Origin of the sequence: Burkholderia latens (assembly GCF_902499045.1) — a bacterium.
GTDB lineage: Bacteria > Pseudomonadota > Gammaproteobacteria > Burkholderiales > Burkholderiaceae > Burkholderia > Burkholderia latens.
The window spans coordinates 1-55,485 of sequence record NZ_CABVPL010000046.1 but is presented as its reverse complement, the minus strand read 5'-3'; the positions used below and the strand labels follow the sequence as shown (position 1 = coordinate 55,485).

Sequence of the window (55,485 nt, the reverse complement as noted above, 5' to 3'; positions counted from 1 at the left end):
GGCGACGCTCGGCGCGACGCTGTTCACGCGCACCAATCGCGGGATCGTGCCGACGGCGGTCGGCCAGCGGCTGCTCGCGCGTTCCGGTTCGATCCTCGGTGAATGCGAGCAGGTCGAGCGGGAAATCCGTCAGTTGAGCGGCGCCTACGAAGGCACCGTCACGCTCGGCCTCGTGACCGAGCCGCTGATCGACGCGTTCGCGCCGGTGCTGACCGCGTTCCGCGCACGCTTCGACAACGTGGACGTGCACCTGCGCACCGGCACGTCGCGGATGATGATCGGCTGGCTGCGCGAACGCGCGGTCGATTTCGCGATCGCGCTGGTCGCGAAGCAGACCGACACGACCGATCTCGCGGTCACACCGCTGCGCACGTCGGCGCCGGTGGTCGTCTGCCGCAACGGGCACCCGGCGATGCATGCGCAATCGCTCGCCGAGCTGGCCGATCATGGATGGGTGTCCACGCGCTCGCCGAACCTGAGCGCCGACCCGGTCGTGAACCGGCTGCTCGCGTACTTCGACGCGCACGGCCTGCCGCCGCCGAAGATTCTCGCAACCGTCGAGGGGATGTTCGAGACGCTGCAGATCGTCACGCAAACCGATTCCCTCGCGCTGGAAACCGAAGCGATCACGCGGCACGGGCCGTTCGCCGGCGCGCTCGTGAAGGTGCCCGTGCGCGAACGGGCCGAAGCGCAGGACGTCTGTCTGCTGCAGCGCGCGGCCGTGCCGCTGACGCCGGCCGCGCAGGAACTCGCGACGATGCTCGCGTCGTATCTGAGGGTGGTGCGCGGGCGGTAAGCGCACACGGCCGCGCGCCGCCCGCTCCCCGCTCCCCGCTCCCGGCTCCCCGCTTCGCGCGTCAGTCCAGCGACTCGCGCGCCGTTTCGCGCAGCATCGCGACCGCGACCAGCGACAGCACCACGCACGCGGCCACGTAGCCGGCCGGCGCGAGCTTGCTGCCCGTCGTCTGCACGAGCCACGTCGCGATCAGCTGCGCGGTGCCGCCGAAGATCGTCACCGCCAGCGCATACGCGATCGAGATACCGGTCGCGCGCACGTGGCGCGGCAGCGACTCGCACATCAGCGCCATTTCCGATGCCGACCCGAGCGAATAGAACAGCAGCATCAGCGCGGTGAGCGGCAGGATCACCGACAGCGTCGGATGATGGTTCATCAGCCAGAACGCGGGAAACAGCAGCAGCACGAGCACGCCGCGCCCGACGAAGATCGGCATGCGCCGGCTGCCGAGACGATCCGACAGCCAGCCGAACAGCGGACACGTGGCCAGCATCACGCAGCCCGACGCGACGCCGACGAACATCGACAGCTTCATCGGCAGCCCGAGTGTATGGATCGCATAGGTCGGCATGTAGAAGGTCAGGATGTAGGTCGACACCGTGCCGCCCATCACCGTCAGCATCAGCAGCAGCACCGTGCGCGTGTGCTTCGAGAACAGCTCGCGCAGCACGCCGCGTTCGATCCCGTGATGGGCGTCGCCGGGCGCATCGTCCGCGAGCCGGCGGCGCAAAACCATCCCGACCGGCGCGATCAGCACGCCGACGAGAAACGGCAGCCGCCAGCCCCAGCCTTCGAGCGCGTCCTTCGTCAGCGTGTTCGACAGCAGCGCCGCGAAGCCCGAACCCATCAGCGCCGCGCCGCCCTGCGTCGCGAGTTGCCAGCTCGCGCGGAACGCGCGGCGCGACGTGCCGCCCTGTTCGATCAGCGTGGACGTCGCCGCGCCGAATTCGCCGCCCTGCGAAAAGCCCTGCATCAGGCGCGCGCAGACCACCAACAGCGGCGCGGCCACGCCGACCTGCGCGTACGTCGGCGCGATCGCGATCAGGCCGGTGCCGAGCGCCATCAGCATGATCGTCAGGTTCAGCGCAGCCTTGCGGCCCTTGCGGTCCGCATAGACACCGAGCACGACGCTGCCGAGCGGCCGCGTGAAGAAGCCGGCGGCGAACGTCGCGACCGACAGCAGCAGCGACGTGGTCGGGTCGCTCGACGGGAAGAACAGCTTGCCGATCAGCACCGCGAAGAAGCCGTACACGGTGAAATCGAAGAACTCCAGCCAGTTGCCGATCACGGCCGCCGCGATCGCGCCGCGTTTGGTGACGGCCGGTGCGTCGCGCGTGCCGGTTTCGGCGGCGCCCGTCGACACGGGGTGCAGTGCGAGATGGTCTTTATGCATCGCTCGAATCTCCTGTCAATGCGGCCGGAAACGCCGGCCGGCCGTCGCGCGTCTCGGCGGGGCGTTACTGCCCCAGGTAACGCTCCACCAGGCGCGTCCAGAACGCCGCGCCGATCGGCAGGTTGCGATCGTTGAAGTCGTACTTCGGGTTGTGCACCATGCAGCCGTCCTCGCCTTCGCCGTTGCCGAGCCGCACGAACGAGCCGGGCCGCCGCTGCAGCATGAACGCGAAATCCTCGCTGCCCATCAGCAGGTCGGCCTGCTCGACCACGTGCGCGTCGCCGACGAGTTCGCGGGCGACCTGCGCGGCGAAATCCGTTTCGGCATCCGTATTGACGACGACCGGATAGCCTTCGATGTACTCGACGTTCGCGGTCGCGCCGTAGCTCGCGGCCTGCGATTCGGCCAGCTCGACGATGCGCCGCTTGAGCAGCGCACGCACGTCGGGGCTGAACGATCGCACGCTCAGTTCGAGGCGGGCGCCGTTGGGAATCACGTTGTTCGCGGTGCCCGCGTGCATCGAGCCGACCGTGACGACGGCCGGCTGCGACGGGTCGACGTTGCGCGCGACGATCGTCTGCAGCGCCATCACGATGCTCGCAGCCACCACCACCGGGTCGACCGTCAGGTGCGGGCGCGCCGCGTGGCCGCCGACGCCCTCGATCGAGATGATCGCCTTGTCGCCAGCCGACATGAACGGGCCGCGGCGCGTGAGAAACACGCCGGGCGCCGCGCCCGGATGGTTGTGCATTCCGAACACCGCATCGCACGGAAAGCGTTCGAACAGCCCGTCGTCGATCATCTTCTTCGCGCCGCTGTCGACGCCGTGCTCTTCCGCCGGCTGGAAATACAGGTGCACGGTGCCGGAGAAGTTGCGCGTCTTCGCGAGGTGCTGCGCGGCGCCGAGCAGCATCGTCGTGTGGCCGTCGTGGCCGCAAGCGTGCATCTTGCCGTGCGCGGCGCTCGCATACGACAGGCCGGTCGCTTCGACGATCGGCAGCGCGTCCATGTCCGCGCGGATGCCGATGCTGCGCGTGCCGTCGCCGACGCGCAGCGTGCCGACCACTCCGGTCTTGCCGACCCCGCGCGTCACCTGCCAGCCCCATTGCTCGAGCTTGTCCGCGACGAGCGCCGCGGTCTCGTGCTCTTCGTATGCGAGCTCGGGGTGATGGTGAATGTGGTGGCGGATCTCGCGCAGCGCGCGGGCGGCGGGCATCAGATCCTCGATTTCGGTGAATCGTGCGTCGGTGGTCATCAAGCGGCTCCTGCGGGTCAACTGGTCGGCGTGTCAGCCGCGCGCCGCGATGGCGTGCGGGAAAGCGAGCCACTATAGCGAGCCGATATCGGTTCAATAAGATGCGGAATTTTTCACCGCGATAAGGTTTTTTAATCAGGGTTTGTACTGAAGAATGCCGCGCGCGGCTATCGCTTTCGATCAGAGGCGGATGCAGCCATCCGATACAGGCCGCGTACGCCCGCGGCACATGGCGTATCCGCATCCGATCTAAAACGGCTTGTCGCGTGGCCCCTCACGAAATCGGCCGATATCCGCACTGCGCAGCGGCCAGCGCGCGCATGTGCGGACTGGTCACGGTTCGGCAACGGCCCGGCACGGCGAACGGCTCGCTGTTCACGACGCTCGAGGACGGGACGGGGCAGCTCGACGTCATCCTCTGGCCCGGTCTGTTGGAAAAGTATCGGGAGGAAGCGCTCGCCGCTGCGTTGCTCGCGGTCTACGGCGTGGGACAGGCTGAAGGGGAGGTGCGGCATCCGATCGCGAGCTCGTCGACAGGATCGAGTTACGCGTGGCGCTGCCGGCAACATCGACTGAGTTTTGCCAAGGCGTCAACAAACACGCCTGAGCCATTACATCCAAGACCTCGACCACTACGCCGACCTCCTAACGTCAGCCGTCGCGACGATGCCGTGCCGAATCCATTGATGCCAATGGCGATCAAAATCAAAACTGGCGTCGCGCGACACCGCAGAGCGGTGTGCGTCACCTATCGTCGCGCCATCGCGCAGTTCAGTGAGCATCGCAAACGCATTCTCGGATATCACCAGAACGTCGGGCGTCCACCCGACACGAGCAACGACCGACCATTGCGGATGATCTGCGTCGGAGAGAGCAGGCTTTTCGCCAGACGAACGAAACATGCGCCAGCGATCTGCGGCACGCGTCGACGTGTGAACCAACTCGACGGCTGGATGAAACAGGATGGAACAATTCTCGAGCGCTTCGACCGTGGCATAGGTCCATCGGCTTGACGGGCGCGTCACCGCATCCGCCGCATACCTGGCCCGATGGAGCACCCACTCGAGCCGCGCTACGTCAGCAAGGTAACGTAATGTCGCGGTAGGTGGCCATGCCTCCAGCAATTCCGCCATACGGCTTCCGAACCGATTGAGATCGCTGGACCGGGATGGATCTGCAGTGCCATATTCGCGGGAAAGCGCAACGAAGAACGCTTCGCCCATCAGACTGTGGAGGACCGGATAGGCGGACGCTAGCGCGCGGTGCCACGTGTGCCGGAGATGATCCCGGTAGTGAGCGACGCGATTTCTGTTCTTCGCCACATCGCCTGCAAGCCGGGCCAGCAAAGCGGTTTCCGCGTTGGTGTGCAACAGTGACGTTGCGAATTCCAATTGCACCTGCTTGAGCGATTCCCTCATTCAGCCCTCCTCACCCCGAACACTTCCGCAACGTGCCTGGCCGTCGATGCTTCGTTGAGAAGGCTCGAGAGCGAAGCAGCGTCACCTTCACACTCGATCAGTGTCGAAACGCCCCCGAACCGTTCGACCGCGGAGCCGTAAAGCCGCCAGACATCAGTGCAAACGCCGTCCGCGTAATGGTCGGCGACCGAGTGAGTGCGCCTTTGTCGCGCGCTCACATGAATCTCCATCACTGCATCCGCGGGAAGACGCGCCAGCGCTTCAAAAGCGTCGTCCCCGCGTTGGGTTTGGCTCTCGTAGAGGTTGCTGATATCCACGAGAATCGCGCATCCCGTACGCCCCACGAGTTCAGAAAGGAACTCCGATTCCGTCATTTCGTCCTGTCGAAAACAAACGCCACGAGTGATGTTCTCAACCAACAGGGTCCGCTTCAGCGCGCTTTGAATCTGATCGACGTGTCGTGCCACCACGTCCAACGACTCAGCCGTAAAAGGCAGCGGCAGCGCATCGTACAGGTGGCGTGTCAAGGAGACCGACCATGACAAATGCTCGGATACAAGTGCAGGCTGAAACCGCTCTACAAGCGACGCGATATGGCCGACGTGGTTCTTGTCCAACGGTCCGGTCGATCCGATGCTCAATCCCGCACCATGAAAGCTAAGCGGATAATCCCGTCGGACCTGCTCCAGAACGTGCAGATCGTAGCCGCCGTCCGCCAGGTAATCCTCCGTGTGAACCTCTACCCAGTCGACCGGCTGCCGCGATGCCAGAAAGTCAGGGTAGTGGAGCTGATGAATGCCGATACCCACACCAAGATCACGATTCGTCCATGCTGGACAGTCGGCGCGATGATGCGCTGACTCAGGCAGTGAATCTCGAATTTCCATATCGCCGTATCTCTCGTTGAACACCAGTAGCCTTCCGGCCCTGTCTGTGGTGCGGTTGAAACGCTTGGCGACGAGTGAGAAAGCAGGATCCCCCAAAACAAGGATCGGTTCCTGTCGCTCCGCACATGCCGGTTTGAGCACCCGCTAACGCCGTTTGGCGAGGAATTCATGTTTCTGTCATTTGCGACGTGTCGGAGTCACGGAGCGCCCCTGCAACCGCGGAAGCCAAAATCATACGGTTGTGGTTGATCGGCACGCGCGAGCGCTGTGTCCGAGGACGAAAGACCGTATCTCCGGGCAGTATCGACATGCCGGAAAGCATGCAAACCGATTCCGTGCGCGCAAGACCGACGCGCCAGACCTGGTCCGTATAGTGGCCCAAACACGGACTGCTCCAGCTGATGCTGATCATCGTCGGCGACAGTTTCTCCACCATGGAAACATGCAGGATCGACCGGTCATTTCTCATAGCGGGCTGCCCGTAAAAAAGTCCGACAGGATGCATGTGGTGGAAGTTCGCACCGCTGACTACAAGGCTGTCAACGCCGGCCCACCCTCACCCCTTGGATATTGAAAAATGTTTTGCCTTCATTACTCTGCATCCCTTACATTTCATGTCCCGACCGTGCGAAGATTCTGTGCGATCGATGGCATAAAAAGAAGAACCAAGATGTGCAACTTTTGTGTGTACCAAGAGCATGAATCGAGACCTTCAAATTCAACTCGACCGGACGGCGAAGCTTCCCCTCGCCGAGCAAATCCGAATCAGCATTAGCAGAGCCATAGAATCGGGATTGCTTGCCCCAGGGACTCGTCTTCCGTCGTGGCAAGATCTCGCGGCGCAACTGGGTGTGGCGCGCGGTACTGTTCAGACCGCTTACGAGCATCTGTCGGACGCGCAAATGATCGAGACCTTTGGTGCAAGAGGTACCCGGGTTGCCCCGCGGCCTAGCGCTAATGCGACTCGGCCGGCAGTGCCGCCAGTGGGGCCATTCATGAAGTCCTATGACGAAATGAATGCGGGGCCAGCGATTTTTCAGCTCGGCGTTCCCGCATTCGAAGGCCTACCTGAAAAGCTCTTTTCCCGGTCTCGCTCATCGAATCTATTAAAGACAGGATCGTTGTCGTCGTTGCTCTATCCTGATCCGCGCGGCGAGCTGGAGTTGCGAACCGAAATCGCTGCGAACCTGGCGATCACGCGCAACTACCACTGCCATCCGGAGCAGGTCTTCGTCACTTCAGGGTACATCTCCGGGTTAGGCCTGGCACTCCGGGTGCTCAACCTTGACGGTAGAAAAGCCTGGATGGAAGAGCCCGGCTTCATGGTCACGCGTAAAGGACTGGAACTTGCCCGCCTGACGGTCGTGCCCGTGCCGGTCGATGCGGATGGTCTCAACGTCGACTACGGGATTGCACATGCATCCGACGCCGCATTGGCTGTCGTCACTCCCGGTCAACAGGCGCCGCTGGGTTCGACGCTCTCGCTAAGGCGGCGCCTCCAACTGCTCGACTGGGCCCGTTCAAACCATGCATGGATAATCGAAGACGACTACCTCGGCGAACTCCAACTGCAAGGCCGACCCGCCCCCGCGATGGCTTCGTTGGACGAAGGAAAACGCGTGATCCATATCGGCTCCTTCAGCAAAACCATTAGTCCCGCCCTGCGGCTCGGATTTGCCGTCGCGCCGGTCGAGTTGGTCGATGCCTTCGCAGAGGTCGCGGCAACGCTTGCTCCCGCTCCGTCACCGGTCATCCAGCTCGCGACAGCCGACTTCATGCGGCGTGGTCACTACATTCGACGGGTGCGCCGCCTCAAACGAATTTATTCCGCCCAGCGCGAAGCACTATGCGAACAGCTGCGCACGCGTCACGCAGAATGGATCAATGCAGGCCTATCCGTACTTCTCAGACTTCCCGAAGGCGCGCCGGATCGGCTGATCGTGAAGGAAGCGATGACTTTTCGTATTGCACCGTCTCCGCTTTCTGCATGGTTTGCAAATCCGTCATGGACACGACCGGGCCTGCTACTCAGCGTTGCGACCGCGCCTGAACAGCATGTCGCCGCGTCATGCCGCCAACTGTTCGAGATCATCGACAGATATTGCGGCGACGCGCGGTAACGCGAAGGGCGACGAACGAAAATCGGATCTTGTTCGTCGCACCGCTACGTCTGTCGCAATCCGGCCTTCTATCGAGAACGGCGCAGCCCCTTATCTATGGAACGAAGCTCATCACCGCGTATCAGCTCCGGGCGCCGAGCCTTGAACAGACGCGACGACTAGACAAAGCGATGCCGCAAGCAGAACGAGGTCCTTGAGAAGGAACTGGCCGGGCAGTGCCGAAATGGCCGGAAAGCCACCCGCCGTCGCTTCGGCCACACCCGGCGTGCTCAAGAAGAAGGTCAGCGTGATCACGTAGGTCGCGGCCGACATCACTGCTCCCAATGCTGAGAAGAAGGGCTGGAAGGCTCCTGCAATCAGCGCTGCGGCTGTAGACAGCTCCAGTACGCCGATCACGTAGCTTGCGCCTCGAACGCCGACAAGCGTATTCAACCAGCTCATGATCGGACTGTTGACGATGAACGGCGCAATCCCGTTGGCTTCGTATCCAGTGAACTTCATACCCCCGAACCAAAGAAAGATGACGACCAGCGTCCATCGAAGCAGCGCAAGGAGCGAGAGCGACCCAACAGCCTTCTCAGCGATTTGCAGACGAATCGGATTTGCACGAGTGGTCATTTTTGATACCCGGTTAAGGTGAGATCTGACTACGTTGAGGAGGACATTCACGTGCTGCCGACCCAGCCGACAGCTTCTTCCGGCGTTCCCGGCATCTGGATGCAGCGCGAATTTGAATCGGCGTTGCCACGCTTCGCCGGCCATATCGAACGGCTTTATGCGCGAGCCGCGGGCAACGTACCGCTGGGACGCCTGAAGGTGCGCGTAATGATGGTGATCGCAATGGTCAGCGCAATTTCCGCCAAGCTAGCCGATGCAGCGACACCCGCAATACCGAGCAGCGCGATGAAATTTGTTTCGACAAAGTTACGCAGCGCAGCGAACGTATTTGCCGTTCGTCCAGCGACGAAATGGCTGGCCCGCGCGCCGCTTTCTGCGGCGAGCGACTTGATGGCGGGAATGGCGATGCGGTTCATGGCGTGACTCGTTCATCAGTGTGCTAGGAGTCTCCACTCTAGAGCTCCCGAATACCGAATTCGAGACTACGTTTTCTCAATAAAATGCCTGAAAGGATCAAACGCCAAAGCCGGCCATGCAGCACCGCTTGCGAGCCCTGTTCACTATTCGGCTTCGTTCGCGACGCGCCGCCACTGCCCCGGTGTCATGCCCATCTTGTCGGTGAATACGCGCCTGAATGCCGCGACGGATCGATAGCCGACGAATTCCGCCACGGCCTCGGTGCTCGTCGCCGGTTTCTTCAGTTCGTTGGCGGCCAGCGTCATTCGGATATCGGTGAGCAGTTCCGTAGCTGACCGCCCCAGCTTGTCCTGGAAGTGCCGCATGAAGGTTGCGCGCGACATGTTGCACAGGTCGGCCAGCTCGGGCAGGCTCCACGGTCGCGCCGGGTCGGAGAACATCGCCGAAATGGCCGGGGCCAGTCGCGGATGGCCAGCGAGCGCCAGCAGCCCCGCAGGGGCTTGCCCTGCCTCGCTGGCCGCGCGCAGCACCAGTGTGAACAACGCGGACGTCAGCGCGTTGAGAATGGCGTATCCGCCCGGTTTTTCGCCGACCGACTCCATTCGCATCAGCCCGACCAAGCTCGCCAGTTGATTCGACGCCGAGCCGATGTCGTCCTGGCCACCGCCGTCTACGGAGCGTACCGTCAGCATCGTCGGCAAGTACCCTCGAACGAGCCGATCGTGCGGCGGTCCAATGAAGAACCGTCCGCACAGCATGTCCAAACGCTCGCCCGAACCGTCGTTTTCGCTGACTATCGATCCGACGGAACCTTGGCGATTGAAGGTCGGGCCAGGCGCGCGTCCGCTGCCGTCGTGCAGCACATGCGGCGCCCCGTGCGGTAACAGTACGATGTCCCCACTCACCAGTTCCCTCACGGTCCCCGTCCCGGTGTCCTCGAGAACAGCGCGCCCTTCAAGTACGACGTGATACGGAATCTCGTGAGCTGCGGACTGGCCCCAAGCGACCTGCCAGGGCGCGCCGTACGCGCACCGCACCTCCACACGGCCGGTGACGGTGATCATTTGCAGGAAATGGCTCAGCCAGTCGATTTCGGACATGGGATATCGGAAACTGGAAGGGTCCATGCATTTTATTGCGGTTTCGTGCCAATCATAAGCGCCACCGGACCTTGTCGCTCATCGAGTCGACGCGTGGAGCGCCAACGGATTCTCGAGCACATTGCTTAGACAAATTGCTTCCGGTACTGAACGAAATCGGATCGCTCAGCGATGCGGTCGTAGAGCTTCATGGCATTTTGGTTGGTTCTATGTGTCAGCCAGTACACGCGCGGCACCTCGCGGAGTCTCGCGTCTGCATAGACATGCTCGACCAGTGCGCGGCCTGCTCCACGGCCGCGCGCTCCGTCCGCGACGAATAGATCCTGCAGATAGCAATAGTCGTGGGTCGTCCACGTCGATCGGTGATACAGCCAATGCACGAGCCCCAATGTGTCGTCGCCTGCCACCGCAAGCGCTGCATGCATGGGCTCCGTTGGATCCATGAAGCGCGCCCACGTCGCGCGCGTCGCGGCCTCCGGGATATCCACGTCGTAAAAGCGCTGATAGCCTTTCCACAACGGGTACCACGTGTCGAAATCGTCCGGAGAGACCGGCTTGATTTCGACTCGTCGCAGCGAAGCCGCTTGATCGCCCGAGCGACGGATCCAGGAATGCAGGCCGACAAGGCCGACTCGCGCTTCGCGTGATGGCACCAGCGCGTCTTGCGCGAGGCGCCCGCCGAAATATCGGGCGTCCGGATCCGTCACGACGGTGCGCCGGTCCCCGACGGCTTTTAAATAGCCGGCGACGATGTGGTCGAATGCCCCACGCTCCGGGCCGCCTATCTCGACGATTGCGTTCCGTGGTGCAGCGAGCGCCACTTCCGCTACGAGCGCGGCAACGTCGTCGGCCGCGACCGGTTGAAGTCGCGCCGGCGGAACCCTGACGACATTGCCGTCCGTATGCGCGTCGGCGATGCTGCGCAGGAACTCGTGGAATTGCGTCGATCGCACGATCGTATAGGGGATGCCAGATTGCTCGACCAGTTTTTCCTGGACGACTTTCGCGCGGTAATAGCCTTGGTCGGGTACCCGGTCGATGCCGACGACGGACAGCAGGACATGGTGCCGAACGCCTGCGGCCGCTTCCGCGGCGACCAGATTGCGGCCCGCGGTCTGGAAGAATTCAAGCACTGCCAGCGCATCGGACGAGCGCGCATCCGACACGTCGATCACCACATCCGCGCCAGCGACGGCTTCAACGAGGCCCACGCCGGTAAACGCGTCGACGCCGCATTTGCGCGACACCGTGACCACGTCGTGCCCACTTCCACGCAGAACGGCTACTGTCTTCGCGCCAATCAGGCCGGTACCGCCGATCACGACGATCTTCATTATTCGCTCCCTGGTCAGCGGCCGGACGCGACCGCTCTAATGGATGAGACATCAATTGCTGCGAGCGCCTGCTCGATTGCCGATGCGGCCTGGTCCGGCGACAGAAACGCGGTGCCCTGCACCGGGAGAAACTTCAGTGTGTTCAAACCGATGCAGCCGAAGGCCGCCGACAGGTAGGGCGTCAGAAAATCGGGCTGATTCGCGTGCTCGCCGCTGAATATGCCGCCAGCGGCGACGCCAATGAAGACGGGGCGATCCCGCAGCAACCCGACCTTCCCGGTCGGCGTCGACTTCATCGTCCTGCCAACACGCAGTACGTGGTCGATCCACGCCTTGAAGACGGACGGAATCGTGAAGTTGTTCATCGGCGTCCCGATGACGATCACATCGGCCGTCTCCACGTCCCGAATGAGTGTTTCCGATAAATCCAGTGAAGCCTTCGGCGGGTTTGCCAACGTCGCCGGTGTCGACAATGCCGTCGCATAGCCGGGTGTCGCATGCGGCAGCGGCACGGCGCCGAAATCCCGGCGATTGATGCTTGTGCCGGGCACGACCTCGAGCAGCTTCTGGACGACCGCTGCCGACAGCTGGCGGCTGTGGGATTCAGCACGCGGGCTGAAATCGATATGGAGGATGTTCATCGACCGATTCCAATCGTTCCGTCAGACCGCTGCCACTTGCAGCCCGCGTTGCACCGCCGGCCGTCCAAGACCCCGATCGAGCCATGCTTTCACGTGAACAAAGCGATCGAAGCCGACCAGCTCCCGCGCTTCGTAAAAGCCGATCAGATTGCGCACCCAGCCCAGCAACGACATATCGGCGATGCTGTAATCGGCGCCCATCACCCAATCACGCCCGGTCAGACGCTCGTCAAGCACGCCAAGCAGCCGCGCCGATTCCGTCGCGTAGCGGTTCAGCGGACGCTTGTCTTCGTACGCCTTGCCGGCGAACTTGTTGAAGAAGCCGACCTGCCCGAACATCGGGCCGACACCGCCCATTTGCCACATCAGCCACTGGATCGTCTCGTAGCGCGTATTTGGATCGCTCGACAGGAACCGTCCGGTCTTGTCGGCGAGATAAATCAGGATCGCTCCAGATTCGAAAAGCGCGACAGGTCTACCGCTGGGCCCGTGCGGGTCATAGATTGCGGGTATTTTGCCGTTGGGGTTAAGCGAGACGAACGCCGGATCGTGATTCTCGTTGGCAAGGATATCGATGCGGTGCGCGTCATACTCGACGCCCGTCTCTTCCAGCATGATGCCCACCTTGACGCCGTTGGGCGTCGGCAGCGAGAAGAGCTGAAGCCGATCGGGGTGCTGCGCCGGCCAGCGCGTGAAAACGGGATGGTTGAGTGTCACTTTCTTCTTCCTGCAATGGCCGGGTCGAACGCGAGGCCCGGACACGTCCTCGACGCACGGTCGTGGTCGTATCCGGGCGCGTCGGCGCTCGTCCCGAATCACACCAACGCGCCGCGAATGCGCGGAGATGCGACATGACAGTGGTCAGATCGAGCCCGCCGGCGGAACCGCGGGAAAGTCCTGTTCGGGATCGAACACGTTGTTGAAAAAGTTCGTCAGCGAATACATGGCGACGAGGGCAACGATCTCCATCACGTTCGCATCCGTGTAGCCGGCCTCGCGAACGGCTTTCAGATCGGCGTCGCCCACCTTCCCGCGCGTTTCGATGACCTTCCGGGCGAACTGGACGGCGGCGTCGCGCTTCGGATCGGTCGCGTGGCCCTTGCGGGCGAGAATGATCTCGTCGGCCGGCAGCTTTGCCATATGTTCAGCCGTCATGCTGTGAACCGTCAGGCAGTAGTTGCAGCCGTTCACTTCGGAGACGGCCAGCCCGATACTGTCACGCGTTTTCACGTCGAGCGCCTTGCTCAGTGCGCCGAGCAACGTCGCCCATGCATTGAATGCGGTCGGGCTTTGCGCGAAACTCGCCATCATGTTCGGCGTGAATCCGATGTTCTTGGTAAACGCAGCGAGCGTCGCCTTCGATTCAGCCGGCACCTGTTCCGGCGTGAGTACTGCAGTCCTTGCCATCATAATCTCCGTGAATGACTGGTATCACTGATCGCGGAAAGCCCGTGCAGGCGCCGTCCGTGGGGTTGCTTCGTCCCGAGGTCCGGGTCGAAATGGGTTTTCAGGCTGAAGGTACGCAGCGATCGACGCGCGCCGGGGCGCCCGCTTGATCGCCTAGTACAGTCGCCACCGTGCCGGCCGCTTATACGAAGTCCAGCACTTCGGTCACCGGACGTCGCGGCTTCTGCGCCCAATTCCCAGGGCGCTCGGCGCCGATCGCAAGCAGCATCACCGGCACTTCGTCGTCGGCCAGCCCGAACTCTCGATGAACGGCGTCGGCGTCGAAGCCGATCATCGGCGTCGAACCGAGACCGAGCGACCGGGCCGCGTAGATCATTGCCGCCGCTCCGAACGTCGCAGTACGCACTGCCTCGTCGCGGCGTCGTTGCGGATATTCCATGTAGAGATTGCGCGCGGGAACCTCCCATTCGGCCACCATCGATGCCGGCATCACACCAGCTTCGACGAGAGGCGCGAGACGCTCGGGAATCACGCTGGTCTCGACCAGTTGGCCGCATACGATGAACGTAACGGCTGCGTCAGAGACCGCCGGCTGGTTCCAGGCGATCGGGCTCAACCGCGCCTTCGCTTCACGCGTACGTACGGCGATGAAGCGCCAGTTCTGCAGATGAAAAGACGTCGGCGCGCTTGTTCCAATTTGCACGAGGTTCCGGATCTGGTCATCGCTCAGCGTCGCCTCCGGGTCGTAGTACTTCGCGGCGCTTCGGCTCAGGATGCATTCGATCACGGCGTTGGTCGCGGCAGTTCCGTTGCTCATGGTCACTCCTTAGGTGAGGAAATCGATTCAAGTACCCGGCTGCTTTCGCGTTATGCGACGGCGAGCATCCCGATACCTTTCATCGCACGGCTCTTTCAACGCCGCGCTAGGAGTCTCAACTTTAGAGTTCACGGATACCGATTTCGAGACTACGTTTGCTCAATAAAATGCTCGAAAGGATCAAACGCCGAAGGAGGCAATTCGTTGCGTGCCAGGTTGCGTGGCGCGAGCCGTTTCCCTTGCACGGAACCGATAATCGAGAAGAGGATTGATGGAGAAGAGCCGGCCAAAGTCCATTCAGTGCGAGACGCGATCACCCATCATCGTCGACCTGTCCAGCCTTCGTTCAGACTGCACCGCGGCGCGCAGGCGAATCATTCGACTTCGTCTGTTCGACGTCTCCACTGCCCCGGTGTCATCCCCATCTTGTCGGTGAACACCCGCCGGAATGCAGCGACCGACCGATACCCGATAGATTCGGCCACGGCCTCGGTGCTGACTGCCGGCTTCTTCAGCTCGTTCGCGGCGAGCGTCATCCGAATGTCGGTAAGCAGTTCCGTCGCCGAGCGCCCCAGGTTGTCGTGGAAGTGCCGCATGAAGGTCGCACGCGACATGTTGCATAGATCTGCGAGTTCCGGAAGGCTCCACGGTCGTGCCGGCTCGGCAAACATCGCCGAAATGGCCGGAGCAAGCCGCGGATGACCAGCCAGCGCGAGCAGCCCCGCAGGCGCTTGGCCCGTCTCGCTCGCCGCACGCAGCACCAATGTGAACAGCGCGGAAGTCAGCGCGTTCAGTATCGCGCGTCCGCCGGGCTTGGCACCGACCGACACCATTCGCATCAGATCGACCAGGCTTGCGAGCTGGTGGGACGCGGAGCCGTTGTCGCCATCCCTATCGCCGGCCACGTATCGCACGGTGAGCGTCGTGGGTAAGTAGTCGCGAATCAGTCGGTCATGGGGTGGTCTGATGAAGAACCGTCCGCACAGCAAATCCAGACGCTCACCATGACTGTCATGTCCGCCTCGGAACCGTACGCTAGCTCCGTGCCGGTTGCCGAGCTGGCGCCGCTGATGCCGGCTGCCGTCGTGCAGCACATGCGCCGATCCGTGCGGCAAAAGCACGATGTCTCCGCTGACCAGTTCCCTTATCGATCCAGTGCCGACATCCTCGAGGACAGCGCGCCCCTTGAGCACGACGTGGTACGGAATCTCATGCGCCGCGGCTCGCGCCCACGCCAATTGCCACGGCGATCCGCTGCCGCAGCGCAACTCCAGCTGTCCGGTGATGGTAATCATCTGAAGCAGTTGGCTCAGTGAATCGACTTGGGACATAGGCTCTTGAAGTTCGAAAACACCGTGCACTGCAATGACGTCGACGGTGATCACCGTCACTGCGCTCGCATGTTGGCGGGTATCGCGCCGGCCTCCGCCACCCACATACCTGCGGAAACGTGATGCTCAAGATCGAATACATGCCAGAATCCGTGGACAAGACAACGTCCTCACGGGCGCTGCGCTTCGCCGCCGCGTCATCGAAGCAGCAGGATTCTCTCGGCCGATCGTGCGCGCGACGATACTGATCGGGATTATTTGATCGGTATGGTCAGCTTCTTGTCACGACTGTCTACAACGAACACGGCCAGCAGTTTCGCGGCCTCGGTTTTGCTCGCATTCCGGCTGACCGAATGAGTCGCACCGGGTGGTTCCGACCAACTCTCACCAGCGCGGAACACATGCACGTCACCGTCGTTCACTTTTGATTCGATCGCGCCCGACACCACGTACGCGTATATGAACGCTGACTTCGCGTGGAGGTGCGGGACGGACGCGGCGCCCGGCGGGTACTCGACCTCCACTGCGACGAGCGACTTGCCGGGCAGATTCGGGATCGCCTGTTCGAAATTCGGCTTCACGATTTCGCTTGCCTCATGTGCGGCGGCACCGGCCACCGAAGAAATCGCAGCTGTCACGAAGACCGCAATCAGAATCGGACGGAGGTTCATCGTCGGCTCCCCTGTGTTGGCGTTCGCATTCTGTACCTTCGATGGTACGAACTGAAGAACCAAGAGGCCTGATTTCTGTGTGTACCAAGAACTCCGTCGAATGAGACGATCGAGCAGCCAATTGCGCGTTCCACGCGTTCACGTCGCGAAAATCGAGCGGCGAGCGCCACTCGCGATCGTCTTTTCCGATCCTCAAATCGCCGTCGTCGGCGCACGCCATCGCGATTTGCCGTGGATACCTTCGTGACAGGCGAGGTCAGTTTCGAAGATCAGGGGCGCAGCCGGGTGATGCTGAAAAATCGCGGGCGCCCGTGTCTACGTCGATCGAGCAACACGCGGATTTATCGGCGCGGAGGTGCCAGGGCCGTCCGCTGCGCACATCGGCCATTTGCTTGCGCGAGCCTTCAGATGGGCCTGACTGTCGATGCAATGCTCGCGATGCCGTTCCATCACCCGGTTGTCGAAGAAGGGATTCGCACGGCACTCCGGGACGCCGCGGCGAAGCTCGCAGTGACCCGGTAACGCATGTCAGTGGCCGGCACTTTGTCCGCCGTCGACATGCAGGATCTCTCCGGTGATGAAAGGTGCGGAGTCCAGAAAGAGGATCGCCTCGGCGATATCGCTCGCTTCACCCAGGCGTCCAACCGGGTTGAGCGCGCCCAACGCTTCGTGGGCTTCGGGCGCATGCATCGGCGTGTTGATGTTGCCGGGCGCAACGGCATTCACGCGGATGCCCTTTTTCGCATACTCGATCGCCAGCGACCGCGTCGCGGCATTGATGCCGCCTTTGGTCAGCGCGGCCAAGACGGAATGGACACCGCTGATTGCAACCTGGTCAATGCTCGCGGTGACACTCACGACGTGGCCGCTCGATCGTCTTTCCATCTCGGCGATTGCAAGCTGCGTGATGTGATAGAAACCGGCCATGTTGACGTTCATCACGGCCGCGTAGTCTTCGTCCGTGTGGTCGGTGAAAGGCTTTCCGATGTAGACGCCCGCGTTGTTTACCAGCGTATCGATCCTCCCAAACCGCGCGATGCTCTCCGCAACCACACGTCGAGCCGTCGTTCGATCGCCGATGTCGCCGGCAATGCACAGAATGTTGTCGTCGTCGGAAGGCTTGATGGTGCGTGATGTTGCGACGATTCGACAATCGAGCTGACGAAACGCGTCGACGATTTTTGCGCCGATGCCTTGCGACGCACCCGTGACGACGACAACCTTCTGCGATTTGTTCATGCTTTACCCGCAAGAATTGGACAAAGGATCACGGTCGCGCTTCGCCGTGTTGCCCCTTCATTTTTGATCGTCGTCGGGCGTGAGCGGAAGAACCAAGATGACATCGTTCCGCGTGTACCGAGAACGGACTTCAGCATCGCCGGTGGAGTCCCGACGCGTTGATCTTTTCGAGCATTTCATTGAGCCGTTCCAGTCTCGAACGTGTGATCCTGGAGAACTAGAGTGGAAGCACGTTAGCTGCAAGCGCAGCTGTCCTGCGAGGAGGCAGTGTCAAGACATGGAACATCTTCCGGAGATTGGTGAAAGAATCACCAACAAACTGGCGCCGCCGGATGGGCGTGCAATCCGTCACTGGATCGGCCACGATGCGTTCGAACATTGGCGAAACCTGCAGAGTTGGATTGAGGCCTCCTACCCCGGCATGTTCGAGCCGGACTGGATTTACGGAGGAAAAAGGCGCGGTTGGTCACTGCGGTACAAGAAGACAAGGGCACTCTGCACCTTGTTGCCGGCATACAGGCAGTTTTCCGTTCTTGTGGTCCTCGGCAGAGCCGAGCGAGAAAAGTTCGACGAGCGGCGTTACTCGTGGAGCCCGAAGTTGGTCAAGCTCTACGATGAAGCGCGAGCTTACCCGGACGGGAAATGGGTGACTATTGAAATATCATCGGCGGATGATTGGCGCGAGGTGACGGAGCTAATAGGCATGAAGCGGCCTCCCGTCGAAAAGCCGGCGAAAAGCGTGTCCTCGCGCGGGATCCATCGAAGTTGAAACGTCTGGTTGCGTATGTGGTTCGAGGTACGGCAAGTCCGCCCTCCATGCTCCATAAACCGGCCTTGTCCGTATTTGAAGGTCGTACGCCTCGTCATTGACGGGCCGGACGTAAGGAACGCTCATGAACACGTTTCGACTACATCATCTCGACTGCGATCAAGACTACAAGGCCGCTTTCAGTGTCATGCGGCAATTGCGATCGCACTTGACGGACGCCGTCGCATTCACGGAGCAAGTGCAACGCCAGGCCAGGCAGGGATATCGCATCCTGGCTGCCTTCCAGGGGAAAGAGATAGCCGCATTGGCCGGTTATCGGATACAGGAGAACCTTCTGTACGGGCGTTTTCTCTATGTGGACGATTTGGTGACTACTGCCGGCGCTCGTCAGCACGGCCTTGGCGCGACGTTGATCGACGCGTTGCGCGATGAGGCGCGCAAGCAGAGCTGCGGGAATCTTGTGCTTGATACCGGCCTTGGCAACGCTCTTGCACAACGCTTCTACTTTCGTCAGGGCTTACTCGCTTTTGGCATGCATTTTCGCCAGCAGCTTTAACCGCACACGACGGCTGCGGTATCAACTACCGGGCGGCACGGCATGACGCTCGACCAAGCCGTTCTCTCACGACGCTTGATTTTTGAGACGAACGGTCTATTATTCGCCCATGGACGTTCGAACTGATCCGCCGCGCCGTCGCGGCCGGCCACCCAAACAGCACGAAGACCTCGTCGCCACCCGCGACATGCTGCTGCGCACCGGGCTGGAAGTGCTCACCGAAAAGGGCTTCTCGGCCACCGGGCTCGACGAGATTCTGAGCCGCGCCGGCGTGCCGAAGGGCTCGTTCTATCACTACTTCGACAGCAAGGAGGCGTTCGGCCTCGAGTTGATCGATCGCTACGCCGAGTTCTTCGCGCGCAAGCTCGACCGTCATTTCAGCCAGACCGAAGCGTCGCCGCTCGCGCGCATTCGCGCGTTCGTCGACGATGCGCGCGACGGCATGGCGCGTTACGAATACGGTCGAGGCTGCCTGATCGGCAATCTCGGCCAGGAAATGGGCGCGCTGCCCGAAAGTTTCCGTGCACGGCTGCGCGCGACATTCGAGGATTGGCAGCGCCGGCTGGCCGACTGTCTCGTCGCCGCGCAGCAAGCCGGCGAACTGGCCGACGCGGCCGACCCCGCTGCGCTCGCCGCATTCTTCTGGATCGGCTGGGAAGGCGCCGTGCTGCGCGCGAAGCTCGAACGCAGCGACGCACCGCTCGCGCTCTTCGCCGAATTCTTCTTCAATGGTTTGCCTCGCCGCTGAATTTTTTTGCCATTAACTAGACGATCGGTCTAAAAAGGAGAACGCATGTTCCAGGGCATCGTGATCGACAAGGACGAAACCGGCCAGCACGCGCAGCTGAAGACGCTGGACGACGCGCAACTGCCTGCAGGCAACGTGACGATCCGCGTCGGCTATTCGACGCTGAATTACAAGGACGGGCTCGCGATCACCGGCAAGAGCCCGGTGGTCCGCAAGTTCCCGATGGTGCCGGGCATCGATCTGGTCGGCGAAGTCGAGCACAGCACGCATCCGGAATACCGCATCGGCGATCGCGTGGTGCTCAACGGCTGGGGTGTCGGCGAAACGCACTGGGGCGGCCTCGCGCAGAAAGCGCGCGTCGATGGCGACTGGCTCGTGCCGCTGCCGTCCGCGTTCTCGCCGCAACAGGCGATGGCGATCGGCACGGCCGGCTACACCGCGATGCTGTGCGTGATGGCGCTGGAACGGCATGGCGTGCGCCCACGCGACGGCGAGATCGTCGTGACCGGTGCGGCAGGCGGCGTCGGCAGCGTCGCCACCGCGATCCTCGCGCGGCTCGGCTATCGCGTCGTCGCCGTGACCGGCCGCCCCGACGATGCCGACTACCTGCGGCAGCTCGGCGCGGCGGAGATCCTCGACCGGTCGCAGTTCGGCGCACCGGGCAAGCCGCTCGGCAAGGAGCGATGGGCCGGTGCCGTCGACGTCGCCGGCAGCCACGTGCTCGCGAACGTATGCGCGACCACGCGCTATCGCGGCGTGGTGACGGCCTGCGGCCTCGCCGCCGGGATGGACTTCCCCGCGACCGTCGCGCCGTTCATCCTGCGCGGCGTGACGCTCGTCGGCATCGACAGCGTGATGTGCCCGCGCGCCGAGCGGCTGGAAGCATGGCGCCGCCTCGCGTCCGATCTGGACGTGGACAAGCTCGGCACGATCGCTCACCGGGTCGGCCTCGGCGACGTCATCCCGCTCGCCGGCGAACTGATCGGCGGCAAGGTGCGCGGCCGCATCGTCGTCGACGTCAACGCATGACGCCGGCAACGGCGCCCCATCGTTTCTTTATCGACGAGCGGCTCGCGCATCGAGACCGCCCGCGCCACTTCATTCAGGAGACCCCATGACGTCCGCACACAACGCCCCCGTCAGCCGCTTCCCGGTGCCGGCGCTCGACGACCTGCCCGACGACATTCGCGAACGGATCGCGGCCGTGCAGGAAAAGTCGGGCTTCATCCCGAACGTGTTCGTCACGCTCGCGCATCGCCCGGACGAGTTCCGCGCGTTCTTCGCGTATCACGACGCGCTGATGGACAAGCCCGGCAACCTCACGAAGGCCGAACGCGAAATGATCGTCGTGGCGACCAGCAGCGCGAACGAGTGCCAGTACTGCGTGATCGCGCACGGCGCGATCCTGCGCATTCGCGCGAAGGATCCGCTGATCGCCGACCAGGTCGCGACCAACTACCGCAAGGCCGACATCACCGCGCGGCAGAAGGCGATGCTCGACTTCGCGATGAAGGTGTCGCAGGCCGCGCATCTGGTCGGCGAAGCGGACTTCGACACGTTGAAATCGCATGGCTTCACCGACGAGGACGCGTGGGACATCGCGGCGATCTCGGCATTCTTCGGGATGTCGAACCGCATCGCGAACGTGACGAACATGCGGCCGAATGCGGAGTTTTACGCGTTGGGGCGATGACAGGGGGCGGCGACGGCTGCGAAGACGGGGCAGACGTGCCGCCGCCTTCCGCTTGCGCTCGCGCGGCCGACCCGCGGCAGCGGGCGCGCCGCTCACCCGAACACGTGACCCGATACCGCCGCTCCGGACTCAACCGGCCTTCTTCAGTTCCTCCAGCCCGTCGGGCAGCTTCGCGTCCGGGAACATCGTCGACAACGTCGCGTCGCGCCACCGCACCGCCTCTTCAGCACGTTGCGTTTCCGCCTGCTCGCACACGAACAGCGCGTCGCCGCCGAGCAGCAGCCGCATCGGCACGTCGTCGCGGCGCGACAACTCGACGATCAGCGCCGCGATCCGCACGGGATCGCCGACCTCGTGGCCGCCATATGCGCCCAGCAATTCGAGAATCTTGCCGACCGACGGCCGATAGTCGGGCAGCAGGCCTTCGACGTCGCGCTTCGCCTGCGCGGCCCAGTCGGTCCGCATCCCGCCCGGCTCGAGCGTGCATACGCGCACGCCGAACGGCGCGACTTCCTTCGACAGCACGTCGCTGAATCCGCCGACCGCCCATTTCGCGGCCTGATACGCGGACAGGCCCGGCGTCGCCGTGCGCCCGCCGACCGACGATACCTGGAAGATGTGGCCCGCGCGTTGCGCACGCATCGTCGGCAACACCGCGCGCGTGAGATTGATCACGCCGAACAGGTTCGTTTCGATCTGGTCGCGGAAGTCGGCCGCGCTCATTTGCTCGAACGGCGCCGTATGACCGTAGCCGGCGTTGTTCACGAGCACGTCGACGCGGCCGAACGCGTCGCGGGCGGCCGTCACCGCATGCGCGGCCGCCGCTTCGTCGGTCACGTCGAGCGCGACCGGAAGCACGCGCTCGCCGTACCGTTCCACCAGATCCGCAAGCCGCGCGGGATCGCGCGCGCCGGCCACCAGCCGGTCGCCCGCTGCCAGCACCGCTTCCGCGATCGAACGCCCCAGGCCGCGCGCGGCCCCCGTTACCAGCCAGACTTTCGACATATCTCGCTCCTCGACAAAGTTGAAACAACAAATGAATGATTACTCACTCATTAATATGGGCGATTCAAGCGGTCGTTTCCGGCCGTGTCTCGCCCTGGCTGAAAACGCGTGCGATCCATTCGGCGCAGCGGCGCCGGCACCGAATCCGCAGCCGATACCGCCTTCGGCATTTCGTCACGCGGCCGCTTCGCTCATACCGCTTGCAACACGGCCCACAACGCACGGAAACCGGCTTCCCGATATCCATCGGCCTGCACCGGATCGCGCGCGATCGACTCCATCGTCGTTTCCGCGATCGACGTGAAAAGCGCGGCACAGAACGCATGCGCATCGTCGGCGTTCAGCCCGCGAACCGCGGCGGCGTGCTCGCGCAGCAGCGCCCGCACCGCGCCGAAGCCTTCGGCCCCGGCCGCGCGGTGCGCGTCGTCGATGCGGCCGCTGACGCCGAGCTGTTGCAGCGCGCGCCGCCCGTCCGGATTCGCGACGCCCCACGACACGTAGCCGTTCCACGCATGCCGCATCGCCTGTTCGGCGGGCGCGTGCTCCGGGAAACCGGTCATCATCGCGTCGCGCATGTCGGCCTTCAGGCTCACGTACAACGCGTTCAGCAACACGTCCTTGGTCTCGAAATAGGTGAACACGGTGCCTTCCGCGACGCCCGCGAGCCGCGCGATGCGCGCGGTGGTCGCGCTCGCGCCGTCCTCCGCGAGCGCACGCGCGGCAGCGGCCAGGATGGCATCGTGCTTGTCGGGACTACGCGGTCGGGCCACGTCGGCTTCCTTTAATGAGTGAGTGCTCAATCATAATCGCAATTCCGGAAGCAATGCAAGCGCGGTTACATGGGAGAACCGCTCCACGATTCGTCAAAACCGGGCACTATTAGCGTTTTCACGTACCGGCACGCCAACCCACCGGCGGCCGGCGCGTCGACGTTCGTTCCACGCTCACCCGTTCCAGACCGCGAATCACTCATGACGAATAAGCCCAACCAGACCGAAGCCGAGCAGCCCGTCGACATGATCATCTTCGGCGGCGGCGGCGACCTGGCCGCCCGCAAGCTGCTGCCCGCGCTGTACATGGCGCATCTGCACTGCAACCTGCCGCCGGACACGCGCATCATCGCGGTCGGCCGGCGCGACTGGGGTATCGACGGCTACCGCAAGTTCATGGACGAGCAGTCGCGCCCGTTCATCGACGAGAAGGCGTTCGACGCCGAAGCGTGGGCCCGCTTCCTCGACCTGTTCAAGTACGTGCTGATCGACGTGAACGCGCCGGCAGACTACGCGCGGCTCGCCGAAGCGGCGCGCGGCGACGCGATCCGCGTGTTCTACCTGTCGACGTCGCCGGAGCTGTTCACGACGATCTGCGATAACCTGTCCGCCGCGCATCTCGTCGATGCGCGCTCGCGCGTCGTCCTCGAGAAGCCGCTCGGTCACGATCTCGCATCGGCGAAGGCGATCAACGACGCGGTCGGCAAGCATTTCGAGGAATCGCAGATCTACCGGATCGACCACTACCTCGGCAAGGAGACCGTGCAGAACCTGATGGTGCTGCGCTTCGGCAACCCGATCTTCGGGCCGCTGTGGCAGGCGCCGAGCATTCGCAGCGTGCAGATCACGGTCGCGGAGACGGTCGGTGTCGGCAGCCGCGCGGGCTTCTACGACCACACCGGCGCGCTGCGCGACATGGTGCAGAACCATCTGCTGCAGCTGCTGTGCATCGTCGCGATGGAGCCGCCGGTGTCGCTCGACCCGGACGCGGTGCGCGATGAAAAGCTGAAGGTGCTGCGCTCGCTGCGGCCGATGGCGCTGTCGGACGTCGCGCGCGACACGGTGCGCGGGCAGTACACGGCCGGCGCGGTGGACGGCCAGCCGGTCAAGGGCTATCTGGAAGAAGACAACGTGCCGGCGGACAGCCACGCGGAGACCTTCGTCGCGCTGCGCGCATACATCAACAACTGGCGCTGGGCGAACGTGCCGTTCTTCCTGCGCACCGGCAAGCGGCTGCAGCGCCGCCAGTCGGAAATCGTGATCGAGTTCGCGGACATGCCGTTCTCGATCATCCCGAGCGGCCCGCGCCACTACAGCAACCGCCTCGTGATCCAGCTCCAGCCGGAAGAGTCGATCCAGCTGCAGATGCTCGCGAAGGAACCGGGCAGCGGGATGAAGATGGTGCCGGTGAGCCTGAACCTCGACCTGCAGCAAGCGATGCCGGAGCGGCGCGCGGAGGCGTACGAGCGGCTGCTGATCGACGTGATCCGCGGGCGCCTCACGCACTTCATGCGCCGCGACGAGCTCGAAGCCGCATGGTCGTGGGTCGAGCCGATCCTCGACGGCTGGAAGCAGCTCGGCGACCGTCCGCGCCTCTACACGGCCGGCACGTTCGGGCCCGCGGCATCGTCCGCGCTGCTCGCGCGCGACAGCATGTCGTGGGCCGAAGAGGCATAACGGAACGCACGGCCGAAGCAGGCGGCGCGAGAAGCCCGATACACGATGGCATGCCGGCGGCGCGAGCGCCGTCGGCATGCGTCGTCACATCGAGACGACGGGCGCACGCGTGCCCCCGCCGTTACGTCCGGCTCGAGCCAATCCGATGAGGCGCCACGCGCCGGAATGACGTCCTGCATCCGCGACGGAGCCCGCCGTCGCTACATCTGCCCGAGCCACGCGGCCTTGCGCCGCGCCGGCGCATCGCCGCCGCTCCCGCCGCCCAGCACCTCGATCATGTAATCGACGAACGACGCAATCCGCGACGAAATCGCGGTGTTCCGGTAATACACCGCGTTGATCGGCTGCTCGACGTCGAGCGTCTGCCGCGCGAGCACCGGCACGAGCCGGCCGGCGTCGCGATCCTGCGCGGTCATGAAATCCGACAGGCATACGATGCCCGCGCCTTCGAGCGCGAGCTGCCGCAGCGTCTCGCCGCTCGACGACCACACGCCCGGCTCGATCCGGCACGGCTCGCCGTCCGTGCCGAGGATCGGCCAAACGTTCAGCGACTCGGGCTGCGTGAAGCCGAGCAGCGTGTGTCTGGCGAGATCCTCCACCTTGCGCGGCGCGCCGTGCGCGTCGAGATACGCGGGGCTCGCGAGGATGCGCAGCCGGCTGTTGCCGATCCGCCGGCTGTGCAGCGTCGAATCCTTGAGCCGGCCGATCCGGATCGCGACGTCGGTGCGCCGCTCCAGCAAGTCGATGATTCCCTCGTTGCTGTTCAGTTCCAGCTCGACCTTCGGAAAGCGTTCTCGATAGCCGCGCACGAGCGGCACGATCACGTGCAGCATGAACGGCGTCGCGGCGTCGACGCGCAGCCGCCCCGACGGCATCTCCCGCCGCGCGAGCATCTGCTCCTCGGCGTTCTCGACCGACTCGATGATCGCGCGCGCATCCTGCAGGAACGCGCGCCCCTCTTCGGTCAGTTCGAGCCGGCGCGTGGTCCGGCGCAGCAGCGTGGTCTTCAGCTTCTCCTCGAGCCGCGCGAGCGTGCGGCTGGCGGCCGACACGGTCAGGTCGAGCTGCTGCGCGGCGGCCGTGATCGAACCGGTGTCGACCACGGCGGCAAAGGCCTGGAGTTCGTCGAGCGTGATTTTCATTGTTGACCTGAAATCAAAACAATTTGGTTTATAGACCAGTTTTTCCGCAAAAGTAAAGGCGGCACACTGCGATCCATCCTTACCGGACCTGGATCCCATCATGCCTCTCGCCCTGCTTGCGCTGACCATCAGCGCGTTTGCCATCGGCACGACCGAATTCGTGATCGTCGGACTGATTCCGACGATCGGCGCCGATCTCGGCGTCAGCCTGCCGTCGGCCGGCCTGCTCGTCAGCCTCTACGCACTGAGCGTCGCGATCGGCGCGCCGCTGCTCACCGCGCTCACCGGCCGCGTGCCGCGCAAGACGCTGCTCGCCGCGCTGATGGCGCTGTTCACCATCGGCAACCTCGTCGCGTGGCAGGCGCCGGGCTACGAATCGCTGGTCGTCGCGCGCGTGCTCACCGGCCTCGCGCACGGCGTGTTCTTTTCGGTCGGCTCGATCATCGCGACGACGCTCGTGCCGAAGGACAAGGCCGCGAGCGCGATCGCGACGATGTTCAGCGGGATGACCGTCGCGTTCGTCGCCGGCATTCCGCTCGGCACCTTCATCGGCCAGCACTTCGGCTGGCGCGCGACGTTCCTGATCGTCGCGCTGTTCGGGCTCGTCGCGTTCGTCGGCGCGGTGGCGTTCGTGCCGCGCGGCCTGCCGCAGACGCCGCCCGCGCCGCTCGCCCGCCAGTTCCGCGTGCTCGCGCAGCCGCGCCTGCTGCTCGTCTACGCGATGACGGCGGTCGGCTACGGCGGCTCGCTGATTGCGTTCACGTACATGGCGCCGCTGCTCGAACGGCTCGCCGGCTTCACGCCGTCGCAGGTCAGCCTCGTGCTCGTCGGCTACGGCGTGTCGGTCGCGTTCGGCAACGTGTGGGGCGGCAAGCTCGCGGACCGCGTCGGCCCGGTCAACGCGCTCAAGCGAATTTTCCTGCTGCTCGCGATCGTGCTGCTCGCGCTGACGTTCACGGTGCACGTGAAGTGGCTTGCAGTGCTGACGATGCTCGCATGGGGCGCGGTCGCGTTCGGCAACGTGCCGGGCCTGCAGGTGTATGTCGTCAAGCAGGCGCGCCACTTCACGCCGGACGCCACCGACGTCGCGTCGGGCTTCAACATCGCCGCGTTCAACCTCGGCGTCGCGGGCGGCTCGTCGCTCGGCGGGCTGATCGTCGCGAACGTCGGCCTCGGCCATACGCCGTGGATCGCCGCCGTCGTCACGCTCGGCGCATTCGCCCTGACCGCGCTGAGCGGCCGTCTCGATCGCGGCCAGGGCCTGCCGGAACGCACGGCCGAACCCGTCGAACTCGCGCATTGAACGTCACTTTTTTTGCAGGAGCCACACAACATGAACGCATCGACCCGACGTCCGCCGTTCGCCGGCAAGACTTTCGAAGTCCGTTACGACGGCCTCACCGCGCTCAACGCGTATGACGAGGACGGCCGCCGCATGCGCTACGAGATCACCGAAGGCCCGTACGCGGGCGCGAAGGGCGAAGTCGAATACACGTGGCAGCGCGTCGCCGGCGAAACCTACGCGATCTCGTGGCAGGAAGCCGACCGCTCGACCGTCGTGCATATCGACGATTTCGCCGCGGGCACGTCGCGCTCGTTCTTCACCGCGGCGTCGCTCGACTTCCATCGCCTCGAAGGCAGCCTGCGCGCGATCTGAACGGAGCCGACCATGTCCACTTCACTCGACACACTCGCCGACGGCGGCTTCAGCATCGGCGTCGAACTGCCGCTCGACAACGACTGGACACCGTCCGGCAACGCCAAACGCCGGCATGACGGCCGCCCCGCCGGCGTGCCCGACATGGAGATCCACGCGGAGCTCGCGCAACTGGCCGACACGCTCGGCTTCCGCGCGCTCTGGGTGCGCGACGTGCCGGTGTACGACCCGTCGTTCGGCGACGCCGCGCAGGTGTTCGAAACGTTCTCGTATCTCGGCTATCTCGCGGGGATCACGCGCGACATCCTGCTCGGCACGGCGGCCGTCGTGCTGCCGCTGCGCGAGCCGCTGCTGACGCTGAAATCGGCCGCGACGATCCAGGAGCTGAGCCGCGGCCGCCTGCTGCTCGGCGTCGCGAGCGGCGACCGGCCCGTCGAATATCCGCTGTTCGGCCGCGACTTCGCCACGCGCGGCGCGAACTTCCGCGACCAGATCGCGCTGCTGCGCGACGGCGCGCGCGGGCACCTGCCGCCCGGCCTCGACGTGCTGCCGGCCGCGCGCTCGCCGGTGCCGTTGCTCGTCGCGGGCCTCGCGCAGCAAACGCCCGCATGGATCGGCGAGCACATGGACGGTTGCCTCGCCTATCCGGGCACGCCGGCCGACCACGTGCAGCGCGTCGCGAACTGGCGCGCGGTGGCCGGCAACAAGCCGTACGTCAGCTTCATCCATCTCGATCTGGCCGAAGACCCGCACGAACCGCTGCAGCGCCATCGCTTCGGCGCGCGCGCCGGGCGCATCGCGCTCACGGAAGAGCTCGCGGCGATGCGCGACGCGGATGTGCAGCACATCGGCCTGCATTTCCGCCGCAACCGGCGGCCGCTCGACGAGACGATGTCCGAGATCGCGGCGGACGTGCTGCCCGCGTTCCATCCGAAGACGCATCCGCAGACGCTCGTCGCGTAACGCCGGCGAGCACCGTCAAACGGGCGAATCGCCATCCGGTATTTGACTTTAAATCAAATATTTTTGACCTCTGAAGGCGTTTATCTCATCAGTCGCACGCGCCAGAATGACTTCCATACCGCAATCGTTCCACTCTTACAGGAGCACATGATGAGCAACATTCCCGCATTCGGCCTCGGCACGTTCCGCCTGCAAGGTCAGGTCGTCATCGACTCGGTCCGCAACGGCCTCGAGCTCGGCTATCGCGCGATCGACACCGCGCAGATCTACGGCAACGAGGCCGAAGTTGGCGACGCAATCGCTGCATCGGGCGTGCGCCGCGAAGACCTGTTTCTCACGACGAAGATCTGGGTCGACAACTACGCGCCGGAAAAGCTCATCGCGAGCCTCGACGAAAGCCTGCGCAAGCTGCGCACGGACTACGTCGACCTGACGCTGATCCACTGGCCGGCGCCGGACAACGGCGTGCCGCTCCGCGCGTTCATGACCGCGCTGGCCGACGCGAAGGCGAAGGGCCTCACGCGCCGGATCGGCGTCTCGAACTTCAACATCGAACTGACGAAGGAAGCGATCGCCGTGGTCGGCAAGGACGCGATCGCGACGAACCAGATCGAGCTGAGCCCGTACCTGCAGAACCGCAAGCTGGTCGAGTTCCTGCAGCGCGAAGGCATCCACGTGACGTCGTACATGACGCTCGCGTACGGCAAGGTGCTCGGCGATCCGGTGATCGGCGCGATCGCGCAGCGCCACAACGCGACGCCGGCGCAGGTCGCGCTCGCGTGGGCACTGCAGCTCGGCTACTCGGTGATTCCGTCGTCGACCAAGCGCGAGAACCTCGCGAGCAACCTGCTCGCGCAGACGCTGCGCCTGACCGACGAAGACATCGCGCAGATCGCCGCGCTCGAGCGCAACGGCCGCGAAGTCGATCCGGCCGGCCTCGCGCCGAAGTGGGACTGAGCCCGCGCCTCTCATCCGATATCACCCGTCCGCGGCCAGCCGGCCGCGGCACCGACAGGACAGACACCACCATGACCCAGGATCCGCTGTTCCAACCGCTGCAATTCGGCGCGCTGACGCTGCCGAACCGCATCGTGATGCCGCCGATGACGCGCTCGCGCGCGAGCCAGCCCGGCGACGAAGCGAACGAACTGATGGCCACGTATTACGCGCAACGCGCGAGCGCGGGGCTGATCGTCAGCGAAGGCACGTACATCGCGCCGCTCGGCAAGGGCTACGCATGGACGCCCGGCATCCACACGCCGTCGCAGGTCGCGGGCTGGCGCAAGGTGACGGACGCCGTCCACGCCGCGCACGGCCGCATCTTCGCGCAGCTGTGGCACGTCGGCCGGCTCAGCCACACGAGCCTGCTCGGCGGCCAGCAACCCGTGTCGTCGTCGCCGCTCCAGGCGAAGGGCGTGAACGTGTTCATCGCCGGTGAAGACGGCAGCACGCCGGGCTTCGTGCAGGCGTCCGAGCCGCGCGCGCTGTCCGTCGACGAAATTCGCGAGATCGTCGAGCAATACCGCGCCGCCGCCCGCCACGCGATCGAGGCCGGCTTCGACGGCGTCGAGCTGCACGGCGCGAACGGCTATCTCGTGAACCAGTTCATCGACTCGAACGCGAACACGCGCACCGACGCATACGGCGGCTCGCTGGAAAACCGGCTGCGCTTCCTGCGCGAAGTCGCGCAGGCGCTGATCGCAGGCACCGGCGACGCGTCGCGCGTCGGCATCCGGCTCGCGCCGCTGACCACGCTGAACGGCTGCGTCGACGACGATCCGGAAACGACCTACCTCGCCGCCGCGAAGCTGCTCGGCGAACTCGGCGTCGGCTATCTGCATATCGCGGAAGCCGACTGGGACGACGCGCCGCTGATGCCGGTCGCGTTCAAGCAGCAGCTGCGTGCCGCGTTCCCGGGCGTGCTGATCTACGCCGGCGCGTACACCGCCGAGCGTGCGCGCGATGCGATCGCCGCGGGCTGGGCCGACCTCGTCGCGTTCGGCCGCCCGTTCGTCGCGAATCCCGACTTGCCCGAGCGCCTGCGCACCGGCGCCGCGCTCGCGCCGCACGATCGCAACACGCTGTTCGGCGGCGGCGCGCACGGGCTGACCGACTATCCGGCGCTCGCGCAAGCCGCGGCGTAACGATCGACAGGAGCCCGAATGAAAGCAACGCTCGCGCGGCTCGCGCTGGCCGCGATCCTGCCGTTCACGATGGCGCCGGCGGCGCACGCCGCGCCGGCCGCGCCCGCGGCCGACTGGTACCCGTCCGTGTACGGCGCCGACGATGAAATCGGCGCAGCCAACCTGCTGACGCCCGACGTGATCAAGCAGGCCGTCGGTCTCGTGAAGGCCGGCAAGACCTACCCGCTCGCCGTGCCGGTCGACAAGAACCTGCCGGCGTTCCGCCACCGCAGCTTCCGGCTGTACAACGTGCAGGTCGGCCAGCAGGCCGGCAAGAGCCTCGGCCCGAACAAGTTCACGTTCAACGACGAACTCGTGAACGCATGGACCGGCGTCGGCACGCAGCTGAACGGCATCGGCCACATCGGCATCGACAACGTGTACTACAACGGCAACCGGGCAGCCGATTTCGTGACGGTCGACGGCGTGAAGAAGCTCGGCGTCGAGAAGGTGCCGCCGATCGTCGCGCGCGGCGTCGTGCTCGACATGACGGCTCACTATGGCAAACCGGTCGTGCCGGGCGGCACCGAATTCACGGTCGCCGACATCCAGGCCGTGCTGAAGCGGGAACGCCTGACGCTGCGCAAGGGCGACGTCGTGCTGTTCAACACCGGCTGGCTCGAGCTGATCGGCAAGGACGACAAGCAGTTCCTCGACGTCGAGCCGGGCATCGGCATGGAAGCCGCGAAGTGGCTCGCCGATCAGGGAATCGTCGCGTTCGGCGGCGACACGTGGGCGTCGGAGGTTTATCCGAATCCGCACACGAGCGAGGAATTCCCGATCAACCAGTACATGCTCGCGAAACGCGGCATCTACAACCTGGAGCTGATCGACAGCCGCGCGCTGGTGCGCGACCGCGCGTGGGAATTCCTGTTCGTGCTCGGCCAGCCGCTGTACGTCGGCTCCACGCAGGTCAACGTCAATCCGGTCGCGATTCGCTGATCCGCATCGACAGCTCGACGTCGCCGCCGAACGGCACCGACAGATAGCCGTTCCGCGGCGCGCGCACGTACGCAAGGTATTCGGGGCTGTATTCCGCGTTGTCGGCGACGACGAACGCGCCCGGCCGCAGATGCGGTTCGACCTGCGCGAGGATCTCCGGATACAGCGCCTTCGCGCCGTCGAGCAGCAGTAGATCGACGGTGTCCGGCAGGTCCGCGGCCAGCGTGCGCAGCGCATCGCCTTCGCGGATCTCGACCAGATCGGCCAGCCCGGCCGCCGTCAGGTTCGCGCGCGCCCGCGCGACCTTCGACGCCTCGAACTCGCTCGTGATCACCCGGCCGCCGCCGTTATCGCGCAGCGCGGCCGCGAGGTGCAGCGTCGAGATGCCGAACGACGTCCCGAATTCGACGATCGAACGCGCGCCGCAACCGCGCGCGAGCATGTACAACAGCGTGCCCGTCTCGCGCGACACCGCGAGCGGGTAGTCCTTCAGGCGTCCATAGAACCCGGCGTAGTCGGTCTTGCTGCGCATCAGTCGCGCTTGCTCGTCGCGCGTCATGTCGGCGAAATCCGGGCTCGACGCGGGTGACGACGCGTCGGCTTCGTCGAACAGGCGCGCGAGCAGCGACGCGAGCGGATCGTGAATCAAGGTGGCCATGCGAATCTCCGGTGTCAGGTTGAGTGCGTCAGTGCGCCCAGGTAGAATATGACGAACTATTCATGTTTTACTATTCGCATTGGCCGACCCGTCATGACTCAACGCCGCAACGCCCCGATCGCCTCGCGTAGACAGCCTCGGCAGGCCCGCTCGGCCCAGCTCGTCGATGCCGTGCTGGAGGCCGCTATTCAGGTTTTGGCGGCCGAAGGCGCGCAACGCTTCACGATGGCGCGTGTCGCCGAGCGTGCGGGCGTGAGCGTCGGCTCGCTGTATCAGTACTTCCCGAACAAGGCGGCGGTACTGTTCCGGCTCCAGCACGACGAATGGCGGCAGACGTCCGGAATGCTGTGCGAGATGCTGGAGGACACGCGCAAGACGCCGGCCGAGCGGCTGCGCACTGCCGTCCACGCATTCATCCGGTCCGAATGCGACGAGGCGCCGATGCGCACTGCGCTCGACGACGCCGCGCCGCTCTATCGCGACGCCCCCGAGGCACGGGAAGTGAAGGCCGAGGGCAACCGGGTCTTCAGCGCATTCATGCGCGAAGCGCTGCCCGGCGTGTCCGACGCCGCGCATGCGCTCGCGTGCGAACTGGTCATGACGACGCTGACGTCGGTCGGCAAGGCGTTCTCCGAAACCCCGCGCACGGCCGCGGAAATCGACGCGTTCTCGGACGCGATGGCCGACATGTTCGACGCGTACCTCGCGCAGCTGGCGCGCGGTTGACGCCCGGCGGACCGGGTCGCCCCGCACGGCGCATGCGCGCGCGGCCCGCCCGTGCGATCCGGATGCGAGCCGCGCGCGACCGCTTCGATGCCGTGCACGGCCGAGTCGAAAGACATTAGTAAGACGCGATGCCCGGCCCCGCCCCGCCGGCCCGGCATTCAAATAATCGCCTTAACGGATCCGAACTAGGCGTATACACGCGTTCCGCGCCGACGAAGCCCCGTTGCACGCCGATATAAGCGTTGCGACATGCGCTGCATGCTCGTCCTCCAATGGGACGCGATGACGCGTTCGCCTAACCTTCGCTACGGCAAAGCGCTCGCGACGCGGTCGACCGCACCACGCGCCGCACGACGCGACCTCGGCGCGCCCTTCGAAGCGCGTACGACGACACGCATCGCGCGTCATGCGTCCCCACGACGTTGCCGATAACTTCAACCAGATACGAGACACCCTGACGACGGTCCGCGCGGTCCGTTTCAGCATGCTGATAAAGGAGCAAGCTCATGAGTGATACCCCGGTGCAGCCGACGATCGGCGTCGGCGCGGAAGAAACGGACCTCGGCACCACGGGAGTCATCGACCGGTACTTCGGCATTTCGTCGCGCGGCAGCACGCAGCGGCGTGAAATCGTCGCGGGCGTGACCACATTCCTCGCGATGGTTTATTCCGTATTCGTCGTGCCCGGCATGTTCGGCAAGGCCGGCTTCGACACGAGCGCGGTATTCGTCGCGGTCTGTCTGACCACCGCGTTCGGTTCGCTGCTGATGGGCCTGTGGGCGAAGCTGCCGGTCGCGATCGGCTGCGCGATTTCGCTGACCGCGTTCACCGCGTTCGGCCTCGTGCTCGGCAAGGGCCTGCACCCGAGCGTCGCACTCGGCGCCGTGTTCCTGATGGGCGTCGTGTTCACCGGCATCTCGATCACCGGCGTGCGCTCGTGGATCCTGCGCAACCTGCCCGCGGGCGTCGCGCACGGCACCGGAATCGGCATCGGCCTGTTCCTGCTGCTGATCGCATCGAACGACGTCGGCCTCGTGATCAAGAACCCCGGTGCGGGCCTGCCGGTCTCGCTCGGCCAGATCACCGCGTTCCCGGTCATCATGTCGGTCGTCGGCCTCGCCGCGATCTTCGGGCTCGAGAAGCGGCGCGTGCCGGGCGGCATCCTGCTCGTCGTGGTCGCGATCTCGCTGATCGGCCTCGCGTTCGATCCGGCGGTGAAGTATCGCGGCGTGTTCGCGCTGCCGTCGCTGAGCGCGCCGGGCCACGCATCGCTGATCGGCGCGATGGACGTCAGGGGCGCGCTGTCGATGGCCGTGCTGCCGAGCGTGCTCGCGCTCGTGATGACGGCCGTGTTCGACGCGACCGGCACGATCCGCGCGGTCGCGGGCCAGGCGGGCCAGCTCGACGAGAACGGCCGCATCGTCAACGGCGGCCGCGCGCTGACCGCCGATTCGGTCAGCTCGATCTTCTCCGGTTTCCTCGGCGGCGCGCCGGCGGCGGCCTACATCGAGTCGAGCGTCGGCGTGGCCGCCGGCGCGAAGACGGGCCTCGCGGCCGCGGTGGTCGGCCTGCTCTTCCTGGTCGTGATGTTCTTCTCGCCGCTCGCGGGGCTCGTGCCGTCGTATGCAACGGCGCCCGCGCTGATGTACGTCGGCTTGCTGATGCTCGGCAGCGTGAGCAAGCTGCACATGGACGACATGGTCGACGCGATGTCGGGCCTCGTGTGCGCGGTGTTCATCGTGCTGACCGCGAACATCGTGACGGGCATCATGCTCGGCTTCTCGACGCTCGTGATCGGCCGCGTCGCCAGCGGCGAATTCCGCAAGCTCAACGTCGGCACCGTGCTCATCGCGGTCGTGCTCGTCACGTTCTACCTCGGCGGCTGGGCGATCTGAGCGCCGGACATGCGCGACGTCGCTCGCGATACACGCGGGCGCGCACCGGGGCGGCACCGTCTCCTCCACCATCGTCATTGATGGCCTCCAGGCCTGGGAACGCATGTTTCCGGGCCTTTTTTGCCGGCGCGGAACGCCGTTGTGCGGCGCCGTCCGGCAAAGGCCGAGGCCGTCCGTGTCCCGTCGCATCGCGAATGCTCATGCGGTGCTACGATCGCGCTTTGTACTCCTGAACCGCCATGAATCCGTTCGGCAATCCGTTCGGCATCGTCTCCGAATCCGACACGCGAACCGCGGCGCGCAAGCCGCCTTTCATCCCGTCGTTCGGCTTCGTCGAAGTTCACGAATCGCGGCCGATCGACGCGCCGCCTTCGCGCATCATCGACGCGGTGGCCGCGCTCGACATGCGCGCCGATCCGGTGATCGACGCGCTGCTCGCTGTACGGGAATTGCCGGCGGCCATTGCCCGGGCGCTGCGCACCCGGCCCGCCGAAGCCGCGCCCGCCCGCTTCGGCTTCGATGCGTTCACGCTGCTGCATCGCGACGGCACGTCGCTGTCGCTCGGGCTCGTCGGCCGCTTCTGGCGCCCGGCGCCCGACGTACGGACGATCGCGGACGCCGCAGCCTTCGTCCGTCACGACGATCCCGACGACGCAAAGCTGGTGCTCCGGTTCGAGGTGGTCGGACTGCCGTCGGGCGCGCGTCTGCTGCGCACCGAAACGTTCGTCCACTGTCCGAGCCCGCGTACGCGGATGCTGTTCCTGCCTTACTGGCTTGCGATCCGGCTCGGCAGCGGGTGGATCCGCCGCCGCACGCTCGCCGCCGTCGAACTGGCGCTCGGCTGATACGCGGCCAGCGCTCGACCCGGCTCGGTCACACGTCGCCTCGCCGCGCATCCCCGACAGCGTCACGAACGCCCATGCGTCGCCATTTGCAATCCTGAACGGTTGCCGCGTGAAGCCGCGAACACGTGACGTGCGCACGCTTCCACGAATTTTGTTCGTCCGGCGCCTCACGTCGCGGCGCGCTACCCTATCGGTCTTCGCGCCGGCGCCCCGCCCGCCGCCAGATCCGACCGACCGATGACCCGCATCCGCAACCACCTGAACATCGCGCAGCTCCAGGCGTTCGTCTCCGCCGCGCATCACAAGAGCCTGCGCGCCGCCGCACGCGAGCTCGGCGTCACGCAGCCCGCGATCACGCATACGATCCGCGAACTCGAAACGGCGCTGAACGCCGAGCTGCTCGCGCGCAGCGTACGCGGCGTCGAGCTGACCGCGTGCGGCCATGCGCTGCTGCCGCGCGCGGAGCAACTGCTCGGCGACATGCGCCGCACCGTCGAGGCCGTCGAGCAGGTGAAAGGCGAAATGTCGGGGCGCGTCGCGGTCGGCACGATGCCGTCGATCGCACTGACCGCGCTGCCGCACGCCGTCACCGCGTTTCGCCGGTCGATGCCGAACGTGAGCCTGCATCTCGAGGAAGTGACGGTGCCCGACGCGCTCGCGCAGCTGCGCAACGGCACGCTGGACATCGCTGCAATGCACCATGTGCCCGCGCTCGACCGCGATTTCACGCAAGTGCCGCTGCTGTCGACCGAATTCACGGTCGCGATGCGCGAAGGCCACCCGCTTGCTCATGCGCGCCGGTTAGAGGATTTGCTCGACGCCGAGTGGATCGTGACGGTCGGCGCCGAACAGTTTCCGCACAGCGTGATGACCGCGATGTTCGAGGCGCGCGGGCTGCCGCTGCCCAAGCGTCTGCTGCGCTCGCCGATGTCGTTCGCGGTGACGCTCGGGCTCGTCGCGCGCTCCGACGTGATCGGCTGCTTCACGCGCCCGCTGGCCGCGATGGTGGCGCCGCTCGGCATCCGCACGGCCGAGCTGGACGAAAGCATGCCGCGCTTCGACCTGTCGATCATCGCGCGGCGCGACCTGCTGCCGACGCCCGCCGTATCCCGATTCGTCACGTGCCTGCAGCGCGCGGTCAACGAAACGCTCGGTTGAATCGTTCCTTGGTCTGAAACGGTCGCGCGGCGCATGCGCGGCCGTCCGGTCCGGTATCGGGGCATGTCCTAGGCGCCCTGCCGGTATTTTGTCTTGATAATCTTGCGCACGTCGCGCGCCCGCATCGGGCAGGCGAAACGGACAGTCCGGCACGAAACCGCGCCGGGCCGAAGGCTTACGGCGCGGCACAACCGCGCACCCATCGAACAAAACGAGGAGTCACCGAGTGAAAAAGATTCTTGCGGCTGTGACCGTGGCCCTGCTCGCCGTATCGGCCGGCACTGCTTATGCAAAGGACTGGACGACCGTACGCTTCGGCGTCGACGCAAGCTACCCGCCTTTCGAGTCGAAAGGGCCTGACGGCAAGGTGGTCGGCTTCGACGTCGATCTCGGCAACGAAATCTGCCGTCGCATCAACGCGAAGTGCGTGTGGATCGAAAACGACTTCGACGGGATGATCCCGGCACTGAAGGCTCGCAAGTTCGACGGCGTGCTGTCGTCGATGTCGATGACGCCGGCGCGCCAGGAACAGATCGCGTTCTCGTCGAAGCTGTTCAACACCCCGACGCGTCTCGTCACGAAGAAGGGCGCCGGCCTGATGCCGACGGCCGAATCGCTGAAGGGCAAGTCGGTCGGCGTCGAGCAGGGCACGATCCAGGAAACCTACGCGAAGACGTACTGGGCGCCGAAGGGCGTCACGGTCGTGCCTTACCAGAACCAGGACCAGGTCTACGCGGACCTGATCTCGGGCCGTCTGGACGGCGCGCTGCAGGACGCGGTGCAGGCTGAAATCGGCTTCCTGAAGACGCCGCGCGGCGCGAACTTCGATTTCGCCGGCAAGGATCTCGACGATCCGAAGACGCTCGGCGAAGGCGCCGGCATCGGTCTGCGCAAGGAAGACACCGACCTGAAGGCGAAGATCGACGGCGCGATCGCGGCCATGCGCAAGGACGGCACGTACCAGAAGATCGCGAAGAAGTACTTCGATTTCGACGTGTACGGCAAGTAATACCGCGTAAAAGCGCGCTTCTCATCCGCGCAGACGGGCTCCGTATGGAGCCCGTTTTTTTTGCGCGCGGCGTCAGGAAGTTGCCGAAAGCGCACCCGCGAAGGGCTGCGGCCGCGTTATTTTTTACGCGCCAACACGATGATTCGAAACGGAAAACGACGTGCCCGCGAACCGGTTTGATAGGTTCGCGGCAGGCAACGTACAATCGATCTTCCCCGCATACCGGATCACTCGCGGCTGCGCCGCCCTCCCCTCATCATGCAAACGCAGACCCATCCGCTGATTTCCCCCGCCATCGGCACCGAACGCCAGATCACGAGCTTCCACTACGGCCCGCGCGGCGGCAGGAAGGTCTACATCCAGTCGTCGCTGCATGCGGACGAACTGCCCGGCATGCTGGTCGCCGCGCTGCTGCGCCGCAAGATCGCCGCGCTCGAGACGGCCGGCAAGCTGCGCGGCGAAGTGGTCATCGTGCCGGTGCCGAACCCGATCGGCCTGTCGCAGCACGTGTTCGGCGATCACCTCGGCCGCTTCGAGCTCGGCTCGATGCAGAATTTCAACCGCAATTTCCACGACCTCGCCGCGCTCGTGCTGCCGCGCATCGAAGGCCGCCTGACGAACGACGCGCAGCGCAACGTCGCCGCGGTACGCGCCGCGATGCGCGAGGCGCTCGACCAACAGAAGCCGCGCACCGAGCTTGAGTCGCAACGCCTTGCGCTGCAGAAGCTGTCGTTCGACGCCGACATCGTGCTCGACCTGCATTGCGACAACGACGCGGTGATGCACCTGTACACGAATCCCGACCTGTGGGAAGACGTCGAACCGCTGGCGCGCTACCTCGATGCGCAGGCGTCGCTGCTCGCGCTGAATTCGGTCGGCAATCCGTTCGACGAGATCCACAGCTTCTGCTGGTCGGATCTGCGCAGCCGCTTCGGCGATCGTTTCCCGATCCCGAACGGCGCGATTTCGGTCACGGTCGAACTGCGCAGCGAGCGCGACGTGTCGTACGAGTTCGCCGAAAAGGACGCGCAGGCGATCGTCGAATACCTGACCGAGCGCGGCGTGATCGACGGCACGCCCGCCCCGCTGCCGCCGCTCGCGCATCCGGCCACGCCGCTCGCGGGCACCGATCCGCTCGTCGCGCCGGTATCCGGCGTGATCGTGTTCCGCACGCCGGTCGGCGCGTGGATCGAGGCCGGCCAGGAAGTGGCCGACATCGTCGATCCACTGAGCGATCGCGTGATCACGCTGAAGAGCAGCGTGTCCGGCGTGCTGTACGCACGTCAGGTCGTGCGCTTCGCGACGGCCGGAATGGAAGTCGCGCGCATCGCCGGCGCGACGCCGATTCGCACCGGGTCGCTGCTGTCGGCGTGAGCGCCGGGAACCCAGGTCGGCCGGCCTGGGTGCTGTCGGCCCGGGTACTGCCGGCCCGAGCGTGCCGGGCGGCCCCGGCCACCGGCGCGCCGCCTCACCGCGCGCACCAACGAAATCGCCCGCTTGCGCGGGCGATTTGCTTTTCGGCCTGGCGGGATGCCCGCCGACACGGCCGGCCGCGGGTCGCGGCTTGCGCGTCGGCTATCGGCGCTCAGAATGCCGGCACGATCGCGCCGCCGAACTTCTGGTCGATGAACTTCCGCACATCGTTCGATTCATAGGCCGCGACGAGCTTCTTCACCCACGGCTTGTCCTTGTCCTGCGCGCGCACCGCGATCAGGTTCGCGTACGGCCCGCGCAGATCCTCGATCGCGATCGCATCCTTCACCGGCGTGAGTCCGGCCTTCACCGCGTAGTCGGTGTTGATCGATGCCGCGTCGAGATCCGGCAGCGCGCGCGGCAGTTGCGCGGCGTCGAGCTCGACGATCTTGATCTTCTTCGGATTCTCGGCGACGTCGAGCGGCGTCGCGTTCACGCCGTTCGTGCCGACACCCGCCTTCAACTTGATCACCCCGTATTTCTGCAACAGCAGCAGCGCACGGTTGCCGTTCGACGGATCGTTCTGGATCCCGACCTTCGCGCCCGTCGGCAAGTCCTTCAGCGACTTGAGCTTCTTCGAATAGAAGCCCATCGGCGCCGTGTACGTCAGCCCGACGTTGACGATCTTGTAGCCGCGCTGCTTGATCTGGCTGTCGAGAAACGGCTGGTGCTGGAAGCCGTTCGCGTCGAGGTCGCCCGCGTCGAGCGCCGCGTTCGGCTGCACGTAGTCGTTGAATTCGATGACCTTGATCGCGAGCCCTTCGCGTGCGGCGACTTTCGTCACCTCGGTCCAGATCTGCGCGTCGGGGCCGCTCATCGTGCCGATCTTCAGCGTTTGCGATTCGGCGTGCGCGCCGGGCGCGGCAAAGGCCAGCGCGGCGGCAAGCGCGCCGAGGCCGGTCAGGATCGAACGTCGCATGGTGTCCTCTTCTCCCGTGTCGTTGTTGAAGCGCGCATCGTGGCACGACACCGGAGCCGCACCAACCAAACTTATTTCATGTGCATATTCCCGATCCCGATCGAATCTCAGGCGGAATCGGTATAACTCCCTGCTGTACAACCGGGCACAATCCGGTGTCGCATCGGCACCACACATTCGTCATATGACAGTCGCTGTCATATTCATTACGTGGCCCGCCGATAAAGTTGCGACCGGTCCGCGAAAGCGCCCGTAGAGAGCGCCGGAACCGCAACTGGGACACGCCATTCATTCGCTCGGAGAATCCTTTGAACAAGAAACTGTTGACCATCGCCATCCTCGCAGCAACGGCCGGCGCGGCACACGCACAAAGCAGCGTCACCCTGTACGGCGTGATCGACGCCGGTATCAGCTACGTGAACCACAGCAAGACCGCGAACGGCGGCAGCGGCAAGCTGTTCAAGTACGACGACGGCGTGGCCCAAGGCAGCCGTTGGGGCCTGCGCGGCACCGAAGACCTCGGCGGCGGCCTGAAGGCGATCTTCGTGCTCGAAAACGGCTTCAACAGCGGTAACGGCACGATCGGCCAGGGCGGCGCGATCTTCGGCCGCCAGGCCTACGTCGGCCTGAGCCAGGCGCAATACGGCACGGTCACGTTCGGCCGCCAGTACTCGTTCTCGACCGACATCCTCGGCTCGAACTACTCGACGGGCGGCAACACGGTCGCGGGTAACTACGCTTACCACGTGAACGACATCGACCAGCTCACGTCGAGCCGCATCAACAACGCGGTGAAGTTCCAGAGCGCGAACTACGCGGGCTTCACGTTCGGCGCGTTGTACGGCTTCTCGAACTCGACCGACTTCGCCGGCGCACCGGCGACGACGACGGGCACCACGACGACGGCAGGCTCGTCGCGCGCATACAGCTTCGGCCTGAACTACGCGAACGGCCCGTTCGCGCTCGGCGCCGCATACACGGACATCCGCTTCCCGAGCCAGTCGACGCCGGCATTCTCGACGTCGATCGCGAACATCGCGCTGACGAACATCCGCGACCTGCGCACGTACGGCGTCGGCGGCCGCTACATCTTCGGCCCGGCAACGGCATGGCTGCTGTGGACGCGCACGCAGTTCACCCCGATCGCCGCAGGCGCGTCGGGCACGTTCTACAACGCATACGAAGCAGGCGTGAAGTATGCGTTCACGCCGGCGCTGTCGGCAGCGGCGGGCTACACGTACACGAACGCGACGCAAAGCGGCAGCTCGGCGCACTGGAACCAGGGCAACCTGGGCCTCGACTACGCGCTCAGCAAGCGGACGGACGTGTACGGCCTGGTCGTCTACCAGAAGGCGTCGGGCAACAACGTGCAGGCGCAGATCGGTTCGAGCACGAGCTACTTCAACACGTCGGGCAACGGTTCGTCGAACCAGCTGGCCGCTCGTGTCGGTATCCGTCACAAGTTCTAAAGCATTCGCTTGACTGTCCGCTTCTCACGCGGATCACGACGGCAACAGGCGCCCCGCTCCCCGCGGGGCGCTTTTTTATGGGCTTTTAAGTTTCGCTTAATTCTGGGCTGAGACGATGCTCTCACCCCCCCTGTTGGCCGCCTGAGCATCGGCGGCTTTTTTTTTGAACTACTACGGCACCGCCATCAAACTGCCCGCAAGACAGGATCGGAGGCCAAGATGATCGAAGATACCGTTTTCAGCCATCTGCACGCGATTCTGACGCGCCAGCATTCGCTTCCCGTCCAGAGCTGCCGCGTGTCGGTGGAAATGCAGCGGCCGTGGGGCCGCCCGTACCGGCTCGTCGAATGGACGATGCATCTCGACGCGCCCGCGCGGCGTCAGATCGTGCCGGCGGAATCGACCGACGAAGAGATCGCCGAGGTCGTCGCGTCGCACGTGCCGGGCCGCCTGTACGGCGACGGCCGGCTGCAGTTCTGACTCCCCGCTTTCCCGCGTCACGCCCGGCCCGCACGCATCGTGCGGCAGTCCGTCTCGTTTGACGCGGCAACGAAGTCTGCTACGCTGCGCGTTTTCGTCCACGCACCACATGATGGAAAACGCATTCAACGAACGCGGCGTGATGGTCACGCGCAACGGCCTGTCGGCCGCCGGGCAAGTCTTCCCGCTGCGTGACATCCGCGACGTCGACGTCGTCAAGATCCCGAAGAATCGTCTCGTGCCGACGCTGATTTCGCTGATCGGCGTGGCCACCGCCATCGCCGGCGGCATCGGCGCGTCGAGCGCCGCGCTCGTCGTCGGCGTGATGCTCGCCGTCGTCGGCTATCTTGCCTGGACCACGCAGGACGTCACGTACCGGCTGATGGTCGAGATGCCCGACGGCAAGCGCGAAGCGCTGTCGAGCGTCGACGCCGAGTTCGTCCAACGCGTCGCGCAAGTCGTGCGCGACGCCCGCTCCGCGACGGCCGCCGGCTGATTTCCGCTCCGCGCGCCGACCGCCTACCATGAAATGAGCGGCCCGCCGCCGCATCGTTCGAGGAGGTCGGCATGAACGCCCAATCGCTGTCCGGCATGCTGCGCGCGCAGGAACTGCTGCTCGTGTCGATGATCCGTACGCTGCCGCCCGATGGGCGCCGCGCGCTCGTCGACCTCTACGCGGAGCAGCTCGCTTTCGCCGAGCAGTCCGGCTTCGAAGGCCACGGCGATCGCGCGACGCACGACGCGTTCATCGCGCATGCACGCAACCTGCTGATTCGTATCGAATCGCTGGCCTGACGGCGTCCGTTCTCCGAAATGCGCTTCCAGCGCGGATCGCCCGATCCGCGCCGACGGCGTTCGTCCGCACCGGCCGCCTTTCGTTCTTGTATTGATAATGATTCTCATTTAGACTGGTAAAGTTATCAGTTGCCTTTCGATTTGCCGTTCGCCGCGTGTCGCGCGCAAACGGGCCAGCCAGGTGAACACGTCGCCCAGCCAGCCTTCGGGCTAGTCATCGTCAATGGGAGACCACCTGTGCATTGCTATTCGCTGGCGCGGCGGCCGATCTGTGCCGCGCTGTTCGGCGCGTTCGGCCTGTCCGCCGTCCCGGCTTGCGCCGATTCGCCGCCGCAAGGCGCCCACCCGCCCGCTACACCCGCTACCGTTGCCGTTGCCGCGGCCGCGCGCGGCGACGCGGCGCTGCTCGATCCCGTCACCGTCACGGCCACCCGCACCGCCACCGCGGCGAGCCGCACGGCCGCGTCGGTGTCGGTGATCACGGACGACGATCTCGACGAACAGCAGGCCGCCAACATCAAGGACGCGCTGCGCTACGAGCCCGGCGTCACGGTGCGGCGCACCGCGTACCGCCCCGGCAGCGCCGCGCTCGGCGGCGGCCGCGACGGCGATTCGAGCATCAACATCCGTGGCCTCGAAGGCAATCGCGTGCTGTTGATGGAAGATGGAATCCGCCTGCCGAACGCGTTCTCGTTCGGTCCGCTCGAAGCCGGCCGCGGCGACTACGCGGATCTCGACATGCTCGAGCGCATCGAGATCCTGCGCGGGCCGGCCTCCGCGCTGTACGGCAGCGACGGGCTGACCGGCGCGGTGAACTTCATCACGAAGGATCCGCGCGACCTGCTGTCGATCTACGGCAAACCGCGCTACTTCTCGTTCCGGCCGAGCTACGACTCGGCCGATCGCAGCGTCGGCGCGACGGTATCGGCCGCCGGCGGCAACGACCGCGTGCAGGGAATGATCATCGCCGACGGCCGCCGCGGCCACGAAGTCGACACGCGCGGCAGCGACAACACCGCGAGCACGCGGCGCACGACGTCGAATCCGCAGGACGTCTATTCGGAATCGCTGCTCGGCAAGCTCGTATTGACGCCCACCGCGCGCGACACGATCAAATTCACCGCCGAAACCGTGCAGCGGCGCGTGAGCACCGACGTGCTGTCGGCGATCAACCGGCCGGCCACGCTCGGCCTCACGACCCATGACCGGCTCGAACGCAACCGCTTCAGCGTCGATTACGACTTCCGCGACGATGCGTTCCGCTGGTTCCAGACCGCGCACGCGCAGTTCTACTACCAGGACGCGAAGCAGGACCAGTACGCGTTCGAGACGCGCGGCAGGCAGCCTTCGCGTTCGCGCGACAACCAGTACAAGGAACGCACGTTCGGCGGCTCCGCGTTCGCCGAAAGCGGCTTCGCGACCGGCCCGCTCGCGCACAAGCTGCTCTACGGCGTGGACGGCAGCCTGTCGCGCGTGACGAATCTGCGCGACGGCACGGTGCCGGGCGCCGGCGAAGCATTCCCGAACAAGGCGTTTCCCGATACCGACTACACGCTGTTCGGCGCGTTCGTGCAAGACCAGATCGGCTACGGCCGCCTGCTGGTCACGCCGGGGCTGCGCTTCGACACGTACCGGTTGAGCCCGGCCGAAAACGATCCGCTGTTCACCGGCAAGGCCGTGTCGACGAGCGCGAACGAAGTGTCGCCGCGTGTCGCGGTGCTGTACGAGATCGCGCCCGCGCTGATCCCGTACGTGCAGTACGCGCACGGCTTCCGTGCGCCGACGCCCGACCAGGTGAACAGCAGCTTCTCGAACCCGGTGTACGGCTACACGTCGATCGGCAATCCGAACCTGAAGCCGGAAACCAGCGACACGTTCGAAGCCGGCCTGCGCGGCAAGGCCGGCACCGGCTACGGCGTCGTGCGCTACAGCGCGGCCGCGTTCACCGGCCGCTACCGCAACTTCATCTCGCGCACGACGATCGCGGGCAGCGGCCGCCCGGCCGACCCGTTCGTATTCCAGTACGTGAACTTCGCCGACGCGCGCATCCACGGGCTCGAAGGCCGCGCCGAATGGGTGATGCCGAACGGCATCACGCTGAAGACGGCGATGGCGTTCACGAAGGGCTCGACGCAGAACGACGGCGCGGCGAGCCAGCCGCTGAACACGGTGAACCCGTTCTCGGCGGTGTTCGGCGTGCGCTACGAGCCGGGCGAACGCTGGTTCGTGCAGACCGACCTGCTGTTCCAGGCCGCCAAACGCGACAAGGACATCGATCGGTCCGACTGCTCGAACAACGCATGCTTCGCGCCGCCGTCGTCGTTCGTCGTCGACCTGCGCGGCGGCTACCGCTTCAACAAGCACGTGAGCGCGTCGATCGGCATCCGCAACCTGTTCGACCGCAAGTACTGGAACTGGTCGGACGTGCGCGGGATCGCGGCCGATTCGCAGGTGCTCGACGCGTATACGTCGCCCGGCCGCACGGTCGCCGTCAGCATGAAGGTGGATTTCTGATGTTCGCTTCGATGTCCGTTCCGATGTTCCGATACGCGCCGCCGCGCGTTCCTGCGTCAACCGTTACCCGAAGGAGTCCGACATGATGCATTCCGCCCTGCCTGGTCAGCCGGCCACGCCCGCCCGCGCGCCCGCCGCATTGCGCGACGCGTTCGTCAAGCTCAAGGCCGAGCGCCAGCTGCGCAACCGCGACGTCGCGCAGGCGCTCGGCGTCAGCGAAGGCGAAGCGCTCGCCGCGTTCGTCGGCGAGCACGTCGTGCGGCTCGACGCGCGCTTTCCGGCGATGTTCGAGGAAATGCCGCGCCTCGGCCGCGTGATGGCGCTCACGCGCAACGACACGGCCGTCCACGAGAAAGACGGCGAGTACGCGCAGATGAGCCACGACGGCCCGGTCGGCCTCGCACTCGGCGACATCGACCTGCGCATCTTCTATCGTCACTGGGCGTCCGCGTTCGCCGTGCGCGACGAGACCGCGCACGGCCCGTTGAAGAGCCTGCAGTTCTTCGACGCGCAAGGTCACGCGATCCACAAGGTCTACCTGCGCGCGCACAGCGATCACGCCGCGTACGACGCGTTCGTCGCGCGCTGGCGCGCGGCATCGCAGGAGCCGGGGCTCGACGTCGTGCCCGCCGCCGCGAAAACGCCCGAGCGCGCCGACACCGAGATCGACATCGACGGTTTTCGTGCCGCGTGGGCTGCGATGACCGACACGCACCAGTTCTTCGGCATCACGCAGCGCTTCGGCGTGAGCCGCATGCAGGCGCTACGCCTCGCCGATCCGCACTACGCATATCCGGTCGAAACCGCGCATGCGTTGCGCCACGTGCTCGAACGGGCCGCAAAAAGCGGCCAGCCGATCATGGTGTTCGTCGGCAACGCCGGGATGATCCAGATCCATACGGGCCCCGTCGCGAACGTGCGCGAGGTTGGCGCGTGGATCAACGTCCTCGATCCGGGCTTCAACCTGCACGTGCGCGAAGACCTGATCGCCGCCGCATGGGTCGTGAAGAAGCCGACGAGCGACGGCATCGTCACGTCGCTCGAGCTGTTCGACCGGCAGGGCGACCACGTCGCGCTGCTGTTCGGCGAGCGCAAGCCGGGCAACGCCGAACGCGACGACTGGCGCGCGCTCGTCGCGACGCTGCCGTGCGCGGCGCGCGGAGACGCGCGGTGAGCGCGCGATCGTTCGTGCCGCGACGGCGCATCGTACTCGCGAGCGCGGTTGCCGGTGCGCTCGCCGGCGGGTTGTCCGGCCGGACGTTCGCTCAAGCTGCTCGGGCGGCTCGCGCCGATCGCGCCGTGCAAAAGCGCGTCGTCGTGATCGGCGGCGCGCTCGCGGAAACCGCATTCGCGCTCGGCGGCGCCGATGCGCGCGGCTACCGGCTCGTCGGCACCGACACGACGTGCACGTACCCCGACGCGGCAAAGCAGCTACCGAAAGTCGGCTATCAACGTGCACTGTCGGCGGAGGGACTGCTGTCGCTGCGTCCCGATCTCGTGCTCGCATCGGCCGAAGCCGGGCCGCCCGCCGCGATCGCGCAGGTGAAAAGCGCGGGCGTTGCAATCACGACGTTCGACGAGCACCACGACGTCGGCTCGGTCCGCGCGAAGATCACCGGCGTCGCGCGCGCGCTCGACGTGCGCGACGCGGGTGCCGCGCTGCTGCAACGCTTCGATCGAGACTGGCAGGCCGCGCGCGACGCGGTCGCCGCACGCGCGCCCGGCGGCCGCGCGCAGCCGCGCGTGCTGTTCGTGCTGAACCATACCGGCAACCAGGCGCTCGTCGCCGGCCAGCGCACGGCCGCCGACGCGATGATCCGCTATGCGGGCGCGCGCAACGCGATGCAGGGTTTCGATCACTACAAGCCGTTGACGACCGAGGCGCTCGCGGCGGCCGCACCCGACGTCGTGCTGATCTCGGATGAAGGGCTCGCGGCCGTCGGCGGCCGCGCCGCACTGCTCGCCGCGCCCGGCTTCGGCGCGACGCCGGCCGGCCGCGCGCAGCGCGTCGTGTCGCTCGATGCGCTGTTCCTGCTCGGCTTCGGCCCGCGCCTGCCGCTCGCCGTCACGACCCTGCACCGACGCCTGTCGGATGCGCTCGCCTGATTCCGGATCGTTCCGATGCCAGCTCGCGCCTCGTCTTTTCCCGCGCCGTCACCGGCCTCGCGTGCAGGTGCCGACACCAACACCCACGCCGGTGCCCCGCGCGTCGGCGCATCGCGGCGCGTTGCGCCGTTCGCGCTCGCCGTGCTTGCGGTCCTCGTGTGTGTGACGTCCGTCGTCGCGCTGTGCGTGGGCGCATACCGGATTCCGTTCGCGGAAGCCTGGGCCGCGCTCGCAGGCGATCCGGCCGCACGCCAGGCGCGCGCGGTGCTCATCGACATCCGCGCGCCGCGCGTCGCGCTCGCGCTGCTCGTCGGCGGCGGCTTCGGCGCAGCCGGTGCCGCGATGCAGGCGCTGTTTCGCAATCCGCTCGCCGATCCGGGGCTCGTCGGCGTGTCCAGCGGCGCGGCGCTCGGCGCAACGACGATGATCGTGCTCGTCCCCGCGCTGTTCGCCGCGCACGTGAGCGCGGCCGCGCTGCCGGTGGCCGCATTCGCGGGCGCGCTCGCGGTCGCGGCGCTCGTCTACCGGCTGGCCGCGTCGCGCGGCCGGCTCGCGCTGCCGCTGCTGCTGCTCGCCGGCATCGCGATCAATGCACTGGTCGGCGCGGCGATCGGCTTGCTCACGTTCGTCGCCGACGACGCGCAACTGCGTTCGCTGACGTTCTGGAGCCTCGGCAGTCTCGGCGGCGCGCAATGGTCGACGCTGGCGGCCGTCGGGCCGTGCGTCGCGATCGGCAGCGTGCTGCTCGCGCGCGAGCGTGACGCACTGAATGCATTGCAGCTCGGCGAGACCGAAGCGCTGCATCTCGGTGTGCCCGTGCAGCGGCTCAAGCGGCGCGTGCTCGTCGCGGTCGCGCTTGCGGTCGGCGCGCTGGTGTCTTGCGCGGGGATCATCGGCTTCATCGGGCTCGTCGCGCCGCACTGCGTGCGCCTCGCGTGCGGCCCCGATCAGCGCGTCGTGCTGCCCGGCGCCGCGCTGCTCGGCGCGCTGCTGACGCTCGCCGCAGATCTCGCCGCACGCACCGCCGCCGCGCCCGCCGAGATTCCGCTCGGCGTGCTTACCGCGCTGCTCGGTGCGCCGTTCTTTCTCGCGCTGCTGTGGAAAAGCCGCGGCGCGCTCGGCGGCTGACCTTTCGCTCACTCATCATGCTGACTGCCCATCACCTCGACGTCGCGCGCCGGCATCGCGTCGTTCTGCACGATCTGTCGCTGTCGATCGAACCCGGCCGCGTGACCGCGCTGCTCGGGCGCAACGGCGCAGGTAAAAGCACGCTGCTGAAGACCTTGGCCGGCGAGCTGACCGGCAGCGTCGCGCCGAACGGCGTGCGCGTGACGGGCGACATCACGCTGAACGGCGAACCGCTCGCGCGCATCGACGCGCCGCGGCTCGCGCGCCTGCGCGCGGTGCTGCCGCAGGCGGCGCAACCGGCATTTCCGTTCAGCGTCGACGAAGTCGTGCTGCTCGGCCGCTATCCGCACGCGCGACGCAGCGGCACCCGACATGCGATCGCGCACCACGACCGCGACATCGCGTGGCAGGCGCTCGAACGCGCGGGCGCCGATACGCTCGTCGGCCGCGACGTGACGACGCTTTCGGGCGGCGAACTCGCGCGCGTGCAGTTCGCGCGGGTGCTGGCGCAGCTGTGGCCCGACGACGATGCGCCGCACGCGCAGCCGCGTTATCTGCTGCTCGACGAGCCGACTGCCGCGCTCGACCTCGCGCATCAGCACCGGCTGCTCGATACGGTGCGCACGCTCGCGCGCGAATGGCGGCTCGGCGTGCTCGCGATCGTCCATGATCCGAACCTCGCCGCGCGGCACGCTGACGCGATCGCAATGCTTGCCGACGGCACGATCGTCGCGCATGGCGCGCCGCGCGACGTGATGACGCCCGCGCATATTGCACAGTGCTATGGATTCGCGGTGAAGATGGTGGAAACCGGCGACGAGACGCCGCCGGTGATGGTGCCCGTGTAGCGCGGGCATATCGCCGTATGCGTACGACGACGCCGCTCAATGCTCGATATCCGCGACGCCAAACGTGCGCATCTTCCACCCGAGCCGCACGGCCAGCATTCGCATCGTGAAGCCCGCCGCGAGCGCGACCACCGTCGCGAACCCGGCGTCGATGCCGAGATGCTGGACCCCGACATACAGCGTGCCCGTGACGAACGCGACGCTCGCGTACAGTTCCTCGCGCAGGATCAGCGGCATCTCGTTGCACAGCAAATCGCGCAGCATCCCGCCGCACACGCCGGTGATCGCACCGGCCAGCACGACGATGATCGGCGCGGCGCCCGCCGATGCTCCGACGTCGCAGCCGATGATCGTGAACGCCGCGAGACCGATCGCATCGACGGTGACGAACAGCGTCTTCATCCGCGCGACGTGCCGCGCGGCCCACGATGCGACGGTCGCAGCCGCAAGCGTAATCACCAGGTACTCGGGATGCGCGATCCAGCCGAGCGGATAGTGACCGAGCAGCACGTCGCGCACGGTGCCGCCGCCGAGCGCAGTCGCCGCGCCGACAAGCGCGAGCCCGAAGCGGTCCATCCCGCGGCGCATCGCCATCAGCGCCCCCGACATCGCCTCCGCGATGATCGCGATCAGATAAAGCGTATGCATCGCGCGGCTCAGTCGTCGGTACGAAACAGATCGAGCACGCGTTCGCGCTCGGCCGCATCGACGGCGGCGGGCATCGGTTCGCCGCGCTTGCCGCGGTCGGCCGGCGCACCGGGCGCATCCGGCGCATCGACGGCCGCCGCGCCGCCGCACGCAAAGCGGCTGCGGATATACGCCGGCACGTCGGCCGTGCACGCGCCGCGCGTGTATTCGGCGTAGACGAAATCGCCGTCGACGAGCGCGACGTCCTGCGGCGGCGTCGCATCGACCGGCGTACGCCCATCGACCGCCGTTTTCATGTAGTCGAGCCAGACCGGCAGCGCCAGCGTCGCGCCGGTCGCGCGCCCCATCGGGCGCGGCGTGTCGTAGCCGAGCCACGCGACGGCGACGACGCCCGACGAATAGCCGGCGAACCACACGTCCTTCGACCCGTTCGACGTGCCCGTCTTGCCGGCCGCGTCGTCACGGCGCAGCGCGAGTGCGCCGCGCGCGGTGCCGGCCCGCACGACGTCGCGCAGCATGCTGTCCATCACGAACGCATTGCGCGCCGACACGACCCGCTCGCCCGCCGGCACGGTCGCCTCGTACAGCGCGCCGCCGTGACGCTGCTTCACCGACAGGATCAGGCGCGGCACCATCCGCACGCCGCCGTTCGCGAACGCGCTGTACGCGCTCGCGAGTTCGAGCGGCGTCACCGCGCCCGCGCCGAGCGCGAGCGGCAGCGACGCCGGGTTGCGCTGCGCGTCGAAGCCGAAACGCACCGCGTGCTGCTGCACGTAGCGCGCGTCGGTGGCCTGCATCAGGCTGACCGCGACCAGGTTCTTCGAGCGCACGAGCCCGCGCCGCACCGGGATGAAGCCTTCGTAGCGATTGCCGAAATTGCGCGGACGCCACGGCCGCGCGCCGGTTTCCGCGTGCGTGAGCGTGCGCTGCGTATCGTCGACGAGCACGCCGGGAAAGTAGCCCTTCTCCAGCGCCGCCGAATAGACGAACGGCTTGAAGCTCGACCCCGGCTGGCGATACGCTTGCAGCGCGTGATCGAACACGTTGCGATTGAAATCCGCGCCGCCGACCAGCGCGAGCATGTCGCCCGTCGCGACGTCCAGCGACACGAGCGCACCTTCGAGCGCGTGGCGCGTGTCGCGCTTCGCGCGCGACTGGCGGCTCAGCGTGCGGTCGAGCGCGGCTTCGGCCGCGCGCTGGTCGCGCATCGAGATCGTCGTCGTCACGTCGAGGCCGAGCGTGTACGCGTCGTCATGAAACCGCTCGACCATCATCCGGCGCGCACGCTCGGCAACGTACGGCGCCGCGACGATGCCGGGCGGCGGCGTGGTCGCCAGTGCGATCGGCGCGTCGACAGCCGCGCGAAACGTCGCGTCGTCGAGCTGGCCGAGCGCATGCATCCGGCCGAGCACGTAGTTGCGCCGCGCGGTCGCGCGCGCCGGGTTGACGACCGGGTTGAACGCGGACGGCGCCTTCGGCAGCCCGGCGAGCACGGCCGCCTCGCCCGCGTTCAGCGCGTCGAGCGGCTTGCCGAAGTACACGTGCGCGGCGGCCGCGAAGCCGTACGCGCGCTCGCCCAGATAGATCTCGTTCATGTACAGCTCGAGCAGCTTGTCCTTGCTGTATGCGCGTTCGAGCTTGGTAGCCATCAGGATCTCGGCGAGCTTGCGGCTCAGCACCTTGTCGCGCGTCAGGTAGAAGTTGCGCGCGACCTGCATCGTGATCGTGCTGCCGCCCTGCCCCGGCTGCCCCGTCACGACATTCGCGAACGTCGCGCGCGCGAGGCCGCCGATATCGACCGGGCCGTGCTCGTAGAACTTCGCGTCCTCGGCCGCGAGCAACGCGTGCCGCATCAGCGGCGGGATGCGTTCGAGCGGCACGAACTCGCGCCGCTCGACGCCGTATTCGGCCAGCAGGTCGCCGTCGCGCGAAAAGATCCGCAGCGGCAGCGCGGGACGATAGACGGCCAGGTGTTCGACGGACGGCAACTGCGTCCAGATGCGATCGATCGTCCAGGCGCCGATGCCGGCGCACGCGAGCGTCAGGCCGAGCAGCGCGCCCGCGAGCGTGCGCCAGACGCGGCGGCGCGGCGACGCGGGAGGCGGGGTCGACGGCGGCGACGGGTCGGGGGTGTGGTCGGTCATGCGGGCTCCTTCTTCGATGCGGCGACAGACGAGCGTGAAAGAGACGCCCGTCGATCACGGAAGGCGCGCATTGTCGGAGGGATGCCCCGATACCGGAACATTCTTTAGCCAATGTTTGGTTGGCTAAATTTTCTTTAGGAAAGGCCGGCGCCCTGCTCACGCCGCGCGTGTGGGCCGTCACGGCGGACCGTGCGGCACGCGAGCCGGTTCGCTTGTACCATCGTCGGATGTTCGATCGATACCTCGACCTGTGGGGCCTCGTTCCTGACGGCGGCCCGATCCTGACCGCGAGCGGCGGCGTGCTGCCCGTCGTGTGGCACACACGGCCGGCGATGCTGAAGGTCGCGACCTGCGACGAAGAGCGTCGCGGCAATGCGCTGATGACGTGGTGGAACGGCGACGGCGCCGCGCGTGTGTGGCTGCACGACAGCGACGCCGTGCTGCTCGAGCGCGCGCAGCCGGGGCCGACGCTCGGCGGCTTGTCCGCTGCCGGTCACGACGACGATGCGATCCGGATCGCGTGCCACGCGGTCGCGCGGCTGCATGCGCATCGCGCGCCAGCCCCGCCCGCGCTCGTGCCGCTGCACGACTGGTTCTACGCACTGCTGTCGCACGACACGGACGACGACGTGCTGCGCCGCGCGGCCGCGACCGCGCACAGGCTGCTGGCCGATGCGCCCGCCGGCGAAGTCGTGCTGCACGGCGACATTCATCACGGCAACGTGCTGCATTTCGGCGATCGCGGCTGGCTCGCGATCGATCCGAAGGGTTTGCGCGGCGACCGCGCATTCGATTACGCGAACCTGTTCTGCAATCCCGAGCACGACATCGCGATCGATCGCGTGCGCTTCGAAAGGCGCGTCGCACTCGTCGCCGAGGCCGCGCAGTTGGACCGGCGCCGGCTGCTGCAGTGGATTCTCGCGTGGGCCGGCTTGTCGGCGATCTGGCTGATGGAGGACGAAGCGCCGGCCGAAACGCGCCTGCAAGTCGCGATGCTGGCCGCGGCGGAGCTCGGCGAGTCACGCGTCACGCGTAGCGATTAGCGTGCGCGGCTCCCGCCGCCACGTGTCGACCGCATCGAACCGTCGTGATCGTCAACCTCGTGAACGTCGGCGCGGATTTCGCCGCGATGGGCAACGCGACCGCGCTCGTCGCGGGCGGCCGCCAACGAAAAAACCGCCGGCATCCACCGGCGGTTTTTCATATCCAACGCGCGCGACGCTCAGCGCGCCGGATTCAGCGTCAAGTTCATGTGACGGTTCACATCCTTGTACAGCAGGTAACGGAAGCGGCCGGGGCCGCCCGAATAGCAGGCCTGCGGGCAGAACGCGCGCAGCCACATGAAGTCGCCCGCTTCCACCTCGACCCAGTCCTGGTTCAGCCGATAGACGGCCTTGCCTTCGAGCACGTACAGCCCATGCTCCATCACGTGCGTCTCCGCGAACGGGATCACGCCGCCCGGCTCGAACGTCACGATGTTCACGTGCATGTCGTGACGCATGTCGCTCATGTCGACGAAGCGCGTCGTCACCCACGCGCCGTTGGTGCCCGGCATCGGGATCGGCTCGACGTCCTGCTCGTTGGTCACGAACGCTTCCGGCAGCGGAATGCCGTCCACGGCCTGGTAGTGCTTGCGGATCCAGTGGAAACGCACTGCGGCGTCGCTGACGTTGTGCAGCGTCCAGTCGGCGCCCGGCGGAATGAACGCGTAGCCGCCCGGCTTCAGCGTGTGCTGGTTGCCTTGCAGCGTCAGCTCGGCTTCGCCTTCGACGACGAACAGCACGGCTTCGGCGTTCTTGTCCTGCTCGGGCTTGTCGCTGCCGCCGCCGGGATTCACTTCGACGATGTACTGCGAGAAGGTTTCGGCGAAACCCGACAGCGGACGGGCGATCACCCACAGGCGCGTGTGGGTCCAGAACGGCAGCCAGCTCGTGACGATGTCGCGCATCACGCCCTTCGGAATGACCGCGTACGCCTCGGTGAACATCGCGCGATCGGTCAGCAGGTCGGTCTGCGGCGGGTGGCCGCCATGCGGCGCGTAATACGTTGTCTTAGACATAAAGCATCCAGGCTATGGGTTGGTCCGGCCCCTGGCGCAAACGGCGTCGGGCCGTTCGCATGTGCGTGGGGCACGCATGCGGCGGGACGTCGTTGCCGGAGTGGGTTGAAGGCGCGGGCGCCTTCGTTCGGTCGGCCAGGCTGCGCGACGGGTCCGACCGGTTCAGCGGGCGGCGCGGCCGATACCGTTGGTTCCGGCGGCCGGGCCGCGCACACTGCCGGTGATGCGGCGCGGCGCGGAGGACGCCACGGTTCGATTCCGTACGCGGGCAGTGTTGACGATAGCGAAGCCGCTCTCGATCGACCAATTAAATGTTGCGATGACTTCCATTCGATTTCGCACTACCTTCCGCCATCCGCGAGGAGCGGGTGAACGCGTGCCGCGGACGGTCCGCCCGGCGAGGAAATCCTGATGACGAGGCGCCGCACGCGCCAGCCTGCGACAACGACGTGCGCATGTCGTTCGCGCATGCGCATGCAGGTCGCGATCGACCGTTCATGCAGATGGAGCGTGGCCCGCGAAGCCGGCAAGCCCACGATGAAGAACCGCCGCGCGCATGCCATGCGATTCGCTTAAGCCGAGCTTGATCGCCCCGCCGCGATCGACGGATATCGAACGGCATTGACCGAACCTGCCCGCGTGCATGTCGATGCAACCGGCGACGACGTCTGCGAGGAGAAAAGTACAGTGGGAGAGGAGTGTGCCAACCCGTCGAGCGGGGCCGGGCATGAACGGCGGAACGGAGAAAAGCGGCTGGTGTTGCCGGCCCGGCTGAGGCCGCCGGGCCGTTTGCCGGATCGTCGGATCGAGCGCCGACGCATCGGGCGCGCCGGTGCGCAAGCCGCGCACCGTGCCGCGCCCGCGGCGATCAATCCCAGTCGCGGTGATGGCGATGCTTGCGGTGACGATAGCCACGATCGCCGTGATCGCGTTCGTACGAGCTGCGCGACATGTTGCCGCCCAGCGCCGCGCCCGCGCCGCCGCCGACAGCCGCGCCGAGCAGGCCGCCCGTGCGGCCGCCCATTGCGTTGCCGGCCGCGGTGCCCGCGCCGCCGCCGAGCG

General features: G+C 66.0%; 57 protein-coding genes and 2 pseudogenes (1 of these 59 only partly in view). 33 read left to right on the top strand and 26 right to left on the bottom strand.

Annotation, left to right across the window (positions count from 1 at the left end; genetic code table 11):
- A protein-coding gene (locus BSE24067_RS25070) for a LysR family transcriptional regulator (RefSeq protein WP_151064614.1) crosses the window boundary here: on the top strand, positions 1–796 show its 3' portion. Its footprint begins 125 nt before the window's first position; only the last 796 of its 921 coding nucleotides appear in the window; its start codon lies beyond the left edge, outside the window; the stop codon is at positions 794–796.
- A gap of 61 nt (positions 797–857) precedes the next feature.
- Here BSE24067_RS25070 and BSE24067_RS25065 read toward each other — a convergent pair whose 3' ends face one another.
- The 5 genes from BSE24067_RS25065 to BSE24067_RS25045 form a co-directional block, all read right to left on the bottom strand.
- Entirely contained in the window at positions 858–2,189 is a 1,332-nt protein-coding gene (locus tag BSE24067_RS25065; RefSeq protein ID WP_151064615.1) for an MFS transporter, read from the bottom strand.
- A 64-nt stretch (positions 2,190–2,253) separates the two neighbouring features.
- Entirely contained in the window at positions 2,254–3,444 is a 1,191-nt protein-coding gene (locus tag BSE24067_RS25060) for a M20 aminoacylase family protein (protein ID WP_151064616.1), read from the bottom strand.
- A gap of 632 nt (positions 3,445–4,076) precedes the next feature.
- Entirely contained in the window at positions 4,077–4,862 is a 786-nt protein-coding gene (locus BSE24067_RS25055; RefSeq protein WP_151064617.1) for an HvfC/BufC N-terminal domain-containing protein, read from the bottom strand.
- Positions 4,859–5,890 carry an MbnB/TglH/ChrH family RiPP precursor modification enzyme gene (locus BSE24067_RS25050; protein ID WP_244130495.1) on the bottom strand — a complete coding sequence of 344 codons (1,032 nt, stop codon included), beginning with the start codon at positions 5,888–5,890 and terminating at the stop codon, positions 4,859–4,861. The genes BSE24067_RS25055 and BSE24067_RS25050 overlap by 4 nt, the downstream gene beginning before the upstream one ends.
- A 25-nt stretch (positions 5,891–5,915) precedes the next feature.
- Complete coding sequence (locus BSE24067_RS25045; RefSeq protein WP_244130496.1) at positions 5,916–6,185, bottom strand: DUF3331 domain-containing protein; 270 nt, start codon at positions 6,183–6,185, stop codon at positions 5,916–5,918.
- A 262-nt stretch (positions 6,186–6,447) separates the two neighbouring features.
- Between BSE24067_RS25045 and pdxR the strand changes: the two genes are divergently transcribed.
- On the top strand, positions 6,448–7,869 hold the full coding sequence (gene pdxR / locus BSE24067_RS25040) for a MocR-like pyridoxine biosynthesis transcription factor PdxR (RefSeq protein ID WP_151064662.1): 1,422 nt from the start codon (positions 6,448–6,450) through the stop codon (positions 7,867–7,869).
- Positions 7,870–7,980: 111 nt separating this feature from the next.
- Here pdxR and BSE24067_RS25035 read toward each other — a convergent pair whose 3' ends face one another.
- Positions 7,981–8,487 carry a YkgB family protein gene (locus BSE24067_RS25035; protein WP_151064619.1) on the bottom strand — a complete coding sequence of 169 codons (507 nt, stop codon included), beginning with the start codon at positions 8,485–8,487 and terminating at the stop codon, positions 7,981–7,983.
- Between the two features lie 51 nt (positions 8,488–8,538).
- Here BSE24067_RS25035 and BSE24067_RS25030 point away from each other — a divergent pair, with 51 nt between their 5' ends.
- Complete coding sequence (locus tag BSE24067_RS25030) at positions 8,539–8,910, top strand: hypothetical protein (RefSeq protein ID WP_151064620.1); 372 nt, start codon at positions 8,539–8,541, stop codon at positions 8,908–8,910.
- A 137-nt stretch (positions 8,911–9,047) separates the two neighbouring features.
- Here the strand turns inward: BSE24067_RS25030 and BSE24067_RS25025 are convergent, their stop codons facing one another.
- The 7 genes from BSE24067_RS25025 to BSE24067_RS24995 form a co-directional block, all read right to left on the bottom strand.
- Positions 9,048–10,004 carry an AraC family transcriptional regulator gene (locus BSE24067_RS25025; protein ID WP_151064621.1) on the bottom strand — a complete coding sequence of 319 codons (957 nt, stop codon included), beginning with the start codon at positions 10,002–10,004 and terminating at the stop codon, positions 9,048–9,050.
- Between the two features lie 125 nt (positions 10,005–10,129).
- Positions 10,130–11,338 (bottom strand): SDR family oxidoreductase, encoded by a 1,209-nt coding sequence (locus BSE24067_RS25020; RefSeq protein WP_151064622.1) that lies wholly within the window; start codon positions 11,336–11,338, stop codon positions 10,130–10,132.
- A 14-nt stretch (positions 11,339–11,352) separates the two neighbouring features.
- On the bottom strand, positions 11,353–11,979 hold the full coding sequence (locus BSE24067_RS25015; protein ID WP_151064623.1) for an FMN-dependent NADH-azoreductase: 627 nt from the start codon (positions 11,977–11,979) through the stop codon (positions 11,353–11,355).
- 21 nt (positions 11,980–12,000) lie between these two features.
- The gene (locus BSE24067_RS25010) at positions 12,001–12,696 is read right to left on the bottom strand and encodes a glutathione S-transferase N-terminal domain-containing protein (protein WP_151064624.1); all 696 of its coding nucleotides are present in this window, start codon (positions 12,694–12,696) and stop codon (positions 12,001–12,003) included.
- Positions 12,697–12,840: 144 nt separating this feature from the next.
- Positions 12,841–13,386, bottom strand: coding sequence for a carboxymuconolactone decarboxylase family protein (locus BSE24067_RS25005; protein WP_151064625.1), 546 nt, complete (start codon positions 13,384–13,386; stop codon positions 12,841–12,843).
- 181 nt (positions 13,387–13,567) lie between these two features.
- Positions 13,568–14,203: a nitroreductase family protein gene (locus BSE24067_RS25000; RefSeq protein WP_151064663.1), complete on the bottom strand. Its 636-nt coding sequence runs from the start codon at positions 14,201–14,203 to the stop codon at positions 13,568–13,570.
- 374 nt (positions 14,204–14,577) lie between these two features.
- Positions 14,578–15,534, bottom strand: coding sequence for an AraC family transcriptional regulator (locus BSE24067_RS24995; protein ID WP_151064664.1), 957 nt, complete (start codon positions 15,532–15,534; stop codon positions 14,578–14,580).
- 122 nt (positions 15,535–15,656) lie between these two features.
- On the opposite strand from BSE24067_RS24995, the gene BSE24067_RS32850 reads away from it, so the two are divergent.
- On the top strand, positions 15,657–15,782 hold the full coding sequence (locus BSE24067_RS32850; RefSeq protein ID WP_282960057.1) for a hypothetical protein: 126 nt from the start codon (positions 15,657–15,659) through the stop codon (positions 15,780–15,782).
- Between the two features lie 6 nt (positions 15,783–15,788).
- On the opposite strand, the gene BSE24067_RS24990 is transcribed toward BSE24067_RS32850, so the two are convergent.
- Positions 15,789–16,205 (bottom strand): cupin domain-containing protein, encoded by a 417-nt coding sequence (locus tag BSE24067_RS24990; protein ID WP_151064626.1) that lies wholly within the window; start codon positions 16,203–16,205, stop codon positions 15,789–15,791.
- A 142-nt stretch (positions 16,206–16,347) separates the two neighbouring features.
- Here BSE24067_RS24990 and BSE24067_RS32650 point away from each other — a divergent pair.
- A pseudogene (locus BSE24067_RS32650) lies at positions 16,348–16,727 on the top strand (dihydrolipoyl dehydrogenase); the annotation flags it as partial.
- 6 nt (positions 16,728–16,733) lie between these two features.
- Here BSE24067_RS32650 and BSE24067_RS24985 read toward each other — a convergent pair.
- A complete protein-coding gene (locus BSE24067_RS24985; protein WP_151064627.1) occupies positions 16,734–17,444 on the bottom strand; it encodes an SDR family NAD(P)-dependent oxidoreductase in 711 nt (236 codons plus the stop codon).
- 277 nt (positions 17,445–17,721) lie between these two features.
- Between BSE24067_RS24985 and BSE24067_RS24980 the strand changes: the two genes are divergently transcribed.
- From BSE24067_RS24980 to BSE24067_RS24960, 5 genes are all read left to right on the top strand, one after another.
- Positions 17,722–18,213 (top strand): DUF3788 domain-containing protein, encoded by a 492-nt coding sequence (locus BSE24067_RS24980; protein ID WP_151064628.1) that lies wholly within the window; start codon positions 17,722–17,724, stop codon positions 18,211–18,213.
- Between the two features lie 124 nt (positions 18,214–18,337).
- Positions 18,338–18,769 carry a GNAT family N-acetyltransferase gene (locus tag BSE24067_RS24975; protein ID WP_151064629.1) on the top strand — a complete coding sequence of 144 codons (432 nt, stop codon included), beginning with the start codon at positions 18,338–18,340 and terminating at the stop codon, positions 18,767–18,769.
- 109 nt (positions 18,770–18,878) lie between these two features.
- Positions 18,879–19,517, top strand: coding sequence for an acrylate utilization transcriptional regulator AcuR (acuR, locus tag BSE24067_RS24970; protein WP_151064630.1), 639 nt, complete (start codon positions 18,879–18,881; stop codon positions 19,515–19,517).
- A 45-nt stretch (positions 19,518–19,562) separates the two neighbouring features.
- On the top strand, positions 19,563–20,546 hold the full coding sequence (gene acuI / locus BSE24067_RS24965) for an acrylyl-CoA reductase (NADPH) (RefSeq protein WP_151064631.1): 984 nt from the start codon (positions 19,563–19,565) through the stop codon (positions 20,544–20,546).
- Between the two features lie 85 nt (positions 20,547–20,631).
- Entirely contained in the window at positions 20,632–21,210 is a 579-nt protein-coding gene (locus BSE24067_RS24960) for a peroxidase-related enzyme (RefSeq protein ID WP_151064632.1), read from the top strand.
- 129 nt (positions 21,211–21,339) lie between these two features.
- On the opposite strand, the gene BSE24067_RS24955 is transcribed toward BSE24067_RS24960, so the two are convergent.
- Positions 21,340–22,215, bottom strand: a complete 876-nt coding sequence (locus BSE24067_RS24955; protein WP_151064633.1) for an SDR family NAD(P)-dependent oxidoreductase — start codon at positions 22,213–22,215, stop codon at positions 21,340–21,342.
- Positions 22,216–22,406: 191 nt separating this feature from the next.
- The gene (locus tag BSE24067_RS24950) at positions 22,407–22,985 is read right to left on the bottom strand and encodes a TetR/AcrR family transcriptional regulator (RefSeq protein ID WP_151064634.1); all 579 of its coding nucleotides are present in this window, start codon (positions 22,983–22,985) and stop codon (positions 22,407–22,409) included.
- A 201-nt stretch (positions 22,986–23,186) separates the two neighbouring features.
- Between BSE24067_RS24950 and zwf the strand changes: the two genes are divergently transcribed.
- Complete coding sequence (zwf, locus tag BSE24067_RS24945; protein ID WP_151064635.1) at positions 23,187–24,662, top strand: glucose-6-phosphate dehydrogenase; 1,476 nt, start codon at positions 23,187–23,189, stop codon at positions 24,660–24,662.
- 200 nt (positions 24,663–24,862) lie between these two features.
- Here the strand turns inward: zwf and BSE24067_RS24940 are convergent, their stop codons facing one another.
- The gene (locus BSE24067_RS24940; RefSeq protein ID WP_151064636.1) at positions 24,863–25,804 is read right to left on the bottom strand and encodes a LysR family transcriptional regulator; all 942 of its coding nucleotides are present in this window, start codon (positions 25,802–25,804) and stop codon (positions 24,863–24,865) included.
- A 100-nt stretch (positions 25,805–25,904) separates the two neighbouring features.
- Here BSE24067_RS24940 and BSE24067_RS24935 point away from each other — a divergent pair, with 100 nt between their 5' ends.
- The 6 genes from BSE24067_RS24935 to BSE24067_RS24910 all read left to right on the top strand — a co-directional run bounded on the left by BSE24067_RS24935 (position 25,905) and on the right by BSE24067_RS24910 (position 31,549).
- On the top strand, positions 25,905–27,107 hold the full coding sequence (locus BSE24067_RS24935; protein ID WP_151064637.1) for an MFS transporter: 1,203 nt from the start codon (positions 25,905–25,907) through the stop codon (positions 27,105–27,107).
- Positions 27,108–27,137: 30 nt separating this feature from the next.
- Positions 27,138–27,461: a MoaF-related domain-containing protein gene (locus BSE24067_RS24930; protein ID WP_151064638.1), complete on the top strand. Its 324-nt coding sequence runs from the start codon at positions 27,138–27,140 to the stop codon at positions 27,459–27,461.
- Positions 27,462–27,473: 12 nt separating this feature from the next.
- Positions 27,474–28,424 carry an LLM class oxidoreductase gene (locus BSE24067_RS24925; protein ID WP_151064639.1) on the top strand — a complete coding sequence of 317 codons (951 nt, stop codon included), beginning with the start codon at positions 27,474–27,476 and terminating at the stop codon, positions 28,422–28,424.
- Positions 28,425–28,574: 150 nt separating this feature from the next.
- Positions 28,575–29,381, top strand: coding sequence for a 2,5-didehydrogluconate reductase DkgB (gene dkgB, locus BSE24067_RS24920; protein WP_151064640.1), 807 nt, complete (start codon positions 28,575–28,577; stop codon positions 29,379–29,381).
- 71 nt (positions 29,382–29,452) lie between these two features.
- The gene (locus BSE24067_RS24915; RefSeq protein ID WP_151064641.1) at positions 29,453–30,568 is read left to right on the top strand and encodes an alkene reductase; all 1,116 of its coding nucleotides are present in this window, start codon (positions 29,453–29,455) and stop codon (positions 30,566–30,568) included.
- Positions 30,569–30,586: 18 nt separating this feature from the next.
- Positions 30,587–31,549 (top strand): cyclase family protein, encoded by a 963-nt coding sequence (locus BSE24067_RS24910; protein WP_151064642.1) that lies wholly within the window; start codon positions 30,587–30,589, stop codon positions 31,547–31,549.
- Here the strand turns inward: BSE24067_RS24910 and BSE24067_RS24905 are convergent.
- Positions 31,527–32,207 carry an O-methyltransferase gene (locus BSE24067_RS24905; RefSeq protein WP_151064643.1) on the bottom strand — a complete coding sequence of 227 codons (681 nt, stop codon included), beginning with the start codon at positions 32,205–32,207 and terminating at the stop codon, positions 31,527–31,529. The two genes, BSE24067_RS24910 and BSE24067_RS24905, sit on opposite strands and share 23 nt — an antisense overlap.
- A gap of 48 nt (positions 32,208–32,255) precedes the next feature.
- Between BSE24067_RS24905 and BSE24067_RS24900 the strand changes: the two genes are divergently transcribed.
- The 6 genes from BSE24067_RS24900 to BSE24067_RS24875 all read left to right on the top strand — a co-directional run bounded on the left by BSE24067_RS24900 (position 32,256) and on the right by BSE24067_RS24875 (position 39,214).
- Positions 32,256–32,933 (top strand): TetR/AcrR family transcriptional regulator, encoded by a 678-nt coding sequence (locus BSE24067_RS24900; RefSeq protein ID WP_151064644.1) that lies wholly within the window; start codon positions 32,256–32,258, stop codon positions 32,931–32,933.
- Between the two features lie 506 nt (positions 32,934–33,439).
- A complete protein-coding gene (locus BSE24067_RS24895) occupies positions 33,440–34,828 on the top strand; it encodes an NCS2 family permease (protein ID WP_151064645.1) in 1,389 nt (462 codons plus the stop codon).
- A 239-nt stretch (positions 34,829–35,067) separates the two neighbouring features.
- The gene (locus tag BSE24067_RS24890) at positions 35,068–35,673 is read left to right on the top strand and encodes a hypothetical protein (RefSeq protein ID WP_151064646.1); all 606 of its coding nucleotides are present in this window, start codon (positions 35,068–35,070) and stop codon (positions 35,671–35,673) included.
- A 237-nt stretch (positions 35,674–35,910) separates the two neighbouring features.
- Positions 35,911–36,831, top strand: coding sequence for a LysR family transcriptional regulator (locus tag BSE24067_RS24885; protein ID WP_170297465.1), 921 nt, complete (start codon positions 35,911–35,913; stop codon positions 36,829–36,831).
- Between the two features lie 226 nt (positions 36,832–37,057).
- On the top strand, positions 37,058–37,840 hold the full coding sequence (locus BSE24067_RS24880) for an ABC transporter substrate-binding protein (RefSeq protein ID WP_151064647.1): 783 nt from the start codon (positions 37,058–37,060) through the stop codon (positions 37,838–37,840).
- A 258-nt stretch (positions 37,841–38,098) separates the two neighbouring features.
- Positions 38,099–39,214 carry a succinylglutamate desuccinylase/aspartoacylase family protein gene (locus tag BSE24067_RS24875; protein WP_151064648.1) on the top strand — a complete coding sequence of 372 codons (1,116 nt, stop codon included), beginning with the start codon at positions 38,099–38,101 and terminating at the stop codon, positions 39,212–39,214.
- Between the two features lie 211 nt (positions 39,215–39,425).
- Here the strand turns inward: BSE24067_RS24875 and BSE24067_RS24870 are convergent, their stop codons facing one another.
- A complete protein-coding gene (locus tag BSE24067_RS24870; RefSeq protein WP_151064649.1) occupies positions 39,426–40,232 on the bottom strand; it encodes a MetQ/NlpA family ABC transporter substrate-binding protein in 807 nt (268 codons plus the stop codon).
- A 308-nt stretch (positions 40,233–40,540) separates the two neighbouring features.
- Here BSE24067_RS24870 and BSE24067_RS24865 point away from each other — a divergent pair, with 308 nt between their 5' ends.
- The 9 genes from BSE24067_RS24865 to BSE24067_RS24825 all read left to right on the top strand — a co-directional run bounded on the left by BSE24067_RS24865 (position 40,541) and on the right by BSE24067_RS24825 (position 49,572).
- Positions 40,541–41,701 carry a porin gene (locus BSE24067_RS24865; protein WP_151064650.1) on the top strand — a complete coding sequence of 387 codons (1,161 nt, stop codon included), beginning with the start codon at positions 40,541–40,543 and terminating at the stop codon, positions 41,699–41,701.
- Between the two features lie 219 nt (positions 41,702–41,920).
- Positions 41,921–42,181, top strand: coding sequence for a DUF2866 domain-containing protein (locus BSE24067_RS24860; protein ID WP_059448988.1), 261 nt, complete (start codon positions 41,921–41,923; stop codon positions 42,179–42,181).
- 112 nt (positions 42,182–42,293) lie between these two features.
- Positions 42,294–42,677 (top strand): DUF6232 family protein, encoded by a 384-nt coding sequence (locus BSE24067_RS24855; protein WP_151064666.1) that lies wholly within the window; start codon positions 42,294–42,296, stop codon positions 42,675–42,677.
- A gap of 71 nt (positions 42,678–42,748) precedes the next feature.
- The gene (locus BSE24067_RS24850) at positions 42,749–42,976 is read left to right on the top strand and encodes a hypothetical protein (protein ID WP_151064651.1); all 228 of its coding nucleotides are present in this window, start codon (positions 42,749–42,751) and stop codon (positions 42,974–42,976) included.
- A gap of 237 nt (positions 42,977–43,213) precedes the next feature.
- Entirely contained in the window at positions 43,214–45,490 is a 2,277-nt protein-coding gene (locus tag BSE24067_RS24845) for a TonB-dependent hemoglobin/transferrin/lactoferrin family receptor (RefSeq protein WP_151064652.1), read from the top strand.
- 82 nt (positions 45,491–45,572) lie between these two features.
- Positions 45,573–46,664, top strand: a complete 1,092-nt coding sequence (locus tag BSE24067_RS24840) for a hemin-degrading factor (protein ID WP_151064653.1) — start codon at positions 45,573–45,575, stop codon at positions 46,662–46,664.
- Positions 46,661–47,596 (top strand): heme/hemin ABC transporter substrate-binding protein, encoded by a 936-nt coding sequence (locus tag BSE24067_RS24835; RefSeq protein ID WP_151064654.1) that lies wholly within the window; start codon positions 46,661–46,663, stop codon positions 47,594–47,596. The genes BSE24067_RS24840 and BSE24067_RS24835 overlap by 4 nt, the downstream gene beginning before the upstream one ends.
- Positions 47,597–47,611: 15 nt before the next feature.
- Positions 47,612–48,724, top strand: coding sequence for a FecCD family ABC transporter permease (locus BSE24067_RS24830; RefSeq protein ID WP_151064655.1), 1,113 nt, complete (start codon positions 47,612–47,614; stop codon positions 48,722–48,724).
- A 17-nt stretch (positions 48,725–48,741) separates the two neighbouring features.
- Positions 48,742–49,572, top strand: a complete 831-nt coding sequence (locus tag BSE24067_RS24825; protein ID WP_151064656.1) for a heme ABC transporter ATP-binding protein — start codon at positions 48,742–48,744, stop codon at positions 49,570–49,572.
- 36 nt (positions 49,573–49,608) lie between these two features.
- Here BSE24067_RS24825 and BSE24067_RS24820 read toward each other — a convergent pair whose 3' ends face one another.
- On the bottom strand, positions 49,609–50,220 hold the full coding sequence (locus BSE24067_RS24820) for a trimeric intracellular cation channel family protein (RefSeq protein ID WP_151064657.1): 612 nt from the start codon (positions 50,218–50,220) through the stop codon (positions 49,609–49,611).
- 8 nt (positions 50,221–50,228) lie between these two features.
- Positions 50,229–52,364, bottom strand: coding sequence for a penicillin-binding protein 1A (locus tag BSE24067_RS24815; RefSeq protein ID WP_151064658.1), 2,136 nt, complete (start codon positions 52,362–52,364; stop codon positions 50,229–50,231).
- A 227-nt stretch (positions 52,365–52,591) separates the two neighbouring features.
- On the opposite strand from BSE24067_RS24815, the gene BSE24067_RS24810 reads away from it, so the two are divergent.
- Complete coding sequence (locus BSE24067_RS24810) at positions 52,592–53,407, top strand: aminoglycoside phosphotransferase family protein (protein ID WP_151064659.1); 816 nt, start codon at positions 52,592–52,594, stop codon at positions 53,405–53,407.
- A 179-nt stretch (positions 53,408–53,586) separates the two neighbouring features.
- Here BSE24067_RS24810 and BSE24067_RS24805 read toward each other — a convergent pair whose 3' ends face one another.
- The 4 genes and pseudogenes from BSE24067_RS24805 to BSE24067_RS24790 all read right to left on the bottom strand — a co-directional run.
- Complete coding sequence (locus BSE24067_RS24805; protein WP_151064660.1) at positions 53,587–54,423, bottom strand: bifunctional allantoicase/(S)-ureidoglycine aminohydrolase; 837 nt, start codon at positions 54,421–54,423, stop codon at positions 53,587–53,589.
- A gap of 162 nt (positions 54,424–54,585) precedes the next feature.
- Positions 54,586–54,753, bottom strand: coding sequence for a hypothetical protein (locus BSE24067_RS24800; RefSeq protein WP_170297466.1), 168 nt, complete (start codon positions 54,751–54,753; stop codon positions 54,586–54,588).
- Between the two features lie 165 nt (positions 54,754–54,918).
- Positions 54,919–55,338: a hypothetical protein gene (locus tag BSE24067_RS24795; protein WP_170297467.1), complete on the bottom strand. Its 420-nt coding sequence runs from the start codon at positions 55,336–55,338 to the stop codon at positions 54,919–54,921.
- A pseudogene (locus tag BSE24067_RS24790) lies at positions 55,292–55,485 on the bottom strand (hypothetical protein); the annotation flags it as partial. The gene BSE24067_RS24795 and the pseudogene BSE24067_RS24790, both read right to left, overlap by 47 nt.

Bases quoted from the DNA above. Each gene is read 5' to 3' on its own strand.
- BSE24067_RS24805 (WP_151064660.1), bottom strand. From the start codon at position 54,423: ATGTCTAAGACAACGTATTACGCGCCGCATGGCGGCCACCCGCCGCAG.
- BSE24067_RS24885 (WP_170297465.1), top strand. From the start codon at position 35,911: ATGACCCGCATCCGCAACCACCTGAACATCGCGCAGCTCCAGGCGTTC.
- BSE24067_RS25025 (WP_151064621.1), bottom strand. From the start codon at position 10,004: ATGTCCGAAATCGACTGGCTGAGCCATTTCCTGCAAATGATCACCGTC.
- BSE24067_RS24940 (WP_151064636.1), bottom strand. From the start codon at position 25,804: ATGAAAATCACGCTCGACGAACTCCAGGCCTTTGCCGCCGTGGTCGAC.
- BSE24067_RS25045 (WP_244130496.1), bottom strand. From the start codon at position 6,185: ATGGTGGAGAAACTGTCGCCGACGATGATCAGCATCAGCTGGAGCAGT.
- BSE24067_RS24875 (WP_151064648.1), top strand. From the start codon at position 38,099: ATGCAAACGCAGACCCATCCGCTGATTTCCCCCGCCATCGGCACCGAA.
- zwf (WP_151064635.1), top strand. From the start codon at position 23,187: ATGACGAATAAGCCCAACCAGACCGAAGCCGAGCAGCCCGTCGACATG.
- BSE24067_RS24815 (WP_151064658.1), bottom strand. From the start codon at position 52,364: ATGACCGACCACACCCCCGACCCGTCGCCGCCGTCGACCCCGCCTCCC.
- BSE24067_RS24900 (WP_151064644.1), top strand. From the start codon at position 32,256: ATGACGAACTATTCATGTTTTACTATTCGCATTGGCCGACCCGTCATG.
- BSE24067_RS25060 (WP_151064616.1), bottom strand. From the start codon at position 3,444: ATGACCACCGACGCACGATTCACCGAAATCGAGGATCTGATGCCCGCC.
- BSE24067_RS24910 (WP_151064642.1), top strand. From the start codon at position 30,587: ATGAAAGCAACGCTCGCGCGGCTCGCGCTGGCCGCGATCCTGCCGTTC.
- BSE24067_RS24840 (WP_151064653.1), top strand. From the start codon at position 45,573: ATGATGCATTCCGCCCTGCCTGGTCAGCCGGCCACGCCCGCCCGCGCG.
- BSE24067_RS24810 (WP_151064659.1), top strand. From the start codon at position 52,592: ATGTTCGATCGATACCTCGACCTGTGGGGCCTCGTTCCTGACGGCGGC.
- acuI (WP_151064631.1), top strand. From the start codon at position 19,563: ATGTTCCAGGGCATCGTGATCGACAAGGACGAAACCGGCCAGCACGCG.
- BSE24067_RS24820 (WP_151064657.1), bottom strand. From the start codon at position 50,220: ATGCATACGCTTTATCTGATCGCGATCATCGCGGAGGCGATGTCGGGG.
- BSE24067_RS25020 (WP_151064622.1), bottom strand. From the start codon at position 11,338: ATGAAGATCGTCGTGATCGGCGGTACCGGCCTGATTGGCGCGAAGACA.
- BSE24067_RS24830 (WP_151064655.1), top strand. From the start codon at position 47,612: ATGCCAGCTCGCGCCTCGTCTTTTCCCGCGCCGTCACCGGCCTCGCGT.
- BSE24067_RS24995 (WP_151064664.1), bottom strand. From the start codon at position 15,534: ATGTCCCAAGTCGATTCACTGAGCCAACTGCTTCAGATGATTACCATC.
- BSE24067_RS24975 (WP_151064629.1), top strand. From the start codon at position 18,338: ATGAACACGTTTCGACTACATCATCTCGACTGCGATCAAGACTACAAG.
- BSE24067_RS25015 (WP_151064623.1), bottom strand. From the start codon at position 11,979: ATGAACATCCTCCATATCGATTTCAGCCCGCGTGCTGAATCCCACAGC.
- BSE24067_RS24915 (WP_151064641.1), top strand. From the start codon at position 29,453: ATGACCCAGGATCCGCTGTTCCAACCGCTGCAATTCGGCGCGCTGACG.
- BSE24067_RS25005 (WP_151064625.1), bottom strand. From the start codon at position 13,386: ATGGCAAGGACTGCAGTACTCACGCCGGAACAGGTGCCGGCTGAATCG.
- BSE24067_RS25065 (WP_151064615.1), bottom strand. From the start codon at position 2,189: ATGCATAAAGACCATCTCGCACTGCACCCCGTGTCGACGGGCGCCGCC.
- BSE24067_RS24960 (WP_151064632.1), top strand. From the start codon at position 20,632: ATGACGTCCGCACACAACGCCCCCGTCAGCCGCTTCCCGGTGCCGGCG.
- BSE24067_RS24850 (WP_151064651.1), top strand. From the start codon at position 42,749: ATGAACGCCCAATCGCTGTCCGGCATGCTGCGCGCGCAGGAACTGCTG.
- BSE24067_RS24855 (WP_151064666.1), top strand. From the start codon at position 42,294: ATGGAAAACGCATTCAACGAACGCGGCGTGATGGTCACGCGCAACGGC.
- BSE24067_RS24905 (WP_151064643.1), bottom strand. From the start codon at position 32,207: ATGGCCACCTTGATTCACGATCCGCTCGCGTCGCTGCTCGCGCGCCTG.
- BSE24067_RS24955 (WP_151064633.1), bottom strand. From the start codon at position 22,215: ATGTCGAAAGTCTGGCTGGTAACGGGGGCCGCGCGCGGCCTGGGGCGT.
- acuR (WP_151064630.1), top strand. From the start codon at position 18,879: ATGGACGTTCGAACTGATCCGCCGCGCCGTCGCGGCCGGCCACCCAAA.
- BSE24067_RS24990 (WP_151064626.1), bottom strand. From the start codon at position 16,205: ATGAACCTCCGTCCGATTCTGATTGCGGTCTTCGTGACAGCTGCGATT.
- BSE24067_RS24980 (WP_151064628.1), top strand. From the start codon at position 17,722: ATGGAACATCTTCCGGAGATTGGTGAAAGAATCACCAACAAACTGGCG.
- BSE24067_RS24825 (WP_151064656.1), top strand. From the start codon at position 48,742: ATGCTGACTGCCCATCACCTCGACGTCGCGCGCCGGCATCGCGTCGTT.
- pdxR (WP_151064662.1), top strand. From the start codon at position 6,448: ATGAATCGAGACCTTCAAATTCAACTCGACCGGACGGCGAAGCTTCCC.
- BSE24067_RS24985 (WP_151064627.1), bottom strand. From the start codon at position 17,444: ATGAACAAATCGCAGAAGGTTGTCGTCGTCACGGGTGCGTCGCAAGGC.
- BSE24067_RS24925 (WP_151064639.1), top strand. From the start codon at position 27,474: ATGTCCACTTCACTCGACACACTCGCCGACGGCGGCTTCAGCATCGGC.
- dkgB (WP_151064640.1), top strand. From the start codon at position 28,575: ATGAGCAACATTCCCGCATTCGGCCTCGGCACGTTCCGCCTGCAAGGT.
- BSE24067_RS25000 (WP_151064663.1), bottom strand. From the start codon at position 14,203: ATGAGCAACGGAACTGCCGCGACCAACGCCGTGATCGAATGCATCCTG.
- BSE24067_RS32850 (WP_282960057.1), top strand. From the start codon at position 15,657: ATGCTCAAGATCGAATACATGCCAGAATCCGTGGACAAGACAACGTCC.
- BSE24067_RS25035 (WP_151064619.1), bottom strand. From the start codon at position 8,487: ATGACCACTCGTGCAAATCCGATTCGTCTGCAAATCGCTGAGAAGGCT.
- BSE24067_RS24860 (WP_059448988.1), top strand. From the start codon at position 41,921: ATGATCGAAGATACCGTTTTCAGCCATCTGCACGCGATTCTGACGCGC.
- BSE24067_RS24930 (WP_151064638.1), top strand. From the start codon at position 27,138: ATGAACGCATCGACCCGACGTCCGCCGTTCGCCGGCAAGACTTTCGAA.
- BSE24067_RS24870 (WP_151064649.1), bottom strand. From the start codon at position 40,232: ATGCGACGTTCGATCCTGACCGGCCTCGGCGCGCTTGCCGCCGCGCTG.
- BSE24067_RS24890 (WP_151064646.1), top strand. From the start codon at position 35,068: ATGAATCCGTTCGGCAATCCGTTCGGCATCGTCTCCGAATCCGACACG.
- BSE24067_RS24935 (WP_151064637.1), top strand. From the start codon at position 25,905: ATGCCTCTCGCCCTGCTTGCGCTGACCATCAGCGCGTTTGCCATCGGC.
- BSE24067_RS24895 (WP_151064645.1), top strand. From the start codon at position 33,440: ATGAGTGATACCCCGGTGCAGCCGACGATCGGCGTCGGCGCGGAAGAA.
- BSE24067_RS25055 (WP_151064617.1), bottom strand. From the start codon at position 4,862: ATGAGGGAATCGCTCAAGCAGGTGCAATTGGAATTCGCAACGTCACTG.
- BSE24067_RS24800 (WP_170297466.1), bottom strand. From the start codon at position 54,753: ATGGAAGTCATCGCAACATTTAATTGGTCGATCGAGAGCGGCTTCGCT.